This is a genomic window from Frankia sp. Cppng1_Ct_nod, assembly GCF_920656135.1.
Taxonomy (GTDB): Bacteria; Actinomycetota; Actinomycetes; order Frankiales; family Frankiaceae; genus Protofrankia; species Protofrankia meridionalis.
Genome location: NZ_CAKKTK010000024.1, coordinates 9,338 through 56,838 on the forward strand (window position 1 = coordinate 9,338; position 47,501 = coordinate 56,838).

The window sequence follows — 47,501 nt, forward strand, 5'->3', positions numbered from 1 at the left end:
GATCATCGCCGTGGCGAGCATGGCGAGCCCCAGCCACTCCCGGTCAGCGTGGCGCAGGTTGTTCTCACCGACGCCGAGAGCAGGACGGTGCGCAACCCCCAGAACGATCACCGCCGCGGCGACCCCGGTCCCCAGCAGCACCCGCAACCGGGAGGAACCAGCGAACGCCGCGCCCCTGCGCCAGGAAAGAGGACGGGCGGGCTGGAGCTCAGGCGTCACCGTACCCATGGAAGCCTTTCACTATCGGCCCCGTCGAGGACCAGCGCGTCTTCCATCACGGTACCCACGTCCGGCGGACGGTTCGACCCGACCCGGCCCTGACCGCCCGGGGCGGACCGGCCGGTCAGGACGATGCTGTTCACCAAAATGGCAGGTTCCAAGCGGTTAGGCTGGCATGCGGACGGTCCGCCCGGGGCCCGCCCGGACCGGTAGCGGCGTCCACCGGTCACCTGCCACCGTGACAGAAAGGTCGTCGTGACCGACCGCTGGATCAACCTGGACGGCTGTTGCAACGCCCGCGACCTCGGGGACCTGCCCACGGTGGAGGGCGGGACGACCAGGCGTGGCCTGCTGATCCGCTGTGACACCGTCCAGCAGCTCACACGGAACGACATGCGCCTGCTGGTCGACGGGCTCGGTCTGCGCGCCGTGGTGGACCTGCGTACCCCGAAGGAGGCGGCGACCGAAGGCCGGGGGCTGCTCGCCACAACCGACGTCCCGTACCACAATGTGGCTTTCCTGCCTGACGTCTATCTGGTCCGGGGCGACCCCGGGCGCAAGGTGCTCATCGAACGGCTTTCCAAGCAGGGGCCGGCCGAGCACTACCTGGACTACCTGACCCGCCCCGGCAGCGAGGTCCCCACGGCCGTGCGGCTGCTGGCCCGGCCCGGGCAGCTGCCCGCGCTGTTCCACTGCGCGGCCGGCAAGGACCGCACCGGTGTCCTCGCCGCGCTCATCCTCGACATCGTCGGGGTCCGGCGCGAGGCGATCGTCGAGGACTACGCGGCCACCAACGAACGGCTGCCGCAGATCAAGGACCGGCTCAGCGCGCTGCCGACCTACGGTGCCAGTGCCCGCAGAGACATCGGCTGCCAGCCCGAGACGATGTGGGCGTTCTTCGAAACCCTGGACGAACGCTGGGGCGGCTCCGCCGGATGGGCCCGTAGCCACGGCATCACGGACGGGGAGCTGAACACCCTGCGCACAACGCTCCTCGACGGACAGATGTAGGTGGAAACCGCTGTGATCACAGCGGTTTCCACCTACACCCCGCTCATCCGAGGTGGCGGCGCACGACCCGGCGGGCGATCGCCCAGCGATGGGTCTCGGACGGCCCGTCGTAGATCCGGAACGGCCGCACCTCACGCAGGAACCGCGACAGCAGGATGTCTCCGGAGACGCCGAGGGAACCGCAGATCTGCAGCGAGCGGTCCACCACCCGCCACACCGCCTCGGCGGTGAAGGTCTTCGCGACCGCGGTCGACTGTGCCCCGGAACGGCCCTGGTCCAGCTCCCAGCACGCCTGCAGAGTCAGCGCGCGGGACGCTGCGATGTCGATCTCATTATCCGCGATCATTGCCTGGATCATGCCGAGTTCGGCCAGCCGGGACCCGAACAGCCGCCTGTCCGCCGCCCTCGCCACCGCGATGTCCTGGGCATGCCGGGCAATCCCCAGCCAGCGCATGCAGTGGGTGGTCCGCGCCGGGCCGAGGCGGACCTGGGCGTAGTCGAAGCCCTTGTCAACCTCACCGAGCACCGCCTCCTCCGACACGACGCAGCCGTCGAACACCATCTCGCAGTGCCCGCCATACAGGCTTTCGTCCAAGGTTTCGACGTGACGGACGATCTTCATCCCCGGGTTGTCCGCGTCCACAAGAAACATCGTCGCGCCACCGCGGTCACCCGGCTCACCCGAGGTGCGGGCCATGCAGATCGCGTAGGCTGCACCATCCGCGCCGGTGATGAACCACTTACGGCCATCGATCCGCCACCCGCCCGGAGCCTTCTCGGCCCGGGTGCGGAGCGATGACGGATCCGACCCCGCCCCCGGCGCCGGCTCCGTCATCGCGAAACAGGACCGGACCTCACCCGTGGCCAGCGGCCGTAGGTACCGCTCCTTCTGCTCGGCCGTCGCGATGGCCTCCAGCATGTGCATGTTGCCCTCGTCCGGCGCCGCGATGTTCAACGCCAACGGGCCGAACAACGAGTAGCCTGCCTCCTCGAACACCGGCGCACGTCCACGCATGTCCAGCCCGTGCCCGCCGTATTCCGGGGACACGTGCGGTACGAAGACCCCCGCGTCGCGGGCCGCCTGCTGTAACCGCACCCGCATCTCGTCACCGCCACGCGCGGTGACACCCCCGTACGCCTTCTCCTCGGGTACGACGACACCCCGCACGAACTCGGCGGTACGCTTGGCCAGTTCACTGACCGCCGGATCATGACTAAGATCGATCGGCACACGGACCTCCTTCGGACCGGCCCGCGTCGTCCAGGGGGGACACGCCAGGGACTGGCCGGCTACTACGTTCTTTTCCGCCAGCAAAGCAGGCTGGTCGGTGTATGCACAAGGCGTAGCGGTATTGAAGATCAAAAAGCGGGCGAGGGCTCGTCAACACTGTTGACTATCGAATATGACAGGTCAGCTCAGGTGGTAGATACGAGCGGCGTTGTCATGCAGGATCTTGCGCAGCGCGTCACCGGGAAGCCCGGCGAACGCCTCCATGATGAACAGGTCCGGTCGGATCGCCGCGCTCGCCGGGCCGGGCGACATGCTCGTCGGGTGCGGGAAGTCGGTCTCGAAGAGAAAGTTGTCAGCCCCGAGGAGTTCGATCGCCTGCCGGGCGGTCTCCCGCTCGAACCAGAAGCAGCCGAAGATCTGGCGCCGGAAGTACTCACTGGGCAGCAGGTCGTACTCGGGGTGTTCGAGCGGGACGCCGCAGTTCCTCCACTGCCAGTCCAGGGCGGCGAGGGCGTACGGCAGCCAGCCGATGCCACTCTCGACCGAGACGAAGTTCAGCCGCGGGAAGCGGTGGCAGATCCCGGCGCAGATGACGGTCGCGATGGCGCGGGCGTTGCCCATGAAGAAGGAGACCCCGACCGAGGCGTAGTTCGCGTGCATCCCGTTACCCGGGAAGTTCTTCTCGATCAGCGACAGGTCACCCGAGGCGATGTGGAAGTTGACCGGGACGCCCAGGTCCTGGGCGGTCGCCCAGATCGGGTCCCAGTGTGGATCACCGAGCAGCGGCAGGCCGAAGAACTCGGTCTCCTGGGCCATGATCACACCTTTGTGGCCCATCGCGACCGTCCGCTCGATCTCGGCGACGCTCGCCTGCAGGTCCCAGAAGGGCAGTGCGGCCATCGGCAGCAGACGGCGCGGATCAGCGCTCGCCCAGTCGGTCTGGTAGTCGTTGTATGCCTGGATGCAGCGCAGCATCAGCTCGGGATCCTTGAGCCCGAGGAACCTCCCGGTGCCGAATCCCGCCACGTTGGGGTACAGCACCTGGGCCCAGATCCCGTACTCGTCCATTTTGCGCAGCCGGTCGGGGGCGTTCCACAGCGCCGGGTCGACGTCCGCGAGCCGGCGGGGGTGCTTCGGCGGGAACTCGTCCCAACCGGCCATCGCCCCGCCTGCCGTGGCCGACAGGCGCGCGTCGCCGAAGTACCACGCCTCCTCCTGGAGGTCGTCGTCCCAGCGGACATGCGGGACCAGCTCACCCCACTTCGCCGTGGAGATACGCGAGGTCCACAGATCGGCGGGCTCGATCACATGGGTATCCGTGTCGATCACCCTGATACCGTCGATCACCGATGCCTCGGTCATGACACCGCTCCCCTCGCGGTCCTCGGGAGGGCACCGGAGGTCACGGCGGACACCCCGACCCACGCCCTGATGCAACGAACGTTATTTCTCATTCGGCGGTCACGACCGTGATCGCCCCCTCCGGGCACGAGCGGGCACCGAGCCGGGCCGTCTCCTCCCGGTCGGCGGCCACGACGAAGGTGACACCCCGTGGGAGGCAGAAGCCGTCGTCGTCCGCGTCGAACACCGCTGGGGCGAGCGAGTAGCAGCGACCGTGCCCGGTGCAGCGGGCGGGATCAACCATGATCTCCACTGTGAACCTCTCCTGGGTCGTCGGCTCGGCGGTCATGACCGCTCCCAGGCGAGAGGCAGTGCGACCAGCCCGGCCGAGCCGCCGCGCTCGACTACCGGCTCGTCTCCGGCGAGCCGGTAGTCCGGGATACGCCGGTGCCACTCCTGCAGCGCGACGGCCATCTCGGCGCGGGCGAGGTGGGAGCCGAGGCACCGGTGCGGCCCGGCGGCGAAGGAGATGTGCCGGTTGGCCGTACGGTCGAGATCGACCCGCTCGGGGTCCGGAAAGGTCCGAGGATCACGCATGGCCGCGCCCAGCGTCAGCAGCACCATGTCCCCCTTCTTCATCGGGCAACCGTGGAAGTCCACGTCACGGGTGACCTTCCGGCCGTCCTGGATGATCGGAAACGCCCGCAGGAACTCCTCCACCGCCGTGGGCACCACGGCCGGTTCGGTCGCCACCCGCCGGCGGTGCTCCGGCGTTGTCGCGAGATGGTGGAAGGAGTAGCTCAGCTGGCTCTTGACGGTGTCCAGACCGGCAAGGACGAGTACGACGCACATCTGCAGGATCTCGTCGTCGCGCAACGGCCTGTCTTCGTAGCGCTCCGTCATGACATAGCTGACGAAGTCGGTCTCCGGGTCCCGCAGGGTCGCCCGCCGGTCCGCGACGACGCTGACGAAGTACTCCGTCATCGCCGTCATCGCCGTCATCGTCCGGGCCTGGCCCTCGGGATCGCTGAAGGCGTCAAAAATCGTGTCCACCCACTCGACGAACAACATGTCGTCGTCCTCGGGCAGACCCATGATCGACAGAAAGACCCGGGTTGGGTACACCGCCGCGAAGTCGGCCACGAACTCGCAGCCACCCCGGTCAAGAAAGGTGTCGATGGTCCGGTTGCACAGTTCGCGCATCCGGGGGGTCGTGCCGGTGACCGTACGGGGTGAGAAGGGCCGGTTGAGGATCTGGCGGTACCGGCTGTGCTCGGGTGGGGCGACATTCGTCGGAATCCAGCGGTAGCCCGGGTTCGGATCCAGGACGATCACCGAATCACTGCCGAAGATCTCGGGGGTCTGATACGCCTCCCGGCACTCCTCATAACGGGTGAGCATCCAGAAACCGGTCCCGAAACTGTTCCAGTAGACGGGGGAGGCCTCTCGCAGCTCCGCCATCTCCCGGACGGCGCTCAGCACCGGCCGCGGGGACATGATGTCGTAGTTGATCACCGGGCAGCTGCCGGCGGGTGGCGTGCCGCCCACCGTGGATGCGGGCATGGCCGCAGGCGTGGATGCGGGCGTGGCCGCGGACGCCGACATCAGCCGATCGCCTGGCTCTGGTCGAAGGTCCGGATCTCGACCCAGCCGACCTCGAGTTCGATCTGGGTGATGACCCAGCCGTCGCCGTCCCGACGCAGCAGGTTGCGGTAACGGCTGGACATCTGCATGACCTGGTCGGGGTCGTCGGCGGCGACCTGGTGGGAGGTGAGGTAGGCGAGCGCCGACGCCTGGTCGCCCTCGATGTCGACGTGGTAGACGGACAGCAGGTGGTGCTGGAAACCGCGGTCCGCCGTCATCTTGTCGACCCACGCCACGATCGCGTCGGCGCCCTCGACCCACTCGTTCCACGTACCGCCCAGACAGAAACGCATCCGGGCGTCCTCGGCGAGGACCGTACGTAAGCCGACGAAGTCCTTCTGGTCGACCGTGGAACAGTAGCGGTAGAGCGTGTCACTCGCGTTGATGCGGTCGCGGGCGTCCTCGAACGTCCTCACGATGGTCATCCGTTCTCCTCCTGACATGGTGGAATCTGGTTGCGGTGGAATCTGGTCACGAACGCACTTCGGTCACGAACGCGCTTCGCTCCAGCCCTGCGAGAAGTCCTTGACCGAGATCTTCCATCCGCCGTCGGCACGGCGTAGCTCGTCGAAGTAGTTGCCGACGCTGACCACGACCGTTTCCGGGGCGTCCCTGAGGGTGATGTGCGCGGTTATGTGGCTGTGGGCCGTGGCCCGGTCGCCGTCGATCCCGACCCGGTACACCTTGCCCATGTGGTGCATGAACAGGGCCGGGGCACTGACGTTGATCAGCCATTCCACGACGGCGTCGCCGCCGTCGAGCCACTGCCCGCCCCAGTAACGCCCGCGGGCGTCGTCGGTGAACAGCGCGCGCACCGCGGTGAAGTTCCCGGCGTCGATGTGGGACCAGTAACGGTGCAAGGTCTCTTCCACCGCGAGCCGGTCGACGACGTCCGCCGCGGTGATGACGTTTGTGATGACGTTCATCGCGACACCTTCATCCAGGTGCTCTTGACCGTGGTGAACTCCCCGATCGACTCCTCGCCGAGGGTGCGGCCGTATCCGGACTGCTTCACCCCGCCGTAGGACACCGTCGGGTTCACCTCCTGGTAGGTGTTCACCCACACCGTCCCGGCGTGCAGCGCGCGCGACGCGCGGTGCGCCCGGGCGAGATCGGTCGTCCAGACCCCGGCGGCCAGCCCGAACTCGACCGCGTTCGCGATCTCGTACGCCTCCTCCTCGGTGTCGAACGGGATCACGGACATGACCGGGCCGAAGATCTCCTCCTGGGCGATCGTCATCTCGTTGCGCACCCCCGTGAAGACCGTCGGCTCGTGGAACCAGCCGATGTCACCGTGCCGGGATCCGCCCAGGACGAGCTGCGCGCCTTCGGCGACGCCGAGCGCGACATAACGCTGCACGCGTTCGAGCTGTGCCTCCGAGATCAGCGGACCGAGCTGGGACGACGGGTCGAAGCCCGGACCGATCGTCAGGTCCTTCGACGCACCGACCACGGCGTCGATGAAGGCGTCGTGCAGGGGGCGCTGCACGAGCAGGCGGGAGCCCGCCGTGCAGACCTGGCCCGAGCCACCCCAGACCGAGTACATCGCGCCCATCGCCGCCGGCTCCACCTCGGCGTCGGCGAAGACGATGAAGGGGCTCTTGCCTCCCAGCTCGAGGGTGACCCGCTTGAGCGTCGGGGCGGCCGCCGCCTGGATGATCCGCCCTGTCTCGGCCGAGCCGGTGAACGAGATCTTGTCGACACCCGGATGGGTCGCCAGGGCCGCCCCGGCGGACTCTCCGGTGCCCTGGACCACGTTGAGTACACCCGGTGGGATGCCGGCCTCGACGCAGAGCTGCCCGAGCAGGACGGCCGTCATCGGGGTCTGTTCAGCCGGCTTGAGTACGACCGAGTTACCGCAGGCGAGCGCCATGACGACACCGACGACGATCGCCGACGGGGCGTTCCAGGGAACGATGACCGCGCACACGCCCAGCGGCTCGCGGGTGGCGTAGACGGCCACGTCGCGCGGCACCCGCGGGATCGTCCCGGCAATCTTGGTCGGCCAGCCGGCGTAGTAGTCGGTGGCGTCGACCGCGAACTGCACGAGGAACCGGGAGTACATCTTGAGTACTCCCCCGTCCAGGACGTCGAGGTCGGTGAGGAGGGCGGCGTGCTCGGTCAGCAGCGCGGACAGCCGGCGCAGCCGCCGCTCCTGCTCGAGCGGGGCGAGGAAGCGCCAGCGGCCGTCGTCGAAGGCGCGCCGGGCCGAGGCCACGGCCGCATCGACGTCCTCGGGGCCGCCGGCGGCCGCCCGCGCGACCTGAAGCCCGGTGGCCGGGTCGTGGACGGCGAAGGTCTCACCCGAGATCGAGGGGACGACCTTCCCCTCGATGACGTGCCCGAAGGTCGCGCTCGCAAGGTACCGCGCGCCCTCCTCCGACAGGGGGTAGTGCAGCGGGTCCACCAGCATGCTCGTCATCAACCGGCCACCTTCCACAAGGTCTTGCACTGGTCCTGGTAACCGACGGGTCCGCTGTTCTCACGGGCGGGCCGCGGCACGTTTCCGTCGACGCTCGCAGTCGAGGCTGGGGACAGATTCCTTATAACGAACTACCCTTGTCAAGGGCGATCAGTGATACACGTCACTGGCTAGAGAGCGAGCCGAGATGGACGATCATCTTCCCGACGTTGTCACCGCGGAGCATGGCCAGGAAGGTCGGCCAGGCGGCTTCGACACCGCCGTGGACAACCGTCTCGACATTGCGGACCGTGCCCTCGCGCAGCCAACGCGACATGTCACCGGCGAGGAAACGGACCTTCGCCGCAGAGCCTGCGCTGCCGATCACGCGGCAGCCCATGGCCTTGGCGATCTGGCCGGCCGTGGCGCCCACCGCACCGGCCGCGGCCACCTCCCGGACACGATCGGGGGCTTGCGGCTTTTCATCATGAGAAATACAGTTGGCTGCGCATCCGATCCCAGGGAGGCGGCACGATGGACGCTCAGCGGTCGTCGACGCGCCAGCGCAGGCCCCGGGCCCGGTGTGGGCCACTGACCGGCATCCGCGTGGCCGACTTCTGCTGGATGGGCGTCGGTTCCGTCGCCACCCGCATGCTCGCGGACTTCGGCGCCGAGGTCATCAAGATCGAGGACCGGACCCGCCTCGACATGCCACGCCGGCTGCCGTTCTACAAGAACGATCCCCGGTCGTTCGGGGAGGAGGATCCCAATCCCGATCCGGACAAGGGCGGGCTGTTCAACAACTACAGCCGCAACAAACTCGGCGTGACGATCAACATGCGGTCGGCCGAGGGCCGGGATCTGGCGGAACGCCTCATCGCGAAAAGCAGTGTGGTGACGGAGAATTTCGCCCCCGGCGTCATGAACCGCTGGAATCTGACCTACGAACGGCTGCGGCAACTATGCCCAGAGATCATCTACGCCCACATGAGCGGTTTCGGCCAAACCGGCCCGCACCACTCCTACCGCAGCTACGGGCCGGTGGTGCAGGCTGTCAGCGGGTTGTCCTTCATCAGCGGTCTGCCCGACCGGGAGCCTTCGGGCTGGGGCCTGTCCTACATGGACAACCAGGCCGCCTACTACAACAGCGCGGCACTGCTCATGGCGATCATGCATCGCAACGCGACGGGGAAGGGCGCGGAAATCGACGTCTCCGCCGTGGAGGTCGGCGTCTGCCTGCTCGGTCCCGACCTGCTTGACGTCACCGTGAACGCGCGACCGACCCGCCGGCCGGGTTTCCCCCTGGGTAACCGGCTGGAGCACCCACCGGCCGCCCCGCACGGGGTGTACCCCTGTGCCGGTGAGGACCGGTGGGTGGCCGTCGCGGTCTTCGACGACACCGACTGGCAACGTCTGGTGACCGCCCTCGACAGCCCCGACTGGGCCGCGGACCCACGTTTCGCCAGCCAGCAGGGCCGGTTCGCCCACTCCGACACCCTCGACGCCCACCTGACCGAATGGACGAGGCACCGGTCGCCGCACGAGGTCATGACGCTCCTGCAGGACAACGGTGTCTGCGCCGGTGCCGTCCAGGACGCGCACGACCTCAACGAGGTCGACCCGCAGCTCGCCCATCGTGGCATCTTCTTCGAGCTGGACCACCCGGTGATCGGCCCGGCGCGTTTCGAGGGGACGCCGGTGACCTTCTCCCACATCGAGCAGGACAACTGGCGGTCGGCCCCCCTGCTCGGTGAGGACAACTCCTACGTCTTCACCGAGATCCTCGGCCTGTCCGCCGACGAGACGGCTGACCTCGCCGCGGCGGGCGTGATCTGACATGACCGCTTCCCCGACCGAAGCGGCCTGTTCCCCGGCGCTCCCCTACTCGGGGTTGACGGTCGTCGAGTGGGCGGATGACCCCGCGGGTGAGTACACCGGGAAGCTGCTCGCGGATCTGGGTGCCGACGTCGTCAAGGTCGAACCGCCCCAGGGGTCACCAACGCGGCAGGTCGGTCCCTTCGCCCACGGCGTCGTCAGCGCCGACACGAGCCTGACGTTCTGGTACTACAACCTCGGCAAGCGCAGCGTCGTCCTCGACAGGTCGCAATCGGGCCGGGCATCGTTGCACCACCTGCTCGCCGGCGCGGACGTCCTGCTCAGCACCCTGCGACCAGGCGGGATCGCCGCGGCCGGCCTGGACTACCCCCGGCTGCTGGCCGAGCACCCGCGGCTGGTCATCCTGTCGGTCACCCCGTTCGGGCTGAACGGCCCGTGGGCGGACTACCGCACGTCCGACCTGGTCGGGCTCGCCGCCGGCGGCCCCCTGGCGAGCTGCGGTTACGACGACCACACCATCCCGCCCATCCGGCCCGGCGGCAACCAGGGCTACCACACCGCGGCGAGCTTCGCGCACTGCGGTCTGCTGCTGGCCCTGCTCGACCGGCAGCGCACCGGCGCCGGGCAGCTGGTGGACGTGTCCATGCACGAGTCCCTCGCCGTCAGCGGGGAACTGGCGAATCCGTACTGGTTCTATCCGCGGGTCCTCGTGCAGCGCCAGACCTGCCGGCACGCGCAGCCCGTGCCGACCCAGCCGGCGCTGTTCCGCTGCGCGGACGGCCGATGGATCTACTTCGCGCTCATCCTCGCCGACCAGAAGCCGTGGGAGGCGCTGGTCGCCTGGATGGAAAGCGTCGGAGTGGCCGCGGACCTGACCGATGCCGCATACCGCGGCCTGGCGCACCGCCAGCGGAACTTCCAGCACATCCAGGAACTCATCGAATGCCTGTTCCTCCTGCTAGACTCCGCAACGGCCTACCACGAGGGGCAGCGGCGGGGGCTGCCGATCGGGCCGGTCAACGCCCCCGAGGACGTCCTCGACGACGAGCACCTGCGGGCGAGGGACTTTTTCGCCACGATCGAACTCGACAGCGGCGTCAGCGCGCCGGTTCCGACGAGCCCCTACCGGTTCTCATCCTTCCCAACCATGGCGCCGACGCGGGCGCCGAGACTGGGCGAACACACCAGGCAGGTATTCATCGACAAGGAGGCGGACCTGTGACAAGGACACGGCCGGTGGACGACGGCCTGTTCGTCGAGGGCGATGACGGGCCGAGCCTCCTCGCGAGCAGCTGCCGGGCCTGCGGGACGACGACCTTTCCCCGCCAGCAGTCCTGCCCGAAATGTACGCGGATGGACATGGAGGACCGCCTTCTCCCCCGCCGCGGCACGCTGTGGTCCTTCACCGTGCAGGGTTTCCGTCCCAAATCGCCCTACGCCGGTCCGAAGGATTTCACACCCTACGGCGTGGGATACGTGGAGCTGCCCGGTGCGGTCATCGTCGAAGCCATCCTGACCGGGAACGACCCGCAGCGGCTGCGGATCGGGGATCCGATGGAGCTGGTTGTGGTGCCCTTCCGGGAGGACGACGACGGCACCCAGGTCCTCACCTACGCGTTCTCCCCCGTGCAGTCCGCCTGACCGGCAGCGAAAATCAGACAAACGGAAATCAGACAGCGGAAATTTCAGACCACGAACGCGGGTAGCCACAAGTAACCGCAGAGGAGTACGCCGTGGATGTCGCCATCGTGGGCATCGGGATCCATCCTTTCGGGCGGCACGAAGGGGTCAGCGGACGGGCGCAGGGGGCCTATGCGGCCCGGGCGGCGTTAAAGGACGCGGGCCTGGAATGGGCCGACATCCAGTTCGCCTTCGGCGGCAGCCACGCCGCGGGGACCGCGGACTCGCTCGTCTCGGAGCTGGGGCTGACCGGTATCCCGTTCATCAACGTGTCCAACGGGTGCGCGACGGGTGGCAGCGCCCTGCTCAGCGCCGACAACGCCATCCGGTCGGGCGCGTACGAGCTCGGCATGGTGATCGGCTTTGACAAGCATCCGCGGGGCGCGTTCAACGCCGACCCAGCCGCGGTCGGCCTCCCAGCGTGGTACGGCGAGACCGGACTCATGCTGACCACCCAGTTCTTCGGGATGAAGGCACAGCGCTACCTGCACACCCACGGCATCAGTACGTCGATGCTGGCGAAAGTGGCGGCCAAGGCCTATCACAACGGCTCGTTGAACCCCCACGCGTGGCGGCGCGTCCCCCTCACCGAGGAAGAGATCCTGTCGTCGGCCATGCTGAGCCATCCGTTGACGCAGTACATGTTCTGCTCGCCGGGGGAAGGCGGAGTCGCGCTCGTGCTGTGCCGGGCGGACCGCGCGCGTAGGTACACCGACACACCGGTGTACCTACGGTCCGCGGTGCTGCGTACGCGCCGCTTCGGCTCGTTCGAGGTGTTCAGCCCGTGGCTGGCGCTGGAACGCGCGGACAGCCCGAGCGTGGACGCGGCCCGGGCGGCGTTCGAACTGGCCGGGGTGGCCCCCGGCGATGTCGACGTCGCGCAGGTCCAGGACACCGAGGCCGGCGCGGAGATCTGCCATATGGCCGAATGTGGCCTGTGCGAAGACGGTGAGCAGGAGAAGCTGCTGCGCACGGGCGCGACCGGCATCGGCGGCAGTCTCCCGGTCAACACCGACGGTGGCTGCATCGCGAACGGAGAACCCATCGGTGCCTCCGCTCTGCGCCAGGTGTACGAGAACGTGCTGCAACTGCGCGGGGCCGCGGCCGGGCGACAGGTACCCGCAGACCCGACGGTGGCGTTCAGCCACGTCTACGGCGCGCCGGGGGTCAGCGCCTGCGCCGTCCTGACCCGCTAAGCCCCCAATTTCCGCTTCGCGAAAATTCGGGGACCCCGAGCTCGGGGGCGGGCCACCGCCCAGGGTTTGCAGATCACCTCCGGCGATCCGCAAACGGAAAAGACCACCAGGCAGAACAACTTCGCGAAAATTCGGGGACCCCGAGCTCGGGGGCGGGCCACCGCCCAGGGTTTGCAGATCACCTCCGGCGATCCGCAAACGGAAAAGACCACCAGGCAGAACAACTTCGCGAAAATTCGGGGACCCCGAGCTCGGGGGCGGGCCGGATCCCGTCAGATCCCGAAGCTGTCCGCGGCCCGGGCGAGGCACTGCCGCTTCTCCGCCACGTCGGCCCCGCGCCACACCTGATCGGCCCACACGACCAGGTGTGGTGATCCCCTCGGCGGCGTAGCGGCGCAACAGTTGCGGATCCCGGCCTTCCAACCGGAAATAGCAGGGAATCATCGCGCGCCCGTACTGTGCGCACAGTGCCGCGAGCTGGTCGCGCAGCCGTACCGCGTCGGAGAAGGACGGCGTGCCGGAGCTGAACCACGCGTCCCCGAGCCGGGCCGCACGGCGCAGCGCCCTGTCGGTGTTGCCCCCGAGGACGAGGGGGACCGCGGCGGGCCGGGCGGTCACCTGGATCTTGCCGGTCGTGAAGTGGGTGCCCCGATGTTCGAAGGGTCCCCCGCTCCAGGCGGAGCGCAGGACCGCCAGGCTCTCCTCCAGGCGGGATCCACGTTCGTCGAACGCCACGTCGAGGGCGGCGAACTCCTCGCGCAGCCAACCGGCTCCGACCCCGAGCATGAACCTGCCGGCAGCGATCTCCTGCGTGGTGCAGGCGGCACGGGCGGTCAGAAGCGGGTGACGTAACGGCAGGATGTAGATGCCGGTCGCGAGCTTCACCCTTGTCGTGAGCGCCGCGGCGGCGCTCAGCGCCGACCACGGGTCCAGCAGCTCCGTGGACGGGTCGATAATCGGCCGGGTGTGATGTTGGTGGGCCGTTTCGCCTTGGGTGGGATGCTCGCTGGAGTAGTCGTACGGCAGGACGAGATGCTCTCCGAGCCAGAGTGCGTCGAAGCCGAGTTCGTCGGCCGCGACCGCGAGGTCCAGTAGATCACGCACACCCATGTCGTACACCGACAGGCCGATCCGCATCCTCGGCTCCTTATTCCGGCTTCCACTGCGGCACGACGACGCCGTCCCCGGTGCCGTCGTCGGTGCCGTCGTCGAACGTTTCGAACCAGACCCGCATTCGCTGCCCTGGGGTGAGGCGCGGACTTCCGGACAGGTAGCCCATCAACCGGGCCGCCGGGACGTCGTCGAGCTCCACGAGGACAACGCAGTAGGGCACCGGGTAGGCCGGGTGGACCTGATGCTCGACCACGGTCCACGAGTACAGCCGCCCCGTACCGGCAACCGGCTGCCACCGGCCCTCCCAACCGCCACAGTGACGGCAGTAGGCCCGCGGCAGGTGGAGCACGGCGTCGCAGCCGTCGCACATCCGGATGACCAGTTCATGCCGGCGGGCGGCCTCGAAGAAGCCGCCGGTGTCACGGTCGTCGTCGACAGGGGCGAGGCGGGCGGCCCCGCGCGTCACGCCGTCCATCGGGCTTCCGGCCCATCAGGCGGACGGTCCATCAGGCGGCCGTCAGGACGAGGGCGCTGCCGGGCGGCAGCGGTGTCGAGGTGACCAGGCACACCTCGGCGCCGGGCACCTGGGAGGTGGACTCGCCACGGATCTGGCGGACCCCTTCGAGGATGTGGTTCATGCCGTGGATGTAGCCCTCCGAAAGATGGCCGCCGCCGGTGTTGATCGGGATGCGGCCCCCCAGATCGATCCCGCCTGTGGCGACGAACGGCCCGGCCTCGCCCTTCTCGCAGAACCCCCAGTCCTCCAGCTGGAGCAGCACGGTGATCGTGAAACAGTCGTAGATCTGGGCGACGTCGATGTCGTCGGGGCCGAGGCCCGCCCGGCGGTACAGGGTCCGGGCGACCGACCGGGCGGGCAACTCGATGATCGACTCCCGCATCAGGACCGGGAACTGGATGCCGGGCTGGGGGCCGGGGATAGCACCCTGGGCAACGGCACGGATGAGGACGGGCGGCCGCCGGCAGTCCCGCGCACGCGGGGTGCTGGTCACGACGACGGCGCAGGCCCCATCGGTTTCCAGGCAGAAGTCGAACAGCCGCAACGGATCGGAGATCATCCGGGCCGACAGGTAGTCGTCCATGGTGAGGGTGCGCGCGTGCATCTGCGCCGCGGGATTGGCGTTCGCCCGTGCCCGGCAGGTGAGCGCGATGTGGCCGAGGTCCTCCGCCCGGGTACCGTACTCGATCATGTGACGCCGGGCCATGATGGCGAAGATCTGACCGGGGGTGAGAAGCCCGTAGGGCGCGAAGAACTCGTCGTAGCTGCCCGCGCCGCCCACCCTCGGATCGGCGGCGGCGGACAGGCCGAAGCGGCGCCCGGAACGGCCGTTGAGCTCGCGGAAGACCAGGACGGCGGTCGCCTGGCCGGACAGGATCGCGCCGACCGCCTGCCCCACCATGGCGCAGGGGGCCACCCCACCCGGCCCGACCTCGGACCAGTAGGTGAGGTTGTCGATGCCGAGGGAGTCGGCGAGGTCGCTGTGCAGCACGGTGTCCATGTCGCAGCGGACGACGCCGTCGATGTCGGCGGGTGAGAGCCCGGCGTCGTCGAGGGCGGCGAGCGCGGCCTGGGTTGCCAGGGTGAGATCGCTGCGCCCGGAGTCGCGTGAGTAGTCGGTGGCGCCGATGCCCACGATCGCGCAGCGATCGCGGTGTCCGAGCGTGTCCTGGTCGCTCATGGCCCGCTGTCCGTCCCCCCCCGGAGGTGGCACGGGGGAACCCACCCGGCCCGCTGGCGAACGATGGAGTAACGATGGAATTGCGGACTCTATCATCATGATGAATTCGATACCAGCGCCCGGCCTTGGAGTACCGGCGGCGGGGTACCGGATCAGGCCGCGATGGTTACCGCCACTCGATGAAGTCGTCCATCCGGGCGCCGAAGCGCTCACGGCTGTACTTCGCGATGCCCTGGATATGGTCCTCCATGAGGCTGCGGGCCTGGTTGGCGTGACCGGCCAGGATGGCCCTGGCCAGCTTCAGGTGATCGTCGGCGATCAGGCCATGCATCACCCGGGGGTCGTCGGTGACGGCGACGTGGTGGGCCACGATCCGACCCATGGTCTGCATGGCCAGTTCGAGCACGCGGTTGCGGGCCAGCGAGGCTATCGCGATGTGGAATCCGCCGTGTTCCCGGACGAATTTCTCCAGTTCCTCTTCTTCGTGCGCCCCGTCCCCGTCGAGGTAGGGCGCCATCGCGGCGGCGCGCGCAGCCCTGTCCGGGTTGCGGGCGGCCCGGTCGACCAGGACGCACTCGGCCAGCACCCACGCCTCGAAGAGCTCGCTGTAGGTGGCTCCGGCCAGGTGGAAGTACAGCGTGGAGATACGCCCGAGGTTCGACGGGTCGACGGTACCGACCACCGGACCACCGCCCGGCCCACGGCGGATGGAGATCAGACCCTGCACCTCCAGGAGACGAAGGCCTTCGCGCAGCGACTCGCGGCTCACCCCGTACTGCTCGAGCATCGCCGCCTCCGACGGCAGGCCATCGCCGGGTTGCAGTCCGCGAGCGATGATGTCGTGCACCACGTCACGTGCCACGGTCTCCGACGTTTTGAGGCGTCGAGTCACCCCGTCACTCGACGCAATCGCGATACAGCCGCGCCGAGGCGCCGCGGCCGGCACGCGCCGACGTGGGTCCGCTGCTCCGGTCGGCGCAGGCAACGGCTCTCGGCGGGGACTGCTCGGCATGAGCCGAGGGTACCGCCGGGTTCAGTTGGTCCTGATGAATCTCATCGGTCCGGCTTCTTTCGCACCGCCCTGCGGACGGGCGGGGCGGTGACGCCGTCTTCGGCCCGGGTGGCTCACCCCGTGACGTTCCCCAGGATCCGCAGGGCACGCCGGGCAAGCATCCCGATGTTGTCCCCGCGGCTGGCCATGCGTTCATCCGTGCTCTCCCCACGTACGTAGCGTTGGTGGAGCTGCTGGCAGACCACACTCGTCCTCCAGCAGGCGAACGCCTCGTACCAGGCGACGTGTGACAGGTCGGCACCGGTGCGCGCCGCGTACCGGTGCGCGACCTGCGTCCGGGTGGGCAGTCCCAGATTCTGCAGACCCGGCACGTGCAACGCATGGTCATCCGCGGTGTCCGACGGGTCGGGCCAGTAGTTGAGTAGCGTCCCGACGTCCGCAAGCGGGTCGCCGAGCGTCGCCATGTCCCAGTCGAAGACCGACACCACCCGCTCAGGTGCACCCGGTGAGAACTGGCAGTTGTCAATCTTGAAGTCGTTGTGCATGATCGCGGATGTCTGCGAGGTCGGCAGCGTGCGCTCCAGGCGGCGGCCCGCTTCGGTCATCTGCGCGTCGAACGCGGGCGTGGCCACGAGTTCCCAGCGACGGCGCCATCCCGACAGCTGGCGCGCGAGGTATCCGTCGGGCCGGCCGAGATCACCGAGGCCGCAGCTCGCCGGATCGACGAGATGCAGGTCGGCGAGGGCGTCGACGGTGGCGAAGCCGACGCTGCGGGCCGCGTCGTGCGGGTTGCGGTCGTGCGGGTTGCGCAGCGACGGCGGCAGCACCCCCCAGACCACCACCCCGGTGCGGTACTCGACGATCACGAAGTCGCTGCCCACGATGTCGTGGTCGTCGCAGAAAACGTAGGCCCGCGGAGCGCGGTCGTACTCCCGCCACAGACGGGACAGCACCCGGTACTCACGGCGCATGTCGTGGGCACCCGGAGCGATCGCGCCGAACGGGGGCCGGCGCAGCACGAGACGGGTGTGACCGAACGACAGTAGATAGGTGAGGTTCGCCGAACCGTTCGGGAACTGCCGCACCGACAGGTCGCCCGCGACCTCCAGCCCCCGCTCGGCCAGGCGCGCCAGCAGGTACCCGGCCAGCCGCCGCCACGGAAGGTCCTCGCCGGGCCGGACCGGCGCCAGCTCGGGCGGATCTTCGGACATCCAGGGCTCGGCACTCATCATCCCCGGCCTTCCTGATAGTCACGTGCCCGGTGTCGCGTGCGCCGCGCCGGGTGCCCGCCGCGGTGGCAGCATGTGCGGAGAGCCTGGCACAAGCCCCGTTGCACCTGTCGTTCAAAGACCTTAACCTCATGACGAATCTTGATGTGACGAATCCGACAACCTCGAGGGAGATCCATGGGCGCGGAAACTGCTGACGAGGATCTCGAGGCCTTCCGGGGCAGGGTACGTGCCTGGCTCGCCGACCACGCGGGCCCGCGGGTCGCCACGGGCGAGTGTCAGCAGGAGGCCTGGGGGCACGGATCAGACGATGTGTCGGTCTTTCACAACCTGTCGTTCGAGGACGAGAAGGCGCTGATCGATCGGGCGGCGGCCTGGCAGCGGCAGAAGTTCAACGCCGGCTTCGGCGCGATCGCCTGGGCGCCGGAGGACGGCGGTGCGGGGCTCGGGTCCGAGTTCGCCGAGGTGTTCGCCCAGGAGGAATCACTCTTCGAGATTCCGTCGAGTCACGAGCTGATGCTGGTGACACTGCACCTCATCGCCCCGACGATCGGGCTCGTCGGCACGCCCGGCCAGCGTGACCGGTTCGTGCGCCGCTTCCTGCGCGCCGAGGAGTTGTGCTGCCAGTTGTTCTCCGAACCGGGCGCCGGCTCCGACCTCGCCGCCCTGGCCACCCGCGCGGTTCCCGACGGTGACAGCTGGGTGGTCAACGGGCAGAAGGTCTGGAGCTCCGGGGCCCAGTTCGCCGGCTGGGGCATGCTCATCGCGCGGACGGACCCGGACGTCGCGAAACACGCGGGCCTCACCACGTTCATGGTCGCCCTGGACTCCCCCGGGGTGACCGTCCGACCGCTGCGCCAGATGTCGGGCGGTACGTCGTTCAACGAGGTCTTCCTCGACGACGTCCGGGTCCCCGACTCCATGCGTCTCGGCGAGGTGGGCGGAGGCTGGAAAACGACCCTGACGACCCTCGGGTTCGAACGTGAGGTCAGCAGCGCGTCGAGCCGGGTCGGCGGCGGCTTCCGGCAGCTCGTGGCACTGGCCCGGCGGCTGGGTCGCACGAACGATCCGCTGGTCCGCCAGAAGCTCGCCGACGTGTTCATCAACGAGCGGCTCGCACGGGTGGCGGCGGCGCGGGACGAGCAGTCCCGGCAGGCCGGCCGGGCACCGGGGCCGGAGGGCTCCCTGCGCAAGCTGCGCTGGGTGGCGGGCTTGGAACTGGCGTCGCAGGCGGCCGGTCTGCTGCTCGGCCCGCGGCTGACGGCGGACACCGGCGAGTGGGGCACGTTCTGCTGGAGCGCCCACGTCCTGGGCGCTGCAGGTTACCGGATCGCGGGCGGTTCGGATGAGATCCAACGCAACATCATCGCCGAGCGGATCCTCGGGCTGCCGGGCGAGCCGCGGACCGACCGGGGCAGGCCTTGGCGGGACATCCCGCACTGACCGTTGGAGGGTCCGACCGTGGAGGGAGTGCAGGTGCGCCAGAGCGATGATCCCGGGTACGACGGCCCGCTCCAGGGCAAGGTGGCGCTCGTGACGGGCGGGAGCCGTGGCCTCGGCCGGGAGATGGTGCTCGCGTTCGCCGCGGCCGGCGCGGACGTCGTTATCACCAGCCGGAAGGCCTCCGGCTGCGCGGAGCTCGCCGAGGAGGTCCGCCGCACCACCGGCCGCAGGGCGTTGCCCTACCCGGCGCATGTCGGTGACTGGGCCGGCCTCACCCGCCTGGTGGACGCCGTCCACGACGAGTTCGGCCACCTCGACGTGCTGGTCAACAACGCCGGTATCGCCCCACGCTACCCGAGTCTGGCCGAGGTGACCGAGGAGCTGTTCGACAAGGTCATCGCTGTCAACCTCAAGGGGCCGTTCCGGCTCACCGCGCTCGTCGGTGCCCGCATGGCCCGCGCAGGGGGCGGTTCGATCATCAACATCAGCAGTGTCGCGGCGGTGCGACCGACACCGGGCGACCTGCCCTACGCGGCGGCCAAAGCGGGGTTGAACGTGCTGACCGCCGGCTTCGCCCAGGCCTTCGGGCCGACGGTCCGGGTCAACACGATCATGGCGGGGCCGTTCTTCACCGACATCAGTAAGGCCTGGGACATGCCGGCCTTCGAGGCGATGGCGAGCAGATTCCCCTTGGGTAGGGGGGGTGACCCGCGCGAGATCGTCGGCGCGGCCCTGTACTTCGCCGGGCCCGCGTCGAGTTTCACCTCCGGCGCGCTGCTGGCCGTCGACGGCGGGCAGGCGGTCGTCCCCTACAGCGCGCCGGCCGACGGGGCGGGCTGACCGGGCTCGGACCCGGCCGCGGCCGCGGTTGCCTGTGCCCGCCGGCTGCGCCGGGTCTGGGCGACCTGCCGGCTCGCCAGGGCGACGGCGATCAGTAGTGCCGAGCCCTGGAACAGCGGCTGGATCCAGAAGGTGCCGGGCCCGAAGGCCAGTTGCAAGCCCTTGACACCGAACGCGAGCGCGAAATATGCGATCAGCGTGCCCCACACGTTGGGCCGCCGGGAGAACTGCGATGCCCCGAAGAACACCGCTGCCAGCGCGGGGAACAGCAGACCCGGACCAGCGTCCGCGGTGTAGGCACCGACCCGCATCGCATAGATGACGCCGGCGATCCCGGCCACCCCGCCGGAGGCGATGAGCGAGCCGTAGACGAGCCGGTCCGTCGACAGACCGGCCAGACGCGCGGCCTGCGGGTTACTGCCGACCGCGAACAGGTAACGCCCGACCGGGGTGTGCTCCAGAACGAACCACAGGATGACCGCCAGCGCCAGGAGGTAGAGCACGACCACCGGAACACCCAGCAGGTTCGTGCTGCCGAGCGTCGCGAACCGGTCGGAGAACGCGCCGGTGATCTGGCGGTTGTCGGAGACCTTCAGCCCCACGGCGGTGAGTACCTGGCTCACGCCGAGGGTGGCTATCAGCGAGTTGACCCGGAACCGCACCACCAGGACGCCGCTGACCAGGCCGACCAGGCAACACAACAGCACAGCGCCGACGCAGACGAGGGCGATCGGGACGTCGGTGTTGGCCGCGAACCAGTTGATCATGACCAGCGACAGGCCCACCATCAGCCCTGGTGACGCGATCATCATCATGGGCACCGGTGGTATCGGTATGAATGCGGTGCAGGGCGATCGCGTCGGAGCCACCCGGGTCATCGCGGTCGATCCAGTCCCCTTCAAACGCCGACTCGCCCTGAAGCTGGGAGCGACCGACGCGTTCGCCGACGATCTCCGGTGCAACGGGCACCGACCATCGGACCAAGACGGCCGGGGCCCGTTGCCCCACGGGAGAAACGGGTCTACGCGTTACTCCCGGGTTCCGGTTCTCATGGCGACTCCTGCCGATGCCCGGACCAGTGCCCCCACCAACCCTCGTGCGGGGCGCCCGGGACCGGAACCCCGTCCGTGCCGGAAGTCGGCCCGGACGGTTGCGCCGTCGGCGGGGATGCCGGGTTAGCACTCACACTTCCCGCAGCACTTCCCGCAGCACTTCCCGAAGCACTTCCCGAAGCACTTCCCGAAGTGGCTGCGGCAGCGTCACCCCGTGCAAGATACTGGCGATAGGCGCCATTCGTGTAGGTACTCCACGCGCCTATCCCCTGAATGTCGCATACGTGCTTGGCCGCCCACGCGTTGGTTGCGGGATCGTACAGGTCCCGGTCCCCCACCCAGCTCGCATGGGCCCGCATATTGATCTGCCACAGTCCGCGGGAGTCCTCGCCGTTCGAGTTGTGCGAAGTCGGGTTGCCGCCGGACTCCGCCAGCGCCACCGCCACCCAGGTACCAAGCGGCGCCCCGCTGCAGCCAGAAAGTCCGGCGTTCATTCCGACACTGGCGATCGTAGCGTCGGAAACCTGGGTCGGAGCAGGGGTACTCGCGCTGGCCGGGCTTGCGCTTAGCATCATTCCGGCCGTCGTGCCGATGACCCCGACAGCGGCGATCATCGCGCCGCGATTGTGCGGGGTCTGCTTCCGGTGTCTTCCCTTGGACATTGTTGAACATCTCACTCACGGTGTCGTTTGAGCAGCTCGAACGCTCGGTGGATTCAAGACCGGTACGCCTTTCCGGCGACACCTTTCCTGACGGGCAAATATCAAGGAAAGGTCAGAATGCGCCGTACCGGTTCACCCGATGCGACCGACAAGATAGTGGGAGGAATAGATTTTCTGAAGCCTGACGACCGTCCCGCTGTGGGGAGCGGCCCATATCATGTCGTTCCCGGCGTAGATCCCCACGTGATAGATGTTTCCGGGAGAACCGAAAAAGATGAGGTCACCGGGCTGCTTCGCGCCCTGAGACACCTTCTGCGCGGCCGCGTACTGGGCATCGGTCACCCGTGGGATATTGCGGCCCAGCTGCTTGTAGACGTACTGGACGAGACCGGAACAGTCGAATGCGTTCGGCCCCTGGGCGCCCCACATGTACGGCTTGCCCGCCTGCTTGGAGGCCAGATAGACGATCTTCGCACCCAGGCTGCTGGCGGACGCCGACGAACCGGCCGGATCGGTGGCGGTGGCGGTGGCGGTGGCGGACCCACTTCCCGCCGCCGAGGACGGAGATGCCGAGGATGAAGGCGAGGCCACGGCGGGCTCCGGCGCGGAGACCCCCGCCGCCTGTGCGCCACCACCTGCCCAGGTCGCCGCGGTGACGCCGCTGGAGTCGCCCGTGGTGTCGGCCGCCTGGTCGTTGGCCCAGGCCGGGGCCGAAAGACCGGTGAGGGCAACGGTCCCGGTGACCGCGGCAGCGACCGCCACCCGCGCGGACACTCGTCCAAATGTGTAACTGGTGGTCGGCGCGCGGTGACGACCGCGTCCGGAACGCGTCGTATCGGCCGAGTCCGAACACGCCTGATATGCAGGCAAGGTTGGTCCTTCCCGTACGCCTGCGAGGTTAGCTGTCGGGTTCGGGCCGGGAAGCCCGGTCGGCGCGCGGGGATGCGCGGCCGACTTCACCCCAAGGACGTCGCCGTGGCGGCGGCGTCCGGCGGAAGATGGTTCCCCCGCTTCTGCCCTGGCGACTGCTAGAGGGACACCGGACCGTGGGCAGAACTCGGCGTGCAGTCCGGTGCTGCTGAGAGCTCGGCCACGGTAGCGAACTACACGCTGTGACCGCAAGTCCCAGTTCTACGGGATTATCGGCGCATATTGGCTACTGTACGTGTCGGTTATCCTGTCCTCGCTGCCGTCGCCATCAAGATCACAAAGGTTGGACTGAGGCAGGATGCGGTCTGCCCGGATCCCGGTATCACGGAGCCCGGTATCACGGATCCCGGTATCACGGATGCGGATGCGGATACCTCATGCCATCGGGTCGCCACTACGTGACATGCTGACGCTTGAGCGAGCCGTAGCATGATATGGACCGGTGTCGGGGGTACCAGCATGACCGTCCAGATCGACCATGTGATCGTCCTGGTTCTGGAGAACCGGTCGTTCGACCATCTGCTCGGATACCTACCGAGCGACGATCCCGACTTCGAAGGCCTGACCCGCGGCGGCCCATATGAGAACCCCGGGTGGAACGGCGGCCCGGCACAGGCCGCATCCCCGACCGGTAAACACGTCCTGCCCGTCGACCCGGACCACTCCCATGACGCGGTCATGCTGCAACTGGGCGTCTCGGGCCGGCGCCGGACACCGACCAACCAGGGCTTCATCGACAGCTACGAACGCAAGGGCAGAGGGCTTTCCGCACCGGCCTTCGACGGCCTGCTCGCGCCCGCGTGGAATCTGTTGCAGCGCGACAAGCCCGCCAACACGGTCAGCGGTCGAGGACCTCTGATCATGCACTGCCAGCCGCCGGGCAACATTCCCGTACTCGCCACGCTGGCACAGTCCTTCGGAGTCTGCAGCAGATGGTTCGCGTCCGTGCCCGGGGAGACGTGGCCCAACCGCAATTTCCTGCATGCGGCGACCTCGGATGGGACAACCAACATCGAGCCGCGCTTCTACGAGAACCGCACCATCTTCGAGGTCCTGGAGGACGCCGGGAAAAGCTGGCGTATCTACTACGATGACACTCCGCAGGTGTGGGCGTTTCCCAAGCTGTGGTCGGAGGGACGGTCGGGCAACTGGTTCCGGTCGTCGGAATTTGCCGCGCATGTCGCATCGGGTAGTCTGCCGAGCTACAGCTTCATCGAGCCGAACCACCGACCGCCGTTGCACGCGACGCCATTCGTCCACGTGTCAGCCCCGCACGGGCACAGCAACAGCCAGCATCCCGGCAACAACCAGGTTGCCGACGCGGACTACGACCGCCTGCCCGCGAACGGCCCGGGTGACTTCGCGCGGGGTGAATCCCTGATCGCGCAGGTGTACGAGGCCCTGCGGACCAACCCGGACGTCTTCCGGCGTTCCGTCCTACTCGTCACCTATGACGAGCACGGGGGTTTCTACGACCACGTTCCCCCGCCCACCGCGGTACCGGCTCCCGGCGGCCCGCCCAGACCGGGGGTGACGGGCTGGCTCATCCAACATCTGCTGCGCCGCAAGTCGGAGTCGTTCGACTTCACGATGCTCGGCGTTCGGGTACCCGCGCTCGTCATCTCACCATTCGTCCCCATCGCCACCGTCGACGCGACGGTACGCGACCATGCCAGCGTTCCCGCGACGTTGCGTGAGGTCTTCGCTCCAGGCGCGGCCCCGCTGACCGCCCGGGACGCCTGGGCGCCCACCTTCACGTCCCTGCTGTCGCTCACCGAACCCCGCGACGACCTGCCCGATCTGTCCGGCCGGCTCACCGGCGAACCGGTGCCGGCTCCTGTTCCTGTCCCGGCTGTCCCTGCCGCGGCTGCCGCCGGTCCCCCGCCGGCGGGCCCATCCGAACCGGAACCGCCGGTATCCGCCTCCTACCAGGACCTCCTCGCCCTTGCCGGGCTCGTCGACGAACGGTTGCCCGGCCCCCTGGCACCGGCCGACCTCGGACCGCGAGCCAGGGGACGCCACATCACAGCCGAGTTCGACAAACACGCGCAGGCGACCCGGGATGGCAGATAGCACAGGTAGCGATCCGTCGCTACCCGCTACGACCCACCGGGGACACGACTAACCGGAGATGGAGCCGGTGGCGTGGGACAACGCATCCGCGGCGCGCAGGAGTGCGTCGCTGGAAAGGTCCAGCGCAGCGTTGGAAACGGTGTTGGCGGTGTCGGCGTTCGCGTTGGGGTCGGGGATGGTGTTGCCGTTCGTCTTGGCGGGAGGGTTGAGGGTGCCGCCAGTGCCGCCCGCCGTGGAGGAGCTGCCCATGGCGTCCGCGGCGCGGGAGACGGCAGCCCGCGTGATGTCGACGGCGGCGTTGGCGACAGCGCTCGCGGCGTTGGTTGCGGCGCCCATGCTGGAGTTCGGGTCAGCCCCCGCCGGGGAGGAGTTGCTGGTACCCGGGCCACTGCCGCCGGCGGGGAAAGAGGAGGCGGCGCTGGCGGGACTCGCGCCCAGGAGCGCAGCGAGCACCCCGGTGGCGGTGACGACCCCGGCACGCCGCAGGGTTCTGGCGGTCATGCATGCCCCCATCAGATGTCCGTAGTGGATGTTCCTCCGAACGTAGTCCGTCGAGCAGGTCCGGGAGGTTCGGGACAGGACACTGTGGTGATGGCGTCATCACAGGGGAACCCGATGGCCGACCGCCGATGAACCGTCAGAAGCGGAGCACCGGCCTGACGGACGCAACCGGTTTCGCTGTCGGGGGAGTTTCGCTACCGGGGAAGTACCGACAAGATGATCCCCGACGGATGGTCGGGGTCGTGATGGACGGCCTGGTCGGCCGGCAGCAGGGTCGTGGCCGTACGCAGCGACTCACCCGTGCCGGGATTACGGGCGAACCGCGGATGCGCGCCGCTGGAGACCTGCACCCGCAGCCGGTGCCCGGCGGCGAACCGGTGGGCGGTTGGCCACATCGCGACGGTGATCCGACGGCTGCCGTCCGGCTGCGGCTCGCCCATGCCGGGGCACACCCGCACCAGCCCGTCGCAGACGTTGAACGACCGGCCATCCGGGTGGACGTCGCAGAGCCGGACGAAGAAATCCGTGTACTCCAGGCTGGAGCTGACGTAGAGGTCGGCGCTGACCGGTCCGATCGCTTCGACGGGCTGCGCCAGCACCTCACCGGTGTAGATCAGAACGTCGGGCCGAGTTTCCAGCGCTCGGTTGTCGGTGGGGTCGGACCGGCCGGAGGCGAGCATCGCGCCGGAGACGGCGGGTGTGGGGTCGGCCGGGTCGTAGCGGTAGCGGTCCGGTGGCGACGGTTCGGGGTCGGCCGTGGACAGTGCCGCCTCGCCCTGCAGGTGCCACCGGGTGGTCACCGTGGCGGGCGGTGGCCAGTCCGGGTAGTCGCGCCACTCACCGACCCCGGTGACGAAGATCCGTACCGGTGGCCCGGGCGGCGTCGTGGTGTCGCCGACGAGGTGTGTGCGCAGATGGGCCAGGGTGTCACGGTGGCCCTGCGCCAGGAGACCGGGCGACGTGTGGGACCAGGGGCCGATGGTCAGCCGGGGGACCTGACCGGCGGCCCGCAGTGCGGCGTAGTCCGTCAGCTGCCAGGGCAGGAAGATGTCGTACCAGCCCGCGGTCATGGCGACAGGGGCCTGCACCCGGCCGACACTGCCGTCGTAGGAGCGCTCCTCCCAGTACGGATCCTCCCGGTCGGGATGGTCCAGCCAGTCCTGCCAGAAGTCGACGGTGCCACCGGTGGTGAGGGCGTCCAGCCGGCCCAGCGGTAACCGCCCGAACAGTGCGCGCAGCGTCCGGGCGGCCGTTATTTTTGCGAACAGCGCGTTACGCCGCTCCTGGTGGCCGATCAGATGGGTCCAGGACAGGCTGTTGGCCAGGGCGTAGGAGCCGCCGGGGTAGGTCGGGCCGTGGAACTGCGCGGTGCTGGCCTGGATCGCGACCGCCTTGAGCGCCCGACCGGCATCAGCGGCCAACGCCCACTGGGTGAGTCCGAGATAGCTCAGTCCGGTGGTGGCCAGCGCACCGGAGAACCACGGCTGCCGCTCGATCCAGGCGACCGTGTCGACCCCGTCGTCGTGCTCACGGAAGGGCGACAGCGTCCCACCCGAGCCGAACGTGCCCCGGACGCTCTGGAGGAGCACGGTGAAACCCCGCTCGGCGAACAGCCGCCCGAACAGCAGGCCCCACATGCCCCGCCGGCCATACGGGGAGCGGACCAAAACGGTGGGAAGGGGACCCGCGGACCGCGGGGTGTAACGGTCGGCGAGCAGGATCACCCCGTCGCGCATCGGCACGCCGAAGTCACGCTCGCGTACGACCCGCGAGGTGTACGCGGGGGGCAGGCGCATCCGGCCCGCGACAACCCGGCTGATCAGGCTCATTTTCCCATCATGTCAGGAAGAGGACCGACAGCGACGCGGGGGCGGATCTCCCACGTCCGGCGTGGGATGCGCGGAGGACGCTCGCGTGGCGTCGGTCGATTTCCGGAACAACCAATTTCCGGAACAACAGCACGATCCATGCACGGAGCACCGGGATACCGATATCGGTGACACCGACGGACAAGCGCTGGGACGGTGTACTTTCTTGACCCCGCCCGATACCCCGCCCTACTGTCGGTGGACAGGAGCTTCAGAGGACAGGAGCTTCAGATACCGACCAGGAGGCGGTTGCACAATGTCGGTTCGCCTGCCGCGGGACGACCAGCTCACCTTGGTCGTGGCGGCGAAGGACCACGCTGCCGAGGCGGTGGTGCGGGTGGTACTCACCCACCCCGACGGTGCCGCACTGCCCGCCTGGACGCCAGGCGCGCACATCGACCTGTTCCTCACCCCGGAGCTGATCCGCCAGTACTCCCTGTGCGGCGATCCGACTGATCACAGCCGTTGGGAGATCGGGGTGCTGCGTGAGCCCGACGGGCGCGGCGGCTCCCGGCACGTGCATGAGGCTCTTCATGTCGGCGATCAGGTGCTGGTCAGCGCGCCGCGTAACAACTTCGAGCTCGTCACCGCGGCGGAGTACCTGTTCCTCGCTGGCGGGATCGGTATCACCCCGATCCTGCCGATGGTGCGGGCCGTCGAGGCCGCGGGCGCCCGGTGGCGCCTGGTCTACGGCGGTCGCCGTCGCAGCTCCATGGCCTTTCTCGACAGCCTCGCCCCGCACGGGGACAAGGTTGTGGTCCACCCCGAGGACTCCCACGGCCTGCTCGATCTGGACGGTCTACTCGGCACCGCCCGCCCGGGTGTCGCGGTCTACTGCTGCGGCCCCGAGGGACTGCTGGGCGCGGTGGAATCACGATGCTCCGGCTGGCCGGCCGGCAGCCTGCACGTCGAACGCTTCCGGGCGCGTCCGGTGGAGGATGACGGTGCGGGCGAAGGTGCCGAGGGTACAGCCGCACCGAGCGCGTTCGACGTGGTCCTCGCCCGTAGCGGCCGGACAGTGCACGTGCCCGCCTCGCGGTCGGTGCTGGAGGTCCTGGAGGACGCCGGGATGGATGTGTTGTCCTCCTGCCGGGAGGGGATCTGCGGCACATGCGAGACCGCCGTCGTCAAGGGCGAGCCCGATCACCGCGATTCGCTGCTCACCGAGGACGAACGAGCCACAGCCGACTTCATGATGATCTGCGTGTCACGCAGTCGAACCCCGGTACTTGTCCTTGATCTGTGAACGGACCGGCTGCCGGAAAGCCACCCCGCCGCCGCGGGGCGCGACGGCATACAGACACCGCGACGGCATACAGACATAAGGTACGCAGCCCTACGGCCCGGTGAATGTAATGCGGACGCCGGCTCGGCCCCGAAGGGCTGAGCCGGCGTGGCCTGTCATCGGGAAGCAGCGCCTGTCACCAGGCGGCGGTACCGCCGTCGACATTGAGCAGCGCGCCGGTGATACCGCCACCGACGTTGCTGGCGAGCAGCCGGGCCACCGCGGAGACCTCCTCGACGGTGTTCAGCCGCTTGATGGCCGACTCCTGCGCGTACGTCTGGAGGAAGTCCTCGTAGGTGATGCCGGCGCTGGCCGCCGCGACCGGCCCGAGCTCCTTCATCATGTCCGTCTCGATCGCCCCGGGGCAGATCGCGTTGGAGGTGATCCCGCTGGTGCCGTACTCGAATGCGACCGCCTTGGTGAAGCCGTTGAGTGCGTGCTTGTTCGTGATGTAGTGGCTGATGGCGGCCTTGTTGCCCTGTTTACCCTCGACCGACGAAATGTTGATGATCCGTCCCCAGCTACGCTCGAGCATCGACGGTAATGCCCGCCGAGTAGCCCAGAAGACCGCGTTGATGTTCCAGTTGAGTGCGTTGTTCCAGGCCTCATCGGACAGTTCGTGGACGAGGGCGAAGCCGTCGCTGCCACCGGCGTTGTTGACCAGGATGTCGACACGGCCGTACCGCGTGATGGCGGCGTCGACGAGCCCCTCCACATCGCTTTGGACCCGAATGTCACCGGCCACGAACAACGCCCGGTCGCCGGCACCGAGTTCGCCGAGGGCTTCCTTGCCCTTGGCCTCGGAACGACCGTTGATCACGACGTTCGCGCCATCGGCGAGGAGCGCCTCCGCGATACCGCGGCCGATGCCACGGCTGCCTCCGGTGACGACGGCGACACGTCCGTCGAGAGTCATACGTACGACCTCCTGGTCGGAATAGGGGTAGTCGAAATACTGATGGGCGGGAAATCTGGAACGGTCACTGCGGGCCGTCGGTGACGGCCTCGGCGAGGAGCCCTTTGACGACACGGTGGAAGTGCTGGACACCGGGCTCGTTACGGCCGAACACGAAGTCCGTGCCGCCGAGCGCCGCGAGGCCACGCTGGACGCCGAAGCCGGTCGCATAGTCCTCGTCCAGCACGACGTCGTGGAACCAGTCGCGGGTTGTGTCGGCCGTCTTGCGCTCGTCGTCGTCGGCCGGTGGGTGGCGGAGCAGGATGACCTGCTGGGTTCGGGACTCCTCGACGGTACGGCCCGGCAGGACCAGCGACACGGCCACGTGCTGCCGCCAGCCCCCGGAGATGGCCAGCCCCGGGAACAACCAGAAGATCGCTCCGACGCAGGCGGTGGGATCCCGGGCCTCGGGCGGCTGCGTGACCGCCTCGGCGATGGGCCGCAGTGCAAAGGCGTTGCGCTGGTGCGGGCCCCAGCTGTCGAACGCGGCGATATTCGACAGGTTGGTCTTGAAGACCGTGGTGGGGTGCAGCGAGGCGAAGTGGTAGCCCTCGAGGTAGCCGTCGACGGTGACCTTCCAGTTCGGGCCGGGCAGCTCCCTCGTGGAGAAATGGTGGCAGCTGGCAAGGCCGAGCCCGGCGAGCAGCGGCTCCAGGTCACCGAGCCAGGAGTCGAGGTTCAGCGGGCGGCCCGGGGTGAGCCCGACGAAGATGATGCCCGCGCGTTCCTCGGCGGGCAGACGGACCAGCCCCGTCCGGTCGCGGTCCACCGGGCCGAACGTCTTCTCGCCGGCCACGCCGAGCAGGCAGCCGGCCAGGTCGTAGGACCACGCATGGTAGGAGCAGACGATCCGTTTCGCCCGGCCGACGCCCTCGGCGAGCAGCTCGTTGCCGCGGTGCCGGCAGGCGTTCACCGACGCGTGGATGACCCCGTGCGCGTCCCGGGTGATGAGCACCGGAGTGTCAGCGACCTGGATGGCCTTGTAGGTACCCGGGCCCGGAAGTTCGCAGGACATCGCGAGCGGCAGCGGGACCCGCCGGTGGACGGCGTCCAGCTCGTCGCGGAAGCGTTGCGGGTCGCTGTAGTTGCGGACCGGCTCGCGCCACTGCTCCTCGGCCTGGTCCGTCCCGCTGTCCTGGTAGAGACGGACGAGTCGTTCCATCACCGCGTGCGCGTCACGGCCCACAACATCGTCGCGGTCGTATTCCAGCGCGGAGGCGTAGGTGGGGGTGGGCGCGACGGGTGGAGTCCTGTCAACGGTGGTCACCGGACCGACCCCTTCAAAGCAAAGATCATTTTTGTGGGCACGCCCAGAAGCCCCTTCCGTGACGGTCCGGATGACTATGACCCGTATCACACCCTCTTAACTGGAGGATGTCAACAGTTACTTTCCTCGGGACGGGGCCGCGCCCCCATGGTCGGGCCCGTTCGTCACGACCCTCCGAGGCATCGATGAAGCGCCCGTGGCGGATCCGGGTCACACGTGGCGACGACAGGTCCAGACCTGCGCGTGCAGGCCGATCGAGTTACTGTAGCCGCCGTCGACATAGTGATCCGTGTCGACGGAGCTCCGCCCACGATGGTCGACAGGTAAAGGTGACACAGTGAACACACCCCGGTCACCTCCGCCTGTTTCTTGACTCGGAATCCTAAAAGACGCAGTATGACCGGAATCACAGGTGGATGGCCGGACCAGGGCCTGCCCGGCGCTACCAGGCCGTCACGACACGGCATCGGGCGCGGTCCACGGCCTGGCGAGGAAAGGCAATACCGATGACGCGGTTAGCGACCGGAACAGACCCGCACCCACTCGACGAAGCGGCTCGCGCAGCACTGACCGACCTCGTCGTACGGGGTATGCGGCGCGGTTCGGCCCCGGAGCTGGACAGTCTCGTGAGCGCCGGGCTGGCGCTGGCCAAGGGGCCCGTCACGATGCCCACCGTCGGTGGACGAGAACTCGTCGGCACCTGGTCCCGACTGCCGGCCGGTTCCCCGGCGCAGGACCGGGTCACCGTCCTCTACCATGCGTTCCTGCCGGTCAACCGCAGGCTGCGAGAACTGTGCACGGCCTGGCAGTGCCGGCCGGACGGCTCGCCCAACGACCACACCGACGCCGCCTACGACGCGTCCGTGCGCGACCGGTTCGACGACGTGCACACGTCAATCGCGCGGATCATCCGCCGGCTCGCCGACCCGGTTTCCGGGCTTGCCCACTACCGCGACGATCTCGCCGCCGCCCTCGACGCGTTCGACGCCGGTGACACCTCGGCCCTGACCTCACCGCTGGGCGACTCTTACCACACGGTGTGGATGCGCCTGCACCAGGAACTGTTGCTCCTGCTCGGCGTGAGCCGGGCGCAGGACGAGGCCCTGGAGGAACAGCTGGTCTCGGAGACGGCCGGGTGAACACACCGCCGTCCCCACCTCCCGGCGCGTCCCTCGTCCCCTACGGCCAGGGCCACGCCCGTGGTCTCGACGCCACCGAGCTCGGCGTCCACGGCATGGAGATGGACAGCCTCGTCCGACTGGGACTGCCGACCGTACCGGGCCTGACGATCGCGGTATCGCACGCCGCCGACCTCACCGACGCGACCGTCGCCCGTGGCGCGGTCGACCTGCTGTCCGCGCTCGCAGGCAGGCACGTCGGGCAGGCCGATCGTCCGATGCTGCTGCGGCTCGTCGCGAGCGCCCCGGTGCCCGCGGCGGGCCTGCCGCCGATGGTCGCGGGGCTCGGGCTCTCACTCGACACGGCCCCGGCGCTGTGCGCCGCCATCGGCCGTGCGGAGATGCTGTACGACACCTGGGCGGCGACGGTGCGCATCATCGCCGAAGGTGCCCTCGACGTCCCCGCCGACGACCTCGACGACCTCGTCCTCGACAATCCGGCCCCGGCGAGGCGGCTGCACGCGCTGCTGGAGACCTGTAAGCGGGTCGGCACCCGGCCCTACCCCGACGACCCGGCCGAGCAGGTCGCACTCGCGGCCACCGCACTGCTGGCGCGATGGCGCTCACCCCGTGGGCGCCGCGCCCGCGCCGCCCAGTCACTGCCCGCCGACACCGGGATCGCCCTGCACCTGCAGGCGCTGCTCATCGGGCCGTGGGCACGTTCCGGGCACGGCACGGCGACCAGCCGCGACCCCGAAACCGGTGCTTTCAGCCCGAGCGGAGCGTTCCACCGGGGCGTACGCCGCAGCGAGGCGCCTGGCGTGCCCGGCGAACCGCTGGCCACGATGCCCGCCGGCGCCGATCTCCTGCGGGAGGCGCTCGCCACCCTCGAACACCACTTCCGCGCCGTCGCACAGGTCGGCTTCGAGCTACGCGACGGCGAGCTCGCCCTGCTCAGCGCCGCACCACTGGAGCATCCCAGCCCTCAGGCGGCCATGCGCCTGGCCGTGGACCTCACCCGCGCGGGCACCCTCGACCAGGCCGCGGCGGTACGGTCGGTGCGGCCCGAGCAGGTGCAGGCGCTGCTGCATCCCCAGTTGCGGCTGCGCGGCGGCGAACCGCTGCTCGTCCACGGGCTCGCCGCGTCGCCCGGGGCGGCCAGCGGACGGATCTCGCTGTCCAGCCTGCGTGCCCTCGACCTGGCCGCGGACGGCGTGCCCACCGTGCTCGTGATGACCGAGACGACACCCGCCGACGTGCCCGGCCTGCTCGCCGCCGAAGCCGTCGTGACGACGGGCGGGGGGCTCGCCTCGCACGCCGCCGTGGTCGCGCGCGGCGCCGGCAAGCCCGCGGTGTGCGGCGCGTCCGCGCTGCGGGTCGACCCGGCGGCGGGCCTCGTCACCGTGGACGGGCGGGAACTGCGCGAAGGCGACATGCTCTCCGTCGACGGGCGCAGCGGTGATGTGTATGTCGGGGCCGTGGAGATCCGCCCGGCGTCCCCGTCCGCGGAGCTCGACGTCCTGCTCGGCTGGGCGGACGACCACCGCCGGCTCGGGGTACGGGCCAATGCCGACACCGCGGGCGACGCGGCCACGGCCGTCCGGCTCGGCGCCGAGGGCATCGGGCTGTGTCGCACCGAGCACCAGTTCCTCGGCGAACGGCTGCCGCTGGTCCGCCGGGTGATCCTCGCCGCGGACGCCGACGACGAACGCCGGGCGCTGGCCGCCCTGGCCGACGCGCAACGGGAGGACTTCCGCGACCTGCTGCGCGCCATCGGCGACCGACCGGTCACGGTACGGCTCCTGGACGCGCCCATGCACGAGTTCCTCCCCCACGACGGCGACTACGAGGACGCCCGGCAGGCCGCCCGCGCCGCGGCACTGCACGAGGCCAACCCGATGCTCGGCGTCCGCGGCGTGCGCCTCGCGCTCCTGCACGAAGGGCTCTACCCGGCGCAGGTGGACGCCCTGTTCTCCGCCTGGATCGATGTCGTCGCCGAAGGGATCCGGCCCGCGCTCGAGGTGATGGTCCCCCTCGTGTCGGTCCCCCGCGAACTCGCCCTGGTCGCCGGGCAGGTCGCGGACGTCGCCGGGCAGGTCCACCGGCGGACCGGGGTCGCCGTCCCCTACCGCGTCGGCACGATGGTGGAGACGCCACGGGCCGCGCTGCTGGCCGACCAGCTCGCCGCGCACGCCGAGTTCCTGTCCTTCGGCACCAACGACCTGACCCAGCTCACGTACGGCTTCTCCCGCGACGACGTGGAAAGCCGGCTGCTGGCCCGCTACATCGACCGGGGACTGCTGGCGGCCAGCCCGTTCGCCGAGCTCGATCCGGACGGGGTGGGCGCGCTGCTGGCCATCGCCGTCCGGCGGGCCCGAGCCACCCGTCCCGACATCAAGATCGGGGTGTGCGGGGAGCACGGCGGCGACCCGGCCTCGATCGCCACCCTTGAGCCCCTGGGGCTGGACTACGTCTCGTGCTCGCCGCAGCGGGTACCCGTCGCCCGGCTCGCGGCCGCCCAGGCCACCCAGGCCACCCAGGCCACCCAGGCCACCCGGAGCAGCGGGGAGCGCACGTCATGAGCGTCGACACGCATCCACCGGCCGCCGCCACGGCCGACGACGACCGGGACCGGCAGGACGAGATCAGCAGTCTGCGCGAGACCATCCGCGACATCTGCGCGACGGTCGGCGGGACCGCCCTCGCCCGCAACCTGGCACCGGACGGCCCCGGCTACGACGAACGGGCGTGGGACCTGCTGGCCCGTCAGGTGGGCATCGCCTGCCTCGGGCTGCCCGCGCAGGCCGGTGGGGCCGGTGGTCTGGCCGAGCTGGTGGCGGTCACCGAGGAGCTGGGCGTCCACCTGCTGCCCGTGCCGTTCCTGTCCTCGACCGTGCTCGCCGGGCAGGTCCTGGCTGGCGCCGTCCTGACCGAGGTGGGCGGAGCCGGGGCCGCGACAGCGCTCGCGGACGTCGCGGCCGGGCAGGTGACCGCGCTGGCCGTCACCGATACCGACGGGGTGTGGTGCCCCGACCACGTTCAGGTGACATTGCGGGACGCAGGCGACGACTCGGGCGACCGCGGAGTCGACACGGTGCTCCTCGACGGTGTCGTGCCGTTCGTGCTCGACGGCCCCGGGGCCCGCGCCTTCGTCGTCGCCGCTCGACCGGCGGGCGAGGGCACCGCGGGCAAGGGCACCGCGGGCAAGGGCACCGCGGGCAAGGGCACCGCTGCGGACGCCGGCGATCCCGACCTCTTCCTGGTCGATGCCGCCGACCCGGGGGTGGCCGTCCGCCGCCTGGAGACCCTCGACCTGACCCGAGCCCAGGCCAGGGTCATCTTCACCGGCGCGCCCACCACCCGGCTCACCCGCGGCGGCACGGCGGATGCGGTACTCGGCCCGGCCCTCGACGTCGCCGGCGTGGTGCTTGCGGCCGAGCAGCTCGGCGGCGCGCAGGCATGCCTGGACATGACCGTCGCCTATGTGAAGGACCGTCGGCAGTTCGGCCGTCCCGTCGGTGGGTTCCAGGCCGTCAAGCACCTGTGCGCGGACCTGCTCGTGCAGGTGGAGATGTCCCGCTCGGCGGTGGACCGTGCGGTCCTCGCCGCCGGCACACCCGCTTTCGCGGAGGCGTCCGCGGTGGCACAGGCCTGGTGCTCGGACGCCTTCCGCACGGTCAGTGCGGAAACCGTCCAGCTGCACGGCGGAATCGGGTTCACCTGGGAGCACGATGCCCACCTGTACTTCCGACGGGCCCGCGCCGACGCGGTCCTGCTCGGCGGCGCCGCCCACCACCGCGCCCGCCTCGCCACCCTCCTCGCCTGGTAGGCCCGGGCCGCGCACCGGCAGGCCACCGGCCCGGGCACACTGCCGGGCGCCTCACGAACCCGCCGTGGGGCGCCCGGCGGTCAGACGCCCACGTCCCGCCATCTGTAGCCGCGCGGACCGTCGCCGTCGGGGTCGGAACAACGGTAGATCCTCCCCCGGGGACCGCCGATCCACAGCTGGCCCTTTCTCACGCACACATCGGGATCCGGATAGTGCGGGCTGAGCCGCACCCGGGGGTTGAAGATGTCGTATCCGTCCATCACCGAGATGTTGTCCCCGCCGACGAAGGCGCCGCCATCTTTGTTCACCCAGAAAATCGGCTGGTTGAGACGGTCGTAAACGATGAGGAGCTGCCCGTTCGGGCCGCCAGATCCGTTGATCCGCAGACCCTCGGCGGTCTGGTTCGTCTGCTGGAAAACCCATGGATTTCCCCCTGTCCGGGAGATGGCCGCACGCGCGGTACCCCCCAGCGCGCCGGCCATGAAAAACCCGGCCGAGACGAAGACCGCCGCCACGCCCGCGATCCATCGCGCTCTCATTATGGCTGCCGTGCTCATGAATACACCCCTCCAGAATTTACGGAAACCTGGTCCCGCAACGACCAATTCCGATTCCGATCGGGCGCCGAGAATTATGACGGAACCGTCACCCGGGGCAGGAAATCCCCGGAGACCCCCATACCACTTTTCCTCGACAGAGGATTTATCCGTTGATCTGGATACCGCCCACTGCCCGGAACATCAAACCGGATGAAATATGTGGCCGAGCGGCCCGGTCACAGGACTCAAGCTTTCCCGTGACACCCGCGGGGGGTCGCCACCCGACGGGGGTGAGTTGAACGGGGACGGTCCGGGAAGAGGTTTCCGCGGAGCAGGTGGCCGGCGGTAGAACCTGTCCGGTCGACATCGGTCGATGCCGGCGGCGTCCCGGCCGGGGCATGTCGGTACCGGCATGCGACGATGCCGGTACCCCGGCTTCTACCCACTGGACGACGGTGTCGACTACCCCGAAGACGTGCGGCTCGAGCGCATCGCCCGGCTGACCGCCGAGCTGCGAGTGCCGGGCCGGTCATTCACCTCCGCCTGGGATCGCGAATTTCTTACCGGCCTGGCTGGCACCGACGACTCCTGGCTGGCGGAGGTGGGCCGCGACATCACCACCCGAGCCGACAACGCCGGGCACGAGGCGCTGGGTTGGGTTGCGGCCTGGGCCGCAGCCGGGCAGTCGTTGACGACCCTGGCCTACGAGTTCAACCCGCAGTGGAGCGCCGGTTCCGCGGTGGCCGGGTCGGCCTGGGCCTTTGCCCCGGAGGTCCGGACGGCTATCACTTGATGGCGTGCGGGCCGCGGTCCAGACTGTCAGCCGACAGCCTGGACCGAAGAACTCTGGAGCCGAGGCATGAGCGTGACTTCGCGTGCGGGCCGTGCGGGCCGTGCGGGCCGTGCGGGCCGTGCGGGCCGTGCGGTGGAACGCTATATCGAGCTCATCAACGCCCGACGCTATGACGAGATCGCCGACATCTTCGCCGAGGACGCCGAATTCCTGGCACCGACGGGTCGGACGCTGCGGGGTAGGGAGTCCATCCGGGCGTTCTACGGTGCGGGTCTTCGGAAGATCTCTCCCGAGAAGGTGTGGATCCACAGTTCGGTGACCGAGGATGACCGATGTGTCATCGAGATCGCGGCACGCCTGCCGGGCGATCCCGAGGACGCCAGACACATTGTGGTGGACCACTTCACCGTCGACGAGGCCGGCCTCGTCACCCGTATGGCCGTCTACCTGCGCCCCGAGGAAGTGCGCAACACGGCCGAACGGCTCGGTCCGGAATGACCGTCATGAAGTAGTGAGTATGGTTCGCCGCAGGCCCGACGAAAGTAATACGGTCAGGAGCGGGACAGCGCCGACCATGCAACGTCCTTGTCGACCCGGGGCTCCGCCGGCAGACCCAGGACCCGCTCTCCGATGATGTTCCGCTGGATCTGGTCCGTCCCGCCGGCCAACCGGTAACCCGGCGCGCCGAGCAGATGCTCGGTCCAGGCGAACCCCTCCCCCGTGTCCGCGGCGGCACGGCTGCCGAGCAGATCCACGGCAAGCTCGCCGGTCCGGGTCAGGACGTCGGAGGCGACCAGCTTGCCGACGGACGCCGCCGGACCCGGCGACACCCCGGCCGCTGCCGCCCGCGCCACCCGCCCGGCCGTGGCGGCCCGCAGCACCGTGCGGATGTAGAGGTCGGCGAGTTGCTGGCGCACGAGCGGGTCGCCGGCCCGGCCCAGCGAGCGGGCGAGGTCCAGCACGTCGTCGAAGGTTCCGCCCTTACGGCGGGTCACCGACCCGGACGCGGTGCGTTCGAAGGACAGCGTGGCGTTCGCGACCCGCCAGCCGTTACCGACCGCGCCGACGCGCAGGGCATCCGGCACCCGGACGCCGGTGAGGAAGACCTCGTTGAACGACGTCCCGCCGCTCATCTGCCGGATCGGGCGGATCTCGATACCGGGGCTGTCCATCGGCACCAGGAACGCGGTGATCCCGGCGTGCTTGGGCACGTCCGGGTCGGTCCGGGCGAGCAGCAGCCCGTAGTCGGCGAAACGCGCTCCGGACGACCAGACCTTCTGCCCGTCCACGACCCAGCCGCCGTCCACGACCCCGTCCCCGGGAGTGTCGGCGTCCCGCACCGCACGGCAGGACAGCGCCGCGAGGTCGGAGCCGGCACCCGGTTCGCTGAACAGCTGGCAGGCGAGCAGATCGGTGCGCAGCAACGGCCCGACGAACGCCTCCCGCTGGGCCGGGGTGCCGAACATCGCCACTGCCGGACCGACCAGGCCTGTCGTCACGCTGATCAGCTCGGTGGACGGCGGAACGGCGAAGGCACGCTCCTGCTCGGCGAAGGCGGTCGCGAACAGCGCGGGCAGACCGGCGCCGCCCTGCTCCACCGGCAGGGTGAGCGCCCCGTAGCCCGCGTCGTAACGGGCCCGGCGGTAGGCCCGGACGTTCTCCAGCAGCGTGTGCTCGTCGTCGTCGGAGAGGTTGCGGAACACCGCGAGGTCGAGCGGGCCGTCGGTCACCATAGGCGTGGGGACGGTGATAGCAAGCCATTGCCGTACCTCGGTACGCCAGGTCGCGAGATCCGGTACCGGGCGATCCGGAGTGGTCATGGGTGGGTCCCTTTCGCAGGACTTCTCGGACGGCAGAAGTTCTCAGACGGTCAGGACCGCGCAGGCGGACAGTCCGGGCGCGCCATAGACATGGGTGAAGCCAACCCGGGGGGCGCCGGGGACCGCCCGGCCGAGCGCCCGCCCCTGGAGCTGGCGGACGACCTCGTGCACCTGCCGCAGCCCGGACGCGCCGATTGGCTCGCCGTTGGCGATGCATCCGCCGTCGGTGTTGACCGGGAGGCTGCCGTGCGGCTCGGTGGCGCCGGCGGCGAGCAGCTTCTCCTGCTCGCCGTGGCCGCACAGCCCGGTCTCGGCGAGGTGGATGATCTCCGACCCGCTGTCGGTGTCTTGCACCTGCGCGACGGCCACCTCGGACGGGGTGACGCCGGCGGCGGTGAACGCCGCGGTGGCCGCGTCCACGCTCGGGCTGTGGTAGGGCTCGGGCGCGAGCCACGGGGAGAACACCTCGAACGAGCCGAACCGGCGGGTGCGCATCGCCACCGACGCGAGCCGCACCGGCCGTTCGCACAGGTCGGCCGCACGGTCGCCGCGGGCGAGGATGAGCGCGACGGCGCCTTCGCTCGGTGAGCAGAACATCGACCGGGTCAACGGGGCGTTGACGACCGGCGCGGCGAGCACCTCGTCCTCGGTGAGCGGTGTGCGCCGCCAGGCGGTGGGGCTGGCCTCGCCGTTGCGCAGCGCACGAGTTGCCACCCGCGCCAGCGACCGGTCGGAGATGGCATGTTCATGCTGGTAACGGCGGGTCTTCATGGCGAAGTACTGGGTGGTGACCATGAGGCCGGTGCGGCCGTACCAATCCCCCAGCCCGTAGCTGGCCGGGTCGGAACTGAAGGCTCCCCGCGGATGCTTGTCGAAGCCGATGACGGCGGCCACGGCGGCTTCCCCGGCCCGCAGCGCGTTCGCCGCGGTCGCCAGCGCCACACCACCGGTGGCACACCCATTGCGGACCGTCACAAACGGCAGGCCGGTGAGCCCGAGACGGGAGACGAGGGTGTCGGGCTTGCCGGAGACGTTGCTGCCCCCGACCGCAAGGTCGACGTCGCCCCAGGTGAGGCCCGCGTCGGCGAGCGCGGCCCGCGCCGCGTGCTCGGCCATGTCCATCCCGGTGACGCCCTCGTGCCGGCCGAAGGGATGAATGCCGACCCCGACTATGTGGACCGTGTCCCGGTCGGTCATGTTCCTTCCCCTTCCCCCACCGGCTCGAATTCCCCCACCGGCTCGAAGGCGTACGTGACCTCGCCGGTGGAGCCGGCCGGGATGAGGGTGAGCCGCACGGGGAGCCCGATGTCGAGCGCGGCCGGCTCCCCGACCAGCAGGGATTCGACGAGCAGCGAGCCGAGATCGACGTAGCCGACCGCGTATGGCCGAAACCCGCCGGGTGGGGCGGCGTACGGCGGTTTCGGCTCGAAACCCTGCACGGTCGATGTCCAGACCGTGCCATGCCCGGGGAGTGCGACCGTGGCCATCTCCCCCGATGAGCAGCGCGGGCAGGACCGCGCGACGGGGAAGACCGTCGTGTCGCACCGCCCGCACCTGCCACCGGCGAGGCGCGGCGGGTCCAGCGACGCGAACAGCGCCGGGTCGAGGGCAACGTGTGGTGTCACCGCAGACGCCATCACAACCTCACATCCGGTGATGAAAATGTCATGCGGCGAGGAGTCGCAGCGGATGGGCGAGCAGCGCGGTGACCGAGCGCAGGTACTCGGCGGCGGGCGCCCCGTCGACGGCACGGTGGTCGAAGGTGAGGCTCAACGTCACCACCGACGTGCGCCGTGGCGTCTCCCCCTCCCAGCGGACACCGTCACGGACCCGGCCGACGCCAAGGATCGCCACGTTCGGCGGGTTGATGACCGGGGTGAAGAAGTCCACCCCGTACCCGCCGAGGGAGGTGACGACGAAGGTCGCGCCTTCGAGGTCGGGCAGGGTGAGCCGCCCGGCCCGGGCCGCCAGGGCGAGCTGTCGCGTCCGCGCGGCGATGTCGAGCAGGCCCCGGGTGGCCGCGTCGCGTACCACCGGCACGAGCAGACCGTTCGCCACCGCCACCGCCACCCCGACATGGATGTCGGGGAGCAGGTGGACACCGCCGTCGCGGACGGTGGCGTTGAGTAGCGGGTGGTCGAGCAGCGCGAGCGCCGCGGCGCGCACGACGAAGTCGTTGAACGAGGGAACCCGGAGCTCCCCGGTGATGCCCCACTCCCGTTTCAGCTGGGCACGTAGGGCCACCAGATCCGTGACGTCGGCCTCGTAGCCATGGGTGAGCTGGGCCATCTCCTGCAGGCTCGCGTGCATACTGCGGGCGATTGCGCCACGCATCCCGGTCAGCGCCACGACCTGACCCGGACGGGGTCCGGCAGGTGGCTGTGCGTCCAGCCGCGCGGTCGCCCCCGACACCGTCTCCCCCGGCGCGGTCGCCCCTGACGCGGTCGCCCCCGGCAGTGGCTGGGGCCGTGGCGTGTACAGCGGGACACCCGACGCGGCCCGGTCCACGTCCATCCGGCGGATGCGGCCCCCGGGGCCGGTACCGACCACGGTCTCAAGGTCCACCCCGACCGTCTCGGCGTGCCGCCGCACCAGCGGCGAGACATATCCCGTCCGCTGGTCGCCGTCCACGACGGCGGGTCCGACGGGAACGGCAGGTCCGACGGGAACGGCAGGAACGGGGACATCCGTGACATGTGCGGAGACGGCGGCCTCCACGTCCTCGGACACGATCCGGCCGCCCGGTCCGGTGCCGGGGACGGTCGCGAGGTCGACGCCGAGTTCCCGGGCGACGCGGCGGGCGTTCGGGGATACGAACAGCCGGCCGGCCCGGGTGGGAGCGGCCGGCGCATCACCGGGCGGGGCCTCGCCCGCGGCGAGCAGCCAGCCGATGAGTGCGCCCGGGGGCAACGTGGTTCCGGCCGGTACGAGCGGGTGGAACAGTCCCTCGGCCTCGGCCTCGACGTCGGTGTCCACCTTGTCGGTGGCAAGCCTCATGATCACATCGCCGGGTCGCACCGGGCCACCGGCCGGTGCGACCCATTCGGTGATCGTGCCTTCCTGCATCGTCAGCCCGAGCTTGGGCAGCAGCACCTCGACGGCCACTGTTACCTCCGCTCAAGCAGCCGGCGGCAGCCGTCGGCGATGCGGGTGCGGTCGGGTATGTAGGCCCGCTCCAGGACGGGGCTGAACGGCACCGGCGTGAACGGCGCGCCGAGGCGCAGCACGGGCGCGTCCAGATAGTCGAAGGCGGCTTCCTGGACCTGCGCCGCTATTTCGGCACCAATCCCACCGAACCGGACCGCTTCGTGTACCACGAGCACCCGGTTCGTGCGCCCGACCGACGCCACGATCGTGTCAGTGTCCAACGGCTGGACCGACCGCGGGTCGATGACCTCGACCGAGACACCGTCGGCGGCGAGTTCCTCGGCGGCGGCCAGCGCCTCGACGGTCATCCGCCCCAGGGCTACCACCGTGACGTCGTCGCCGGTGCGCAGCGTCGCGGCCTTCCCGATCGGGGTCTCGTAGAGCTCCTCGGGAACCTCGCCCTTGCTCCCGAGCAGGACCTTGTTGAGCATCACGATGACAGGGTTGTCGTCCCGTACCGCCGATATGATCATTCCTTTGGCGTCCGCCGGGGTGGCGGGCATGACGACCTTGAGTCCCGGCGTGTGCGCGAGCCATGCCTCCAGGCTCTGGGAGTGCTGCGCGGCCGCGCCGAGCCCCGCTCCCGCCGCCGTGGTGATGGTGAGCGGGACCTTGACGGACCCGCCGTACATGAACTTCATCTTGGCGGCCTGGTTGACCACCTGGTCCATGCAGACGCCCAGGAAGTCCATGAACATCAGGTCGCACACCGGCCGCAGGCCGCGGGCGGCGGCGCCTACGCCGAGCCCGATGATCGCCGCCTCGGAGATGGGTGTGTCCACGACGCGGCGCGGCCCGAACTCCGACAGCAGCCCGTCGAACATGTGGAAGACCCCGCCGTAGCCGGCCACGTCCTCACCGGCCACGAACACGTCGTCGTCGTCGCGCATAACCTGCGCGAGGCCCTCGTTGAACGCCTTGACATAGGTCAGGGTGCGGGTCATCGACTGGGAGCTCCTTCGGCCGCTCGTCGCTGTACCGGGCTCATTCGCTGTAGACGCCACGGGCGATGTCCGCCGGGTCCGGCTCCGGGCTCGCCTCGGCAAAGGCGACCGCCGCCGCGGTCTCGGCCCTGGTCTGCTCCCAGATCGCCGCGAACTGCTCGGGCGGGACGGCGCCCGCGGCCGTCGCCCGACTCTCCAGCAGCTTGATCGCGTCGCGTTCCTTCCAGGCGTCGATCTCCTCCTGGGTGCGGTACGCGATGCGCAGGCCCTTGACGCCCTGATGATCGTAGTAACGGTAGGTCTTGGCCTCGACCATGGTCGGACCGCCACCGGCCCGGGCCCGGTCGACCGCACGCAGGGTGGCCGCGCGGACGGCCACGGCGTCCATGCCGTCACAGATCTCGCTCGGCATGCCGTACGCGGCAGCCCGGTCCGCGACGTCGGTGAGCAGCATGTGCCTGGCCTGCGGGGTGAACTCGGCATAGCCGTTGTTCTCGCAGACGAACACGACGGGCAGGTGCAGGACGGCGGCGAGGTTGGCCGCCTCGTGGAAACTGCCGATGTTCGAGGCGCCGTCGCCGAAGAAGGCCATCGCGACACTCCCGTCGGACCGGTAGGCGCCCGCGAACGCCGCTCCGACCGCGATCGGGATACCTGCACCGACGATGCCGTTGGCACCGAGCATGCCGATCGACAGGTCGTTGATGTGCATACTGCCGCCGCGGCCATGGCAGTACCCGTCAACGCGGCCGTACAGCTCGGCGAACATCTGGCGGAAGTCCGCACCCTTGGCGACGGCATGGCCATGACCGCGGTGCGTGGAGGTGATCTGGTCGGAGTCGCGCAGCGTGCTGATCGCGCCGGCGGCGACCGCCTCCTGCCCGACGTAGAGGTGCAGGAAGCCCGGCAGCAGGCCGGACTCCATGAGTCGACCGGCCTCGGTCTCGAACACCCGGATGCGCACCATGCGCCGGTGCAGGTCCAGAAGCACCGAGGCTTCAGGGATCTCCGTGGTGCCCGCCGGGTCGACGGCAGGCTGGGTCGGCCGGGAGCTCTGGTCGGCCGTGGCGGCTCGCGTCATGATGCTGCCCTTCTCCCTCGGGCCGGGAGCTGCGCGCGGCAGGCCACGGCGGCATCCAACATTCCCGGAGTTTGTCGAAAGTGACTCTAGTAAGCGAACACGTCGGACGCCAGACTCACAGCCAAGGTTAGCTGTTGACGACTCCAGTAAGTAGCCGCATCTCGACCCTGGGCCGCGTTGGGCCGGGCGAGGCGGGCCGGCGGAGGGAGACGAACCGTTGCAGGTACTGGTTCTCACCGGCGGTCACCGTGTCGACCTCGATGCCTTCCTCGGGATGGTCACCGACATCTGCGCCGCCCGAGGATGGCTGTGGGTGCACGCGACCCAGCCGTCGGCCCAGGCATGGCTGCGCCCCGAGCACGCGGGCCGCTTCGATGCACTGCTCTGCCACGACATCCCAGGACTGCACCTGCGTCGGGGCGAGCCGCCCGTACCCCACGGCCCCACACCACAGGTCGCCCAGGGGATCGTCGATCTCCTCGACCGGGGCCAGGGGCTTGTCGTCACCCACCACTCGCTGGCCGGCTGGCCGGACTGGGAGGGCTGGGCCGAGGCGCTCGGCGGCCGCTTCCACTACGCGCCCGGACGGCTGCGCGGCCGGCGGTGGCCGTCGTCGGGCACCTGGGTCGGCGACTACCGCATCCAGGTGACCGCCCCGACCCACCCGGTATGCGACGGCGTCGGCGACTTCACCGTCAACGATGAGCTCTACTGCTGCCCGGTGTTCGAAGGCGACGTCGTCCCGCTTCTTCGCACTGACGCCGGCTTGGACCCGAGCCGCTTCGTGTCGTCCTACGAACACGTCCGCCACGGCGAGGCGCAGGCGCCGGACTGCTCGGGCCACCCGCCCGCCAGCGATCTCGTCGGCTGGGCGAAGGCCGCCGGGCGCAGCCCGCTGGTCTATCTGCTGCCCGGCGACTCCGCGCGCACGTTCGCGCTGGAGAACTACCGCCGGCTGGTCGGGAACGCGCTGGCCTGGGTCGCCTCGCCCGGAGCACACCGGTGGGCGTCCGAGCATCCCGTCCGGATCGACCCGGCATGACCGGCATGACCGGCATGACCGGCATGACCGGCATCGGACGGATAGCCGCCGGTGCCGGATCGGGAATCGACGCCGTTTCTTGACTCATCCTACAGTTAGGTGTCTACAGTCGACACGACCGGCAGACACGCAACCAGCAGACACGGGAAGCGGGGCGGTGAGGTCCGTTGGAGCTGGCTGGGATCGGTGACCGGGCACAGCGGGATCCAGATGGCGTCGCCCTCGTCGACGACTTCGGCCGGCTCACCTGGGCGGAGCTTGCTGAACAGGTCCGTGCCGTCGCCGCCGAGATGCTGGGTGTCGCATCCGGTGACGGTGAGCGGGTCGCGGTCACCGGCGAGAACGTCATCCCCACACTTGTCGCGCACGCGGCAGGCATCCTCGCCGGGGTCGGCACCGTCGCGGTGTCCCGCCAGCTCACCGCCGGTGAACTGGCTGATCTGCTCGTCGATGCCGGTGCGGTGGCCGCCGTCACCGGGCCCGACAGCGTCGACGCGGTGACGGCCGCCGCTGGACCCGCACGACTACGCGCCGTCGTCGTCCACGACGGCCACGACGGCCACGACGGCACGGACCGTGCCCCGGGCCGCACGGACGCCCCCGACGTGATCCCGTGGGCGGACTGGACGGGCAGTGACCGCCCGCTACCAGACCTGGCCGCCCGGCCCGCCCGGCCGCCGCTGGTGTACACCTCCGGGACGACCGGCCGGCCGCGCGGTACCGAGGTGCGCTGGACCGCGCCGACACCCGCGACCGCGGTGGCGTACGCCGCCGCGCTGGCCGCCCGTTCGGGCTTTCCCGCCGGCCCGCACCTGGTGGTCGGGCCGCTGCAGCACAACGGTCCGCTCACCTGCCTGCGTCATCTGCTGTCCGGGCAGCCGGTGGTCGTCCTGCGCCGGTTCGACGCGGAGCGCGTGCTGGGGCTCGTCGACACGTACCGGGTGACGTCCTCGGTGATGGTCCCGACGCACTTCTCCCGCCTGCTCGCCCTGCCCGCGGACGTGCGCGCCCGTTACGACGTGACGAGCCTGCGCACCCTCCCCCACACCGGGTCGGCCTGCCCACCCGACGTCAAACGAGCGATGATCGCCTGGTTCGGGCCGGTGCTGGTGGAGTCCTACGGTGGCAGCGAGGTGGGCACGCTCTGCCGGATCACCAGCGAGGAGTGGCTGGCCCGACCCGCGTCGGTCGGTCGCTGCGTGCCCCCGTTCGAGGTGGTCGTTCTCAGCGCCGACAACGCGGCGCTGCCCGCCGGAGAGGTCGGCGTACTGGGCTTTCGCGCCCCGGCCGACCGGGGCATCCGCTACCACGACGACCCGGCCAAAACCGCCGCCGCCTACCTGGCGCCCGATGTGTTCACCCTGGGCGACGTCGGCTACGTCGATGTGGACGGCTACGTCCACATCACCGACAGGATCGCCGACATGGTCGTCTCCGGCGGGGTGAACCTCTACCCCGCCGAAAGCGAGCGCATCCTCGCGCACCACCCCAAGATCGCCGATGTGGCCGTGATCGGTGTGCCCGACCCGGACATGGGCGAGGCGTTGCGGGCACTCGTCGTCCCCGGTGGCGAAGCCCCCGCCCCCGACGAGCTCGACCGCTTCTGCCGGACCTCGCTCGCCGCGTATAAATGTCCCAAATCATATGAAATCGTTGCAGAGCTTCCCCGTAACGCCATGGGAAAGATCGACAAGAAGGCGCTGCGGCGGCCCTACTGGGACACCGAACGCACCATCTCCGGATGAGAAAAGGGAACCCATGACTGAGGTGCTGTTCGTCCGGCACGGCCTGCCGGTCGCCGGCGTTGCCGACCCGGAGCTGGCCGAGGAGGGAACCATCCAGGCGAAACGGCTGACTGCCTGGCTCGCCGCCGAGCGGGTGGACGCCCTGGCGACCAGCCCGCTGCGGCGGGCCCGCCAGACCGCGGCTGTGCTCGCCGCCGAGCTCGGCTTCGTCCCGACCGAGATCGCCGACCTGCGCGAGTGGGAACCCCGGGAACCCAACGAGGTCTACACGCCGATCGAGCAGATGGCCGCCGACGACCCTCGGGCCAGCGCCGTGGCGGAAGGCCGCTACGGCGACTTCGTGCCCGACCTCGACCAGCCCGCCTTCATCACCCGAGCCCGCGACTGCCTGGAGCAGATCTTCGAGATCTGGCCGTCCGGACGGGTCGTGGCCGTCAGCCACGGCGGGATCATCAACGCCATCTTGGCCGGGGTGATCGGCACCCCTGATCTGTTCTGGTTCAACCCGGGGTACACCTCGGTTTCCCGGGTGGAGAAACTGCGATCGGGCCGGGTCGTCGTCCACTCCGCCAACGAGACCGGCCACCTCCTCGGCAGCCGCCCCTGACGGTCCACAGGTAGCGGCACGGGCACCGCTGACAGCACGGTGAGAGTCGGGAGGGGGATCCTCCCGACTCTCCGACCAAGCCGTCAGCCGTAGGTGACGTAGCAGTTGACTCCGTCGGACTCCCGGTAGCAAGCGGCGTTTTCAATATCAGTAATCTTGGGGCGGATACAACTACTGCGATGTCGCCGGCATCAAGCTCTATCAACGCGGCGCGTCCGACCCGCCGGAGACCATGCTGGATCTCGTCACCACGATCGACCGCGTGTTCCACGAGGCCGGGATCCACCCGCGGCTGTGGAACACCGACACCACCTACCTGATCCCGCTCCAGAAATCCCTGACTGAAACAC

44 protein-coding genes, 1 pseudogene and 1 riboswitch are annotated in these 47,501 nt (G+C 69.6%); of the genes and pseudogenes, 17 read left to right on the forward strand and 28 right to left on the reverse strand.

The genetic code is table 11. The annotated features are described in order from the left end of the window. On the reverse strand, positions 1–228 hold a 228-nt coding region (locus NBW77_RS09425), incomplete at its 3' end, for a hypothetical protein (protein WP_207387037.1). Positions 229–474: 246 nt separating this feature from the next. Here NBW77_RS09425 and NBW77_RS09430 point away from each other — a divergent pair. Beyond that, on the forward strand, positions 475–1,230 hold the full coding sequence (locus tag NBW77_RS09430; RefSeq protein WP_242605862.1) for a tyrosine-protein phosphatase: 756 nt from the start codon (positions 475–477) through the stop codon (positions 1,228–1,230). A gap of 43 nt (positions 1,231–1,273) precedes the next feature. On the opposite strand, the gene NBW77_RS09435 is transcribed toward NBW77_RS09430, so the two are convergent. From NBW77_RS09435 to NBW77_RS22780, 8 genes are all read right to left on the reverse strand, one after another. Beyond that, complete coding sequence (locus NBW77_RS09435) at positions 1,274–2,461, reverse strand: acyl-CoA dehydrogenase family protein (protein WP_131746964.1); 1,188 nt, start codon at positions 2,459–2,461, stop codon at positions 1,274–1,276. 180 nt (positions 2,462–2,641) lie between these two features. After that, the gene (locus tag NBW77_RS09440) at positions 2,642–3,823 is read right to left on the reverse strand and encodes an amidohydrolase family protein (protein ID WP_250279585.1); all 1,182 of its coding nucleotides are present in this window, start codon (positions 3,821–3,823) and stop codon (positions 2,642–2,644) included. Positions 3,824–3,911: 88 nt separating this feature from the next. Further along, on the reverse strand, positions 3,912–4,151 hold the full coding sequence (locus NBW77_RS09445; protein WP_131746965.1) for a ferredoxin: 240 nt from the start codon (positions 4,149–4,151) through the stop codon (positions 3,912–3,914). Next, positions 4,148–5,407: a cytochrome P450 gene (locus NBW77_RS09450; RefSeq protein WP_131746966.1), complete on the reverse strand. Its 1,260-nt coding sequence runs from the start codon at positions 5,405–5,407 to the stop codon at positions 4,148–4,150. Before NBW77_RS09450 ends, NBW77_RS09445 begins: the two co-directional genes overlap by 4 nt. Beyond that, positions 5,407–5,871 carry a nuclear transport factor 2 family protein gene (locus NBW77_RS09455; RefSeq protein WP_165486104.1) on the reverse strand — a complete coding sequence of 155 codons (465 nt, stop codon included), beginning with the start codon at positions 5,869–5,871 and terminating at the stop codon, positions 5,407–5,409. The genes NBW77_RS09450 and NBW77_RS09455 overlap by 1 nt, the downstream gene beginning before the upstream one ends. Before the next feature lie 63 nt (positions 5,872–5,934). After that, positions 5,935–6,372, reverse strand: coding sequence for a nuclear transport factor 2 family protein (locus tag NBW77_RS09460; RefSeq protein ID WP_131746968.1), 438 nt, complete (start codon positions 6,370–6,372; stop codon positions 5,935–5,937). Beyond that, positions 6,369–7,868 (reverse strand): aldehyde dehydrogenase family protein, encoded by a 1,500-nt coding sequence (locus tag NBW77_RS09465; protein WP_131746969.1) that lies wholly within the window; start codon positions 7,866–7,868, stop codon positions 6,369–6,371. The genes NBW77_RS09460 and NBW77_RS09465 overlap by 4 nt, the downstream gene beginning before the upstream one ends. 163 nt (positions 7,869–8,031) lie before the next feature. Beyond that, positions 8,032–8,298 (reverse strand): MDR/zinc-dependent alcohol dehydrogenase-like family protein, encoded by a 267-nt coding sequence (locus NBW77_RS22780; protein ID WP_207387055.1) that lies wholly within the window; start codon positions 8,296–8,298, stop codon positions 8,032–8,034. A gap of 83 nt (positions 8,299–8,381) precedes the next feature. Between NBW77_RS22780 and NBW77_RS09475 the strand changes: the two genes are divergently transcribed. The 4 genes from NBW77_RS09475 to NBW77_RS09490 all read left to right on the forward strand — a co-directional run bounded on the left by NBW77_RS09475 (position 8,382) and on the right by NBW77_RS09490 (position 12,559). Continuing rightward, on the forward strand, positions 8,382–9,683 hold the full coding sequence (locus NBW77_RS09475) for a CaiB/BaiF CoA transferase family protein (protein WP_250279586.1): 1,302 nt from the start codon (positions 8,382–8,384) through the stop codon (positions 9,681–9,683). A gap of 1 nt (position 9,684) precedes the next feature. Next, entirely contained in the window at positions 9,685–10,905 is a 1,221-nt protein-coding gene (locus NBW77_RS09480) for a CaiB/BaiF CoA transferase family protein (RefSeq protein WP_131746970.1), read from the forward strand. Further along, positions 10,902–11,324 carry a Zn-ribbon domain-containing OB-fold protein gene (locus tag NBW77_RS09485; protein WP_131746971.1) on the forward strand — a complete coding sequence of 141 codons (423 nt, stop codon included), beginning with the start codon at positions 10,902–10,904 and terminating at the stop codon, positions 11,322–11,324. Before NBW77_RS09480 ends, NBW77_RS09485 begins: the two co-directional genes overlap by 4 nt. Before the next feature lie 92 nt (positions 11,325–11,416). Then, positions 11,417–12,559 (forward strand): thiolase family protein, encoded by a 1,143-nt coding sequence (locus tag NBW77_RS09490; protein ID WP_131746972.1) that lies wholly within the window; start codon positions 11,417–11,419, stop codon positions 12,557–12,559. A 456-nt stretch (positions 12,560–13,015) separates the two neighbouring features. On the opposite strand, the pseudogene NBW77_RS22370 reads toward NBW77_RS09490, so the two are convergent. The 5 genes and pseudogenes from NBW77_RS22370 to NBW77_RS09515 form a co-directional block, all read right to left on the reverse strand. Next, positions 13,016–13,696, reverse strand: a pseudogene (locus NBW77_RS22370) (TIGR03619 family F420-dependent LLM class oxidoreductase); the annotation flags it as partial. Between the two features lie 10 nt (positions 13,697–13,706). Continuing rightward, positions 13,707–14,147, reverse strand: coding sequence for a Zn-ribbon domain-containing OB-fold protein (locus tag NBW77_RS09500; RefSeq protein WP_131746973.1), 441 nt, complete (start codon positions 14,145–14,147; stop codon positions 13,707–13,709). A gap of 31 nt (positions 14,148–14,178) precedes the next feature. After that, the gene (locus tag NBW77_RS09505; RefSeq protein WP_250279589.1) at positions 14,179–15,369 is read right to left on the reverse strand and encodes a thiolase C-terminal domain-containing protein; all 1,191 of its coding nucleotides are present in this window, start codon (positions 15,367–15,369) and stop codon (positions 14,179–14,181) included. A gap of 166 nt (positions 15,370–15,535) precedes the next feature. Further along, the gene (locus NBW77_RS09510; RefSeq protein ID WP_250279592.1) at positions 15,536–16,231 is read right to left on the reverse strand and encodes a FadR/GntR family transcriptional regulator; all 696 of its coding nucleotides are present in this window, start codon (positions 16,229–16,231) and stop codon (positions 15,536–15,538) included. A 263-nt stretch (positions 16,232–16,494) separates the two neighbouring features. Beyond that, entirely contained in the window at positions 16,495–17,613 is a 1,119-nt protein-coding gene (locus NBW77_RS09515) for a phosphotransferase family protein (RefSeq protein WP_250279593.1), read from the reverse strand. Between the two features lie 174 nt (positions 17,614–17,787). Between NBW77_RS09515 and NBW77_RS09520 the strand changes: the two genes are divergently transcribed. Beyond that, entirely contained in the window at positions 17,788–19,053 is a 1,266-nt protein-coding gene (locus NBW77_RS09520) for an acyl-CoA dehydrogenase family protein (protein ID WP_131746976.1), read from the forward strand. An 18-nt stretch (positions 19,054–19,071) separates the two neighbouring features. Continuing rightward, on the forward strand, positions 19,072–19,893 hold the full coding sequence (locus NBW77_RS09525; RefSeq protein WP_242605865.1) for an SDR family NAD(P)-dependent oxidoreductase: 822 nt from the start codon (positions 19,072–19,074) through the stop codon (positions 19,891–19,893). Here the strand turns inward: NBW77_RS09525 and NBW77_RS09530 are convergent. The 3 genes from NBW77_RS09530 to NBW77_RS09540 all read right to left on the reverse strand — a co-directional run bounded on the left by NBW77_RS09530 (position 19,863) and on the right by NBW77_RS09540 (position 22,369). After that, on the reverse strand, positions 19,863–20,708 hold the full coding sequence (locus tag NBW77_RS09530) for an ABC transporter permease (protein ID WP_165486105.1): 846 nt from the start codon (positions 20,706–20,708) through the stop codon (positions 19,863–19,865). The genes NBW77_RS09525 and NBW77_RS09530 overlap by 31 nt on opposite strands. Positions 20,709–20,941: 233 nt before the next feature. Beyond that, positions 20,942–21,607, reverse strand: a complete 666-nt coding sequence (locus NBW77_RS09535; protein WP_131746979.1) for a transglycosylase SLT domain-containing protein — start codon at positions 21,605–21,607, stop codon at positions 20,942–20,944. 132 nt (positions 21,608–21,739) lie between these two features. Beyond that, positions 21,740–22,369: a C40 family peptidase gene (locus NBW77_RS09540; protein WP_242605866.1), complete on the reverse strand. Its 630-nt coding sequence runs from the start codon at positions 22,367–22,369 to the stop codon at positions 21,740–21,742. A gap of 110 nt (positions 22,370–22,479) precedes the next feature. Beyond that, a riboswitch (cyclic di-AMP (ydaO/yuaA leader) is annotated at positions 22,480–22,641 on the reverse strand. 355 nt (positions 22,642–22,996) lie between these two features. Here NBW77_RS09540 and NBW77_RS09545 point away from each other — a divergent pair. After that, positions 22,997–24,610, forward strand: coding sequence for an alkaline phosphatase family protein (locus tag NBW77_RS09545; RefSeq protein ID WP_165486106.1), 1,614 nt, complete (start codon positions 22,997–22,999; stop codon positions 24,608–24,610). 48 nt (positions 24,611–24,658) lie between these two features. Here the strand turns inward: NBW77_RS09545 and NBW77_RS09550 are convergent, their stop codons facing one another. Then, complete coding sequence (locus tag NBW77_RS09550) at positions 24,659–25,111, reverse strand: hypothetical protein (RefSeq protein WP_131746981.1); 453 nt, start codon at positions 25,109–25,111, stop codon at positions 24,659–24,661. A gap of 194 nt (positions 25,112–25,305) precedes the next feature. Continuing rightward, positions 25,306–26,940: a CocE/NonD family hydrolase gene (locus NBW77_RS09555; protein ID WP_131746982.1), complete on the reverse strand. Its 1,635-nt coding sequence runs from the start codon at positions 26,938–26,940 to the stop codon at positions 25,306–25,308. Positions 26,941–27,235: 295 nt separating this feature from the next. Between NBW77_RS09555 and NBW77_RS09560 the strand changes: the two genes are divergently transcribed. Beyond that, a complete protein-coding gene (locus NBW77_RS09560; RefSeq protein ID WP_131746983.1) occupies positions 27,236–28,225 on the forward strand; it encodes a PDR/VanB family oxidoreductase in 990 nt (329 codons plus the stop codon). Between the two features lie 175 nt (positions 28,226–28,400). Here the strand turns inward: NBW77_RS09560 and NBW77_RS09565 are convergent, their stop codons facing one another. Both NBW77_RS09565 and NBW77_RS09570 read right to left on the reverse strand, forming a co-directional pair. After that, a complete protein-coding gene (locus NBW77_RS09565) occupies positions 28,401–29,180 on the reverse strand; it encodes an SDR family NAD(P)-dependent oxidoreductase (protein WP_131746984.1) in 780 nt (259 codons plus the stop codon). 64 nt (positions 29,181–29,244) lie between these two features. Beyond that, the gene (locus NBW77_RS09570) at positions 29,245–30,486 is read right to left on the reverse strand and encodes an aromatic ring-hydroxylating oxygenase subunit alpha (RefSeq protein ID WP_207387042.1); all 1,242 of its coding nucleotides are present in this window, start codon (positions 30,484–30,486) and stop codon (positions 29,245–29,247) included. Between the two features lie 506 nt (positions 30,487–30,992). On the opposite strand from NBW77_RS09570, the gene NBW77_RS09575 reads away from it, so the two are divergent. From NBW77_RS09575 to NBW77_RS09585, 3 genes are read left to right on the forward strand one after another with little or no spacing between them, the layout of a single operon-like run. Continuing rightward, entirely contained in the window at positions 30,993–31,625 is a 633-nt protein-coding gene (locus NBW77_RS09575; RefSeq protein WP_131746985.1) for a hypothetical protein, read from the forward strand. Further along, the gene (locus NBW77_RS09580) at positions 31,622–34,186 is read left to right on the forward strand and encodes a putative PEP-binding protein (protein ID WP_250279594.1); all 2,565 of its coding nucleotides are present in this window, start codon (positions 31,622–31,624) and stop codon (positions 34,184–34,186) included. Before NBW77_RS09575 ends, NBW77_RS09580 begins: the two co-directional genes overlap by 4 nt. After that, positions 34,183–35,433 (forward strand): acyl-CoA dehydrogenase family protein, encoded by a 1,251-nt coding sequence (locus NBW77_RS09585; RefSeq protein WP_131746986.1) that lies wholly within the window; start codon positions 34,183–34,185, stop codon positions 35,431–35,433. The genes NBW77_RS09580 and NBW77_RS09585 overlap by 4 nt, the downstream gene beginning before the upstream one ends. 80 nt (positions 35,434–35,513) lie before the next feature. On the opposite strand, the gene NBW77_RS09590 is transcribed toward NBW77_RS09585, so the two are convergent. Further along, the gene (locus NBW77_RS09590; protein ID WP_131746987.1) at positions 35,514–35,990 is read right to left on the reverse strand and encodes a hypothetical protein; all 477 of its coding nucleotides are present in this window, start codon (positions 35,988–35,990) and stop codon (positions 35,514–35,516) included. A gap of 394 nt (positions 35,991–36,384) precedes the next feature. On the opposite strand from NBW77_RS09590, the gene NBW77_RS09595 reads away from it, so the two are divergent. Further along, positions 36,385–36,765 carry a hypothetical protein gene (locus NBW77_RS09595; protein ID WP_165486107.1) on the forward strand — a complete coding sequence of 127 codons (381 nt, stop codon included), beginning with the start codon at positions 36,385–36,387 and terminating at the stop codon, positions 36,763–36,765. Positions 36,766–36,831: 66 nt separating this feature from the next. Next, on the forward strand, positions 36,832–37,263 hold the full coding sequence (locus tag NBW77_RS09600) for a nuclear transport factor 2 family protein (RefSeq protein WP_250279595.1): 432 nt from the start codon (positions 36,832–36,834) through the stop codon (positions 37,261–37,263). 53 nt (positions 37,264–37,316) lie between these two features. Here the strand turns inward: NBW77_RS09600 and NBW77_RS09605 are convergent, their stop codons facing one another. The 6 genes from NBW77_RS09605 to NBW77_RS09630 are packed head-to-tail and all read right to left on the reverse strand — an operon-like array spanning position 37,317 to position 43,757. Then, positions 37,317–38,585, reverse strand: a complete 1,269-nt coding sequence (locus tag NBW77_RS09605; protein ID WP_131746989.1) for an acyl-CoA dehydrogenase family protein — start codon at positions 38,583–38,585, stop codon at positions 37,317–37,319. Positions 38,586–38,627: 42 nt separating this feature from the next. Next, positions 38,628–39,782: a thiolase family protein gene (locus NBW77_RS09610; protein ID WP_131746990.1), complete on the reverse strand. Its 1,155-nt coding sequence runs from the start codon at positions 39,780–39,782 to the stop codon at positions 38,628–38,630. Then, positions 39,779–40,210: a Zn-ribbon domain-containing OB-fold protein gene (locus tag NBW77_RS09615; RefSeq protein ID WP_250279596.1), complete on the reverse strand. Its 432-nt coding sequence runs from the start codon at positions 40,208–40,210 to the stop codon at positions 39,779–39,781. Before NBW77_RS09615 ends, NBW77_RS09610 begins: the two co-directional genes overlap by 4 nt. A gap of 40 nt (positions 40,211–40,250) precedes the next feature. Continuing rightward, on the reverse strand, positions 40,251–41,690 hold the full coding sequence (locus NBW77_RS09620) for a dihydrolipoamide acetyltransferase family protein (RefSeq protein WP_250279597.1): 1,440 nt from the start codon (positions 41,688–41,690) through the stop codon (positions 40,251–40,253). A gap of 2 nt (positions 41,691–41,692) precedes the next feature. Next, positions 41,693–42,676 carry an alpha-ketoacid dehydrogenase subunit beta gene (locus tag NBW77_RS09625; RefSeq protein WP_131746991.1) on the reverse strand — a complete coding sequence of 328 codons (984 nt, stop codon included), beginning with the start codon at positions 42,674–42,676 and terminating at the stop codon, positions 41,693–41,695. 40 nt (positions 42,677–42,716) lie between these two features. After that, entirely contained in the window at positions 42,717–43,757 is a 1,041-nt protein-coding gene (locus NBW77_RS09630) for a thiamine pyrophosphate-dependent dehydrogenase E1 component subunit alpha (protein WP_207387045.1), read from the reverse strand. Between the two features lie 217 nt (positions 43,758–43,974). Here NBW77_RS09630 and NBW77_RS09635 point away from each other — a divergent pair, with 217 nt between their 5' ends. From NBW77_RS09635 to NBW77_RS09645, 3 genes are all read left to right on the forward strand, one after another. Further along, on the forward strand, positions 43,975–44,799 hold the full coding sequence (locus tag NBW77_RS09635) for a ThuA domain-containing protein (protein WP_131746992.1): 825 nt from the start codon (positions 43,975–43,977) through the stop codon (positions 44,797–44,799). A 167-nt stretch (positions 44,800–44,966) separates the two neighbouring features. Then, positions 44,967–46,544, forward strand: coding sequence for an AMP-binding protein (locus NBW77_RS09640; protein WP_131746993.1), 1,578 nt, complete (start codon positions 44,967–44,969; stop codon positions 46,542–46,544). 13 nt (positions 46,545–46,557) lie between these two features. Continuing rightward, positions 46,558–47,151, forward strand: a complete 594-nt coding sequence (locus NBW77_RS09645; RefSeq protein WP_250279598.1) for a histidine phosphatase family protein — start codon at positions 46,558–46,560, stop codon at positions 47,149–47,151. Positions 47,152–47,501: the final 350 nt, after the last annotated feature.

Bases quoted from the DNA above. Each gene is read 5' to 3' on its own strand.
- NBW77_RS09440 (WP_250279585.1), bottom strand. From the start codon at position 3,823: ATGACCGAGGCATCGGTGATCGACGGTATCAGGGTGATCGACACGGAT.
- NBW77_RS09445 (WP_131746965.1), bottom strand. From the start codon at position 4,151: ATGACCGCCGAGCCGACGACCCAGGAGAGGTTCACAGTGGAGATCATG.
- NBW77_RS09450 (WP_131746966.1), bottom strand. From the start codon at position 5,407: ATGTCGGCGTCCGCGGCCACGCCCGCATCCACGCCTGCGGCCATGCCC.
- NBW77_RS09455 (WP_165486104.1), bottom strand. From the start codon at position 5,871: ATGACCATCGTGAGGACGTTCGAGGACGCCCGCGACCGCATCAACGCG.
- NBW77_RS09460 (WP_131746968.1), bottom strand. From the start codon at position 6,372: ATGAACGTCATCACAAACGTCATCACCGCGGCGGACGTCGTCGACCGG.
- NBW77_RS09465 (WP_131746969.1), bottom strand. From the start codon at position 7,868: ATGACGAGCATGCTGGTGGACCCGCTGCACTACCCCCTGTCGGAGGAG.
- NBW77_RS09475 (WP_250279586.1), top strand. From the start codon at position 8,382: ATGGACGCTCAGCGGTCGTCGACGCGCCAGCGCAGGCCCCGGGCCCGG.
- NBW77_RS09480 (WP_131746970.1), top strand. From the start codon at position 9,685: ATGACCGCTTCCCCGACCGAAGCGGCCTGTTCCCCGGCGCTCCCCTAC.
- NBW77_RS09500 (WP_131746973.1), bottom strand. From the start codon at position 14,147: ATGGACGGCGTGACGCGCGGGGCCGCCCGCCTCGCCCCTGTCGACGAC.
- NBW77_RS09505 (WP_250279589.1), bottom strand. From the start codon at position 15,369: ATGAGCGACCAGGACACGCTCGGACACCGCGATCGCTGCGCGATCGTG.
- NBW77_RS09515 (WP_250279593.1), bottom strand. From the start codon at position 17,613: ATGATGAGTGCCGAGCCCTGGATGTCCGAAGATCCGCCCGAGCTGGCG.
- NBW77_RS09520 (WP_131746976.1), top strand. From the start codon at position 17,788: ATGGGCGCGGAAACTGCTGACGAGGATCTCGAGGCCTTCCGGGGCAGG.
- NBW77_RS09530 (WP_165486105.1), bottom strand. From the start codon at position 20,708: ATGATGATGATCGCGTCACCAGGGCTGATGGTGGGCCTGTCGCTGGTC.
- NBW77_RS09535 (WP_131746979.1), bottom strand. From the start codon at position 21,607: ATGTCCAAGGGAAGACACCGGAAGCAGACCCCGCACAATCGCGGCGCG.
- NBW77_RS09545 (WP_165486106.1), top strand. From the start codon at position 22,997: ATGACCGTCCAGATCGACCATGTGATCGTCCTGGTTCTGGAGAACCGG.
- NBW77_RS09550 (WP_131746981.1), bottom strand. From the start codon at position 25,111: ATGACCGCCAGAACCCTGCGGCGTGCCGGGGTCGTCACCGCCACCGGG.
- NBW77_RS09555 (WP_131746982.1), bottom strand. From the start codon at position 26,940: ATGAGCCTGATCAGCCGGGTTGTCGCGGGCCGGATGCGCCTGCCCCCC.
- NBW77_RS09560 (WP_131746983.1), top strand. From the start codon at position 27,236: ATGTCGGTTCGCCTGCCGCGGGACGACCAGCTCACCTTGGTCGTGGCG.
- NBW77_RS09565 (WP_131746984.1), bottom strand. From the start codon at position 29,180: ATGACTCTCGACGGACGTGTCGCCGTCGTCACCGGAGGCAGCCGTGGC.
- NBW77_RS09575 (WP_131746985.1), top strand. From the start codon at position 30,993: ATGACGCGGTTAGCGACCGGAACAGACCCGCACCCACTCGACGAAGCG.
- NBW77_RS09585 (WP_131746986.1), top strand. From the start codon at position 34,183: ATGAGCGTCGACACGCATCCACCGGCCGCCGCCACGGCCGACGACGAC.
- NBW77_RS09590 (WP_131746987.1), bottom strand. From the start codon at position 35,990: ATGAGCACGGCAGCCATAATGAGAGCGCGATGGATCGCGGGCGTGGCG.
- NBW77_RS09595 (WP_165486107.1), top strand. From the start codon at position 36,385: ATGCGACGATGCCGGTACCCCGGCTTCTACCCACTGGACGACGGTGTC.
- NBW77_RS09600 (WP_250279595.1), top strand. From the start codon at position 36,832: ATGAGCGTGACTTCGCGTGCGGGCCGTGCGGGCCGTGCGGGCCGTGCG.
- NBW77_RS09605 (WP_131746989.1), bottom strand. From the start codon at position 38,585: ATGACCACTCCGGATCGCCCGGTACCGGATCTCGCGACCTGGCGTACC.
- NBW77_RS09610 (WP_131746990.1), bottom strand. From the start codon at position 39,782: ATGACCGACCGGGACACGGTCCACATAGTCGGGGTCGGCATTCATCCC.
- NBW77_RS09625 (WP_131746991.1), bottom strand. From the start codon at position 42,676: ATGACCCGCACCCTGACCTATGTCAAGGCGTTCAACGAGGGCCTCGCG.
- NBW77_RS09630 (WP_207387045.1), bottom strand. From the start codon at position 43,757: ATGACGCGAGCCGCCACGGCCGACCAGAGCTCCCGGCCGACCCAGCCT.
- NBW77_RS09645 (WP_250279598.1), top strand. From the start codon at position 46,558: ATGACTGAGGTGCTGTTCGTCCGGCACGGCCTGCCGGTCGCCGGCGTT.